Below are 42,394 nucleotides of genomic sequence, written 5' to 3' on the forward strand. Positions count from 1 at the left end.
CAGTTTGAGGGTTACTTCTCACCAAGTAAAGTCTCCCCCTCGCTTAACTTACAATATTCCTGCAATTATGCATCCTTTTGCTCTTGGTTTAACCCAAAATCAGTAAATTCCTGCAATTATGCATCCTTTCGAAGCATTTTCCGGACTAAAGGACGAAAAACCGAAAAATTCCTGCACATTTGCAGGAATTCCCGTTTTTCTCGCCGTTTCGCTGAAAAAGCCTGCATTTTCGCAGGTTTCCAAAGGTTCAGCATCCGGGTGAGCAGATCCAGCACCCCCAAGGCAAGCCATGCCTCATGCCTTCCGTCCCCGAGACCCTGAGAAATATTCCTGCAATTATGCATCTTTTTGCTCTTGGTTTAACCCAAAATCAGTAAATTCCTGCAATTATGCATCCTTTCGAAGCATTTTCCGGACTAAAGGACGAAAAACAGAAAAATTCCTGCACATTTGCAGGAATTCCCGTTTTTCTTGCCGTTTCGCTGAAAAAGCCTGCATTTTCGCAGGTTTTCAAATGTTCAGCATCCGGCAGGCAGATCCGGCCTCCCAAGCCCGCCCCAATCTGTACCCCATGCCTCCCGCTCCGGAGCTAAAAATATCTTATCCCTCTACTTCTAACCACCCAGCCCTTTTCAGTCCTCAGCAGACTGCCTAAACGAAGTAGGCGAAACGCCCATCACGCGCTTGAAAGCTCTGCGAAACGAATGTGAGCTGTTGTATCCGACATGCGTGGCGATTTCATCCACATTGAATTCGTTTCGTTTTAGCAGATCAGCCGCATGATCCATCCTTACTTTTTCCAAATGATCGGATAAATTGGTGCCCGTTACTTCTTTAAACAGCTGGGAAATATACTTCTCTGGACGTTCTACTTTTTCAGCGATTCGATATAAATTTAGATCTGGGTCCGAATACATCTCAGCGATAAACTCGTTAATTTGTTTCACGGTTTTGATATGGATATCGCTTTTTTTACTCGAAATGACCTCACACATCGCGAAGATAATATCTGATATTTCTCGGGAAATGATTTCAATCCCATCCTGTGTCTGAATACCAATGATTCGGTCTTTGATTTTCTCAAATAAGGGGGACTCCATCAACGCTTTCTGATCCAGCAGCTTCAGCAAGGTGCCCTTCAATTCGCCGATAAATTGATGCTTCATTTCCATCGATAGCTCTCGATTTCGCGTGTTTTGCTCAATAATGGCTTGGACGATGCGCTCAGCCTCATGGATGTCGCCTGCTCTAATCGTACTGATCAAGCGCAGCTCCACATCAATAGGATAATAATAGGTGTTGCTCTCAATCTGAGTGTCGCTGAACCAGACGATCCCTTTTCGATTCATATAAACGGCGTATTCCCACGCTTGCCTAGCTTGCTCATAGGAACGGCTGACCTCCACAATGGAGGAGAAAGGATCGCTGATTGCTGCTGTAATCGTAATGCGATATTCATTAAAGGCTGATTCAGCCAGCGTATTCATGAGTCCTTCAATATCTTCCTTGCGAATTCCCTCTAGTTCATCCTGATCGACAGGCGTGAAAATGGCTACTATGCGATCAGAGCCTACATCTGTCATTTGAACGTTCAACGGACTGCCAGATTCCAGCAGAAATTGCTTCAAAATAAGCCTGGCGGCATTAAGCTCGTTCAGAATTTCAACGCTATCCATGCCTGAATAGCCGTTAATTTGCAAAATACCGGTATAGCCGGCATTCATATTCAAACCCGTATCCGCTTGCGCCGCAGCAGAAATGCTCTCTTCTCTGGATTGAAATTCCCCGGCGATAAGCCGTTTCAGAAAAGCATCCCGAATGAGCGGAAGCTGGCGATTCAGCTCAGACTCGAGCCGTTTGTTGTTCGTAATAATATGAGAAATATTGCCCTGCAAGAAGTCATATTCATTACGCCCCAGCGTCGCATCCTTGCCGAACTGCTCTTTCATTACACCCAGCAGCTTCGTGATCGGAGCGGTATGGCGATAGGATAGCAGAAGCCCTACCAAGAGCCCAATAAGCAGCGCAACGCCCGTTACAGACCAAGTGATGTATTTAATTTTGTTCGCATTCTCCATTAAATTGTGTCTGGGAATGCCTGCACGATATACCCAACCGGATGATTCGGAACGAATCGTAATGACGAGGTCATCCGCATAAAATTGACTCATTTTCTTTTTATCCAAACGGCTGTCCGAGGATAGCTGGTCAATCTCCTGCTGTTTAATGCCCTGCAAACTAAGCGTACGTCCCTGCGCATCGCTAATATACGTCCAACCGCCATCTGGATCCCGCAGTCCAGAGAGCACGCCATTGATCGTTTGCTCATCGATAACCGTAACCACCATAGCGGGCGATGTATCATTGAAGCTGTCTAATGGGAGCGATTGCATAAAGGTAATCACGGACGTTTGCACGCCATTATTGATAAAAGGACTTAGCGGCAGCATCTCACTTCTATGGGTTTTGTCTAAAATACGGCTTTTCCATTCCTCCAATGATAAATTGGCATAACGCGAGGTCTGGTAATAATGCTCGGGCCGAAAATAGGCATTTCCCGGTGTGATAATCACGTTAAAATTTCTTAAATAAATGTAAAAATGCTTTAAGAAATCATTAGTCTGGCTGTAAGCCTTAATGTCTCTCGTGATTTTCCAGATGCCATACACGTTTGCTTTCTCATCCACTAAGTTTTCGCTCAACAATAAGCTTAAATCTTGATTTAGAGCCAGCTGCCTTGTAAAGCTCTCCACCTCGGCGATTCGCCGCTCCAAAATCTCTTGACTCTTTTGAAGCTGCGTCACTTTATTTTCGATGGAAATGGATTGGGTAACTGAAATTGCTGTACGATAGGACATATAACCGGCAATGCTCGGAATGATTAAAATAACGATATAGGAGATCAAAAATCTCCGAAAAATACGTGAATATTTAGGCACGGCAATTCTCCCTTCCAGAGTGGAAGTTTCGGAAATGCTTTGGATGAATAAGCGGTATTCGCTCAAAATGAATGCTGCGCTCGTATGAACCGAATATGCTCTCCTGGTGTTGTTGGCATCGTGATCATGTGCCCAGATCTTGTTTCTTCTCCGCTTTGGCGTAAGCACCTCACGCCCTGTTCCCATGGGTTATATATACGAAGCTCAGAGACAGCTTCACTATAAATCTCTATCCACTGGATATCGCCTTGCTGCGCCTCTGCACTTACAAGAAATCCGCCTACGGCACGCAAGGTAGAGAACTCCGCACGGGTCTGCAGCGACCAGTTGGGAAAAAAGCGCAGTATACCCTTATAGCTTTGCAGCAAACATTCATTGATAACAGCAGGCAAAGCGAAATTCTCAAACCAGACACCCATTTCTCCCATGTAGCCATACGCTGTCGTATCGGAGTATCTGCCTCCGGATTGCAGCAATTTGTCCGTACAGGTACCATTGGGCAGCATGCAGTAGGCCACGTGACGCTTAAAGCGGTCCAGATCGAGCTGACCTAAGCGAGCCCCGGCAAGATGATAAAAAACAAGATCATTGCCGCCTTCATTGCGGTGATTCCGATAGGAATTAACGGCGATCTCATACGTTTCCGGATCCGAATGCAAGCCATGGTCTTCTCCGGGAAATATCGTCGATACCCCATTAGGGACATTATAGACCACTTCCGGGTCCTCGCTTGGAACAGATACGAATACTTTGCCCCGTTGCGACTGTGCAACCGGATAGTCTGGGAATTTAAGCAAAACCTCTTCAACTTCAGTCAGTAGTTCCGCCTCATCTTCGATTCGCTCAAGCTCGCTACAAGCTTGCTTATAGGCATGAAACAGAAATTTCGTTAAAGTCAAATCCACGATGCAGTCGCTGTTCTTTTTGAAGCCAGGCGTTAGCTCGTAAAGCTCCGGCACCACGGTCGGGAAAATGTGATAACGGTCATCTCCCCAGGATTCGCCGTGCGCATCCGGCCGTTTCATATAATCCACCATAAACAGAACCGCTTCTTTCATTGGCCTGAAAGCCCGATCAGCCAAGAACGTTTTGTCCATCGTATATAAATAATGCCACCACAGGCTCTGCACCGTCCATGGGGTTTCGCATATCTCCCATCCCCAGTGAGGCACTGGATACGGCATTACATTCATCTCAACCGGGTAAGCAGAATGCGGATAGTAAGCACCTCGAAGCCCATAGTAGTCTTTGGCCCATTTCTGGCTAATAGGCAGGACATGGTCCACCATATTCACGTAAGCCAGATGCTTATCCACATGGTTGCTTGAGAACGCGACCCAAAATGGCTGCTGTGTATTATAATTCATATGGTAATCGCCATGCCATTCCGCACTGATCCTACCATAGCTCCAATTGGCAAAAATACCTGGACATGTCGCTTCCGCTTTCACAGAGCAGTGGAAGAAATATAAATTTCGATACCACATTTGCTCCAGAAACGCATCTTCCAAGGCAACACCCGAACGAGACCAGTAAGCCTGCCAACTTCTTTCGGATTCCGAAAAAGCGGATTCGCAAGACTGCTTCGTAGGTGAATCGATCGGCTTTACTATTTCGGTAACGGTTGACGCAAGTCCTTCTTCCAATTGGACACAAACGAAGAAATCAGTTCCACTCCCGAGCCGCAGCTCCAGCTCCTGATCACTTTCCTGAACCGGAATGGCGGCGGAGAGCTTCGCGGATAAGCGAAAGGCGCGGTCTAGGGAACTATCCGCTGACGCTCCATCTTCTTTATTGGAGTACGGCAAAGTTTGATGAAAGGCAACCTCTTTGCTTGAAATATCAACCAAAGAGCGAAAGCGGGGAAGTTCTTGCGGCGTGGAAGGGTCAGGTATAAGCTTTAGTCGATTGACAAAGGAAGCTATCGGATCGGTCATACTGCCCTCTTTCATAGCAACCCATAGGCGATCAGCATGCTGATCAACAAATACTTGGAGCGAAGCAGGTACCCCATGAACTAGAAAATGAATGTCGCATCGTCCATTGTCGATATGTAAAGTATGTCCAAGCACTTCCGTCGTGCGTTGGTCAAAGCCCAGCAGCAAGGAACCGCAGGGCATTGGACGCGGATACGGAAAGCTATAGTTCTCAGCAGCCATAGCCACGTACTCTTTGTACCAGTTCTCTTCACTTAATGAAGCATAATGCTCAGGGATTTCCTTCAGTCTTTCAAACAAGCTCTCGAATGTGCCCAGTTGATCTTGGTTTTGCTCCGCAATTCTTATATCCCAAACGTTGTTATGGCCAAAATGAATAAGCACCGAATCGGGGCGGGTCGTAACAACTGCTCCCAATCCTCCATTGCCCAGCAATGCCCCTTCAAAGAAGTGAACAGCCGGACGATCGTAAACAATTGCATGCTGACTTGCTTGATGTAACGCATTCATTTCTTTAACCTCCCCCAAATTACCTAAGAAGCATTCAACCCTATCTCTATAATGATAGCGCTTACTTGATACACGCTGATTATATCGACTTTGGTTCATGCCGCCTAGGTACAATTGGGGTGCAGAGCATACAAATTTCCTTATTTCTGCTCCGTCATTTGCAGCTTGCTATCGAGTTTGTAGGCTATTTGACCGCCATTCATGCTCACGGTACCCCCATGTGCGACTACTTTGAATATCCCATGGCTGTGTACACCGCATTCGCCATTGCTATGCATCGTTTCAGTCGCATGAGCTTTGAAAATCAACGAATCGCCTGAGGCTGTCTCGCTTACCATACGTTCCGTCAACCGTTCGACACCAAGCATAAAAGAAAGAGAGCCAAGCTGCTCGCTCCATAGATGCGAAACGATAAGGTCATCTGCATGTGAAGCAAACGTTTCCCCCCATAAACAACGGCTCCAAGTCTCCCGTTCCCCAGCGGCAACCCCTGTGACCAATCCTGCGCTGATCTTGTATACCTAAGCTTCCAGTCATTCACGCCTGAAGTCCCCTTTCCATCATCATATACTATGTATCGTGTATGATTTTATCTTAACACCGCCTTTTCCTTCTGTAAAGATGGATGCTCTCTTTTGCAATCGCATACATCTATTGGTTTATTTCTCGGGAAATAATGGGCTTGCGCTTGTCTTTCCGCTATATAATCTCGTATAGTAAAGAGCAAATGAAGAGAAAGACTAACCATCATGGAGGTGATTTTCATGGACCATACTGAGCTTGAATCTGTTCCAGCCTATGCCATTGACACTTATACGAATCATTTTCTTGCCGCTTATCCTGTTCATTGCGAACTTCGTATGGTGCCTTTAGATATGCAGCTTCTTCATTCTCATAACGGGTATGAGTTTTATTTTGTCTTCCAAGGATCAGGCTCCTATATAGTAGGAGACATCTTGTATCCCTTGCATGCCGGCACTTTAACGGTTGTGCATCCGAACGTCATTCATCGCCCTTTTCATGTTCAGGACAAAGAATTCCATCGCTATGTGCTTTCCATTGATGAATCTTATCTCGACAAGCTTCACGCAATATGGCATCCGTCCGATTTATCGATGCAAAGACTCTTGAAAGCGGTACACCCCGATTCCAGTCATTATTTCTTAACGGTTCAACAGCTCAATCAGCTGCAAACCCTCATGTTCGAATTAGAACGTTCCCTGCGGCTTAAAGAACCTCATTTTGAATTAAGTGTTCTAAAAGGAATCTCCGAATTCTTCCTGCTGCTTCTTAGCTTGCAAGGTGATCCTACGTCCATTCGTCCTGTCAAATCAGAAGATGAGCAAATTGTCGGAGATGTGCTTTCCTATCTAATCACACATCACCAAGAGGAATTGTATATTGATGATCTGCTTGCCCGTTTCCCAGTATCTCGCTCCCGATTGTTCAACTTATTCAAAGAGACAACAGGGATCACAATCAAGCAGTTTTTAACGGAGTATCGGCTAAATAAAGCGAAGCGGTTACTAGCTGAAACCGACTTGGCGATAACGGAAATCGCAGCAGCTATAGGCTTCGGCGATATTTCTCATTTTTTTAATGTTTTCAAAAAAGGGACAACGCTCACGCCAAACCAGTATCGCAAAGAAGCAGTGAAACGCCAACTAGGCAACCCAGCGGATGCCTAGTTGCCTGATTCTAACCTTAATTAAGCTTCTCCGACTTGAAGCATTACGAGCCAATCAGCGTTGCGTTTGAGGACTTCCTGCCTTTTGCTTTCTTAGCGACTCGGACAGCAGCATGAGCGCCAGCCCTTGCCCGTATAGCGTTGGATAGATGGCAATCTCTTGATAGGCCGCGATACTCTCCATGACGGGTGTTCCCCCGGAGACCCCTCCCACAATTCCATCCTCCGATATATAGGAAGACACGGCTTGCACGACCCTCTGGGCAGCGGCATCATACCGCGCATGGTTCTCAATCAAACCGATATCCATCGCTTTCCATATCCCGTAGCCGATCCCTGCGCTTCCCGATACTTCGTGATAGAACGCCGGTTGATCCATCACCGTGCTCCATAAGCCATCAGCTTGCTGAAAGGAAAGAAGACCGGCAATCAATCGGGAATAACGTTCCTGCAGCTCACTTGGGATTGGAATGAGCGGAGAAATCTGTTCCACGATCAAAGGAACCGCTGCTGCTATCCAGCCATTCGCTCTTGTCCAGCGCGCAGCCGACATATGATCGCCAGAATTGCAGTTCCAGCCATGAAACAACACACCTGTCTGCTCATCCTGAAGCACTCGAAGGTGAATGAGCACTTGCTGCAGCGCTTCTTCCGCATATTTCGTGCTGCCTTCCAGCGCTGCAGTGCGCGCCAGAAACAATACCGCCATAAAGATCGTATCCGCCCATACTTGCTCAGCGAACTCGGCATTTTCGGTTACCGTGTGCTCGAACGCAAGTTCGCGCGTCCGCGGCGCCTCGGATACCATCCACTCCGCAACCCGGAGTGACTCATTGCGAAACCATGGCTCATTCGTCAAGCGATAAAGCTTAGGGAAAATGGCAAAAGGTGCAACTGAATTAATGACCGTGTTCCCCACAGCTTTCTTCTTATTCTTCTCAACCCAGCTCAGAAGATAATCCAGAACTTCCGGTTGCTGAACAGCCTCATAATACGACAGCAAAGCGATTACACCTACACCAGGCACCCAATCCCAGTGATCGATATCCATTCCCCATTCTCCGCTGTGATCCTTCAGCATTTCTTTCCATACGTTTTCTGCGACTTTCTCCATCGTCATGAAATCAGCTCCTCTTCGGGTTACATAAGCCATACAAATGATACCTCAACTGTATCACCGATGTATCTGAAGAAGCTTGGGGTTCCCTCTTAAAAACATGGGGAAAAGTCCAGATTGATCACGCAATGACACTGTGAATCATGCCAATGAAGCCTGTCAAAAAACCTAATAAGGTCCCCGAATATGATCCTTCACTTGATCATGATAAAATTGCTGAAGACGTTCCAGCTCAGCTGCCGTAAACGAGGCAACTTGCGCCGTCCCAAGGTTATCCTCGACTTGACGCTCATTTTTAAATCCGGGAATCACGCAGGTGATGTTCGGATTGTCCAGAATCCAACGCATGGAAGCTTTCGCCATGTTGCCACGGCCTTCCGCGATCCAAGCCAGCTCTCTGGCCAGCTCGACACCTTTGGCAAAAGGCAGGCCAGCGAAGGTCTCGCCTACATTAAACTGTTCACCGTTCGCGTTGAAATTACGATGATCGTCAGCCGCAAATGTGCTCGTTTCATTAAATTTCCCCGTCAATAAGCCGCTAGCCAGTGGCAATCTCACAAGAATACCTACACCGGCAGCCTTCGCTTGCGGAAACAAAGCTTCCGTAGGCTTCTGGCGAAACAAGTTATAAATCACTTGAAGCGCCTTCACACCCGGCACATTTAGACAGAACAAGCCTTCCTCAACGGTCTCGACACTCACACCGTAATGACGGATTTTGCCTTCCGTTTTTAACTTCTCCAAAACTTCAAATACATGACCATCCTTCAGAATCGCAAGAGGTGGGCAATGAATCTGATAGAGATCAATGCGCTCGCGTTGCAACCGTTTCAGACTATTTTCACAATAGGCACGGACGGACTCCTCTGAATAAGTATGTAAATCATGAATATCACCTGCACGGCAAAACTTCGTGGCCACATGAATGTTGTCTTCTTTACCTTTGGTCGCTTTCGCGAGCAGCTCTTCGGCATGACCGGAGCCATAGACATCTGCTGTGTCGAAGAAATTGACTCCCGCGTCCATCGCTCGGCTCAAACCGTTCAATGCCTCCTGGTCATCCGCATCTCCCCAGCCCCCGCCAATTGCCCAAGTGCCAAAACTGACCTCACTGACTTGCAGCTCCGTATTTCCCAGTTGACGATATTTCATCTGTCTTCCTCCTCCACTTATTCACGATTGCAAAGAAAGAACCGAGTGCACCAGACTGCTCTGATGACAACTCGGTTTTCCGTTCCATGTAACATGGTACTACTATTCCTATTATAATCGTATTCTTGTCGGGCTGTCTAATCGTTTCAAACCATATTATGGTTGACGGCTTGAATATACCGTGCTCTTACGATCAGGAAATAAATGATCTGCAGCGCAAGAAACGCAGTAGTAGCAAGAAACACAGGACCTCTTACATAAGGGATTGAAATATAGTTCAATATAGGTCCAAGTACAACCAAGGACTGAATCGCGGCAACGATAATTGGAATGAAAAAGAGTAAAGCAATCTGCCGTGTCGCGGACTTATTCATCTCTTTGCTGCTGAGACCCATCTTGGACAAGGAACGATACATGATCCCGTCGACAACTAGCTCCGTATGAAGCTTGAAATAGAGGAAGCTTGCCGATGAAATGGAGAAGATTAGAGCAATGAATAAGCCAATGAAGCTGAATAAGGCCATTGCGTTTTTCTTACTGAAGTAAGTCTCGCCTCGGGCAGTTAAATAGTTGCTTGTTTTCCCTTGATCCATCAGCGATTTGTTCCAAGCAGTTAGCGTTTCTCCGACTTTCGTTTCCGGGTCATTCTGGCCGGGAATCCCTTTCTCGTTTATCGTTTTGTAGTGAATAGATGGCAAGACAGCATTTTTATTATTGCTCTTTTCCTCCTTGATTGCCTCATAATCCTGATCAGGCAAGATCAGCACTCTGCCGGCCCAAGTGAGATTCGCAATGGCATCCGTTCTTTGCTTCAGTGCAATTGTCTGGACTGAATTTACACGTTGAATGCCGATGGTTGTCCCTTGAATATCCGCATTCTTTTTCTCAGCTTCCGGGCTTTGCACCAACATTGCCTCTCCATCAGATAACTTCGTAACAGGTGCTGCATCCATCTCTAGTGCAAATTGATTATATTGCTGAAGCGAGACCAACTGCAGGTAGCTTTTTTCGCTTGCACTAATTTTGTTGTAGATTGTTTCGATGGTCGCCTGCTTAAATGTGAGTCCAGCTTCCTTCAATTGTTCATCGATTTCCTTCAATTCATCGTTCAGATGATTGGAATCATTCATCGTATAAGAGATAGCAAACGGGTTGTTTTTATAAGCAGCCTCAGTCGTTTGCTTCGAGGCCAGTACGAATCCGACACTCATACAAGCTAGGGATGTCATCACCGTTACGAGAAATAAAATTCTGGTATTGTCTTTGATTTTGTAGCTCATTTCAGACATCCACAGCAGATTTATCCCTTTCCATGTGAGCTGATGGCTTCGTTGGAGCCTTTTGATCATCCAAACCGAGAGTTGTGAATAGAAGAAATACGTACCAGCAATTCCGGTAAAAGCAGCAACCATTAAGCTGACTGGATTCAATGTCCCCACATGCAGCGACGCGAAACCAATTGCGAGCAGAACAGTCCCAAACAAAGCGAGCCGTGCTGAGGTTTTCGGTTCTTGCTTAGGCTTGCTGCTGCCTTTGAGCAGCTCCAGCACTTTCCTTTTATTAATAAACAGGAGCGTGAATAAGGAAATTGTGAAAAACAATACGCCAAAACATAGGATGGTTAGGAGCATCGCTTTCCCCGGCCAGTAGAATGGCAGCTCGTCAATATCCATTACTTTGGAGCAGATCAACAAAAACAGCTTGGAAAGGAGCAGCCCGAATACAATTCCTATCACGATTGAAAGGGTACCAATCATCATATTTTCAAGAAAAATAAGCCCATTGATCTGCTTGGCTTCTGCACCCAGAATTGTCAGGATGCCAAATTCACGGTTGCGTGATTTTATGAAAACGCCTATCGAATACAGGACGAAGAAAAAGGCGAAAACATAGACGATATAGGTAGCAATGCTCATACCTGATCTAGCCATAGCTCCCATTAGCGTCTCTTTCAATTGAGGATGGTAAATAAAAGCAGAATAGCTGAAGAAGATCATGACCATAAATGCGCTGCTAAATAAGTAAGCCATATATGCACTCGCGTTGCGTTTCACATTGTTAAACGCGAATTGAGGAAAGTTCATTCGTATTGCCTCCCCAGAACGACAGCATATCAATAATTTTCTGAAAAAAGGTTTGCCGGTTGTCTCCGCGATGAATTTCAGCAGCTAATCTGCCATCCTTAATGAATACGATACGATTGCAATAGCTTGCCGCCAAAGGGTCGTGAGTTACCAGCATCAGCGTCGTGCCTTCCTTCTCGTTGATGGCTGCCAAAGATTCCATGACCACACGGGATGCGTTCGAGTCCAGGGAACCGGTTGGCTCATCGGCTAACAGTAGAACCGGCAAGGTAATAATGGCACGGGCTATCGCGGTGCGTTGACGCTGCCCTCCCGAGATTTCGTATACGCGTTTATTTAGAATCTCCGTTATTCCCAGTCGCGCAGCTGTTTGCCTCAGAAGCGACTCCATCTCTTTCAGCGGTCTTCTGTCCAGCGTTAACGGAAGCACGATATTTTCCGCGACCGTCAACGTATCCAGCAGATTAAAGTCTTGAAACACGAATCCGAGCTGTCGCCTGCGAAACAAAGCTAACTCATTTTTTTTCATTCGAAAAGGATCAGCACCTCCGATTTTCACCTCACCTGAAGTTGGGCGATCAATCGTTGAAACCATATTCAGCAGCGTTGTTTTACCGCTGCCAGAGGGTCCCATGATGCCAACGAACTCCCCTTTTTGAATTGTAAAATGGATGTCCGTCAGCGCTTGTGTCGCCACTTTGCCTTCGTACACTTTATTTACTGCCTTCACTTCTAAAATTGTCATATCGAAATAGCTCCTTACTGACTTAATTGGATTCACTTTCCATAGGAACTTTACGGAACATGAGCGTAAGGATTGTCCCCTCGCCAAGCTGTGAAGTGATTTCTACTCGATGGCCAAGCTTTTGTGAAATTTCACGCACCAGATATAGTCCCATGCCGGTCGATTCATGATATTGACGCCCTCGATCCCCGGTAAAATACGGATGGAAAACACGCCCAATATCCTCCTTCGCAATACCGATGCCTTCATCTACGATATGAAGAATAACCTTATCTTCTGAGCTTTCCGCTTTTAACGTCACCTTTTTTCCGGCAGCCCCCGAGTAATTGACCGCATTAATAAGCAATTGGTCCATAATAAAATGAAACCATTTGACATCTGTGTAAATTCGCAGTGTCTCCTCGATTTGGAAATCGGGTACAATGCTTTTGCGGATAAACAGTTTGCGATTCCTTGCTATGGCTTCACTGACTGCACTTTTTAACCATACAGGTTCAACCGTAAAGTCTTGTTCAAATCGTTCTAGCCTAGCTGTATAGAGGACCATTTCTAACCCATTGCGCAGCCGTTCTACCTCTTCTTGAAGATGATCGGCTACTACATCGTCCAACTCAGGCAGAGTCAACTGGATGACAGAAAGCGGCGTTTTCATCTGGTGTACCCAGCGGTTTACGAATGCGGTATGCTGCTCTTTATGAACTTGATGTTGGTGCAACTGCTCGCGATAAAGGGAATCGAATTGCCTCATTCGTTCATAAACGGCCTGAGAAAGCGGGGACTGACCCAAAGAGGTGTGATTATAGTCGATGACATTTTCGGCAGCCGACAATTCCTTATACATCAAACGGTGTGTCGCGTAGCGATAACCTAAGTACAGCACGAGTACAGTTAAGCTGATGAGGATTCCATATAAAATAATGGACATCGGACGATGTTCACCTGTTAAAGCATATAGGAGTGGCACTAGAAGCACTTGGACGGAAAAAAACAGGATCAAAGGGACTTGTTCCTTCCAGAACAGCCTCATGACTGAACTTCCACTGGCTGAAATCGGTATCCGGCTCCTCGAACCGTTTCGATCCAATTGTCACAGCCCAAATCCTTCAGCTTTCTTCGAACTCTCGTCATATACACATTCAAGGTGTTGTCGTCGATAAAATGCTCGTCGTTCCACATGATATCAAGCAGCTTCTCACGGCCAACAACGCGGCCCTCCTTCAGCATCAAGACTTCTAGAAGTGTGGCTTCCTTCTGCGTAAGCTCGACCGTCGCCTCTTGGTAAGCAATGATATACCGCTCCGGATATAAAATAAGCTTAGCGCATTCGATCTTACGCTCCTCTTCTTGAACAGCCGCGTAAGAGCCATAGGCTCTGCGCAGATGACTGCGAATTTTCGCGATAACGATTTCACTGTTGAAAGGCTTCGTGATATAATCATCAGCTCCATTATCGAGTGCCATGATTTGATCCATTTGGCTATCTCTCGCCGAGATGAATAGGATCGGGCAAAGCGATCTGGCACGTATTTGCCGACACCAATAGAAGCCATCATATTTGGGCAAATTCACATCAAGGAGTACAAGATCGGCCTCAGCCTGCAAGAAATCATCCAGGACATGCTGAAATTCCTCGACTACAAACACTTCATAATCATATTTTGTAATGGCAGCACGCAGCATACCCGCAATTTTCGCATCGTCTTCCACAATCAGTATCTTATAGATCTGGACCATCCCCTATAACAATAATGTCTTAACTTTAGCTAATAGGGAGAAAAAAGGGAAATCTTTTTACAATCGGGTACCTATTTACTCGCATATCGTTCCTAATTCGTCATTACCAGTCATACTGTCACTATACAAATCATCGCTGAAGGCAGCCATGGATTTACCTTAAGGTTAGCTTACATCTCCTTTAAGGTTTTGTTCGTACGCCTCTTGCTCGCTTGAAAAGTAACCCAAGCGCTCCATGCATACAGCAGCGCACTCGCGTAAAAAAGCACATTGATTGTAAGCCAATCAATGATGTACCCGCCGAGAATTACGGCAAAGCCGGAGGCCACGGATGTCCAAAAGTGAAAAGCCCCGATCATCGCCCCACGCTCGCCTTCCCTTGTATGATCGGCAATAAGCAGGCGCTCGCTCATCTTTTGCATGGCGTTGCAAACTCCCATGAGCAGTTGTATCGCAAGCACCCATGTGTAGCTCTCCACCCAAGGAAACATAAGCATTGCGGCTGCCATCCCCAGAGAGCTCCAGGTCAGCAACTTGATCCCTTGTCGATCAAGCCGAGGAGCCAGCCATTGCGAGACAGCCGCAGAACTAATGGTAAACACCGCAAAAGCCAGCCCGTACTTCGAGAAGCTGTTGCCCAAATTTTTGAGAAACAGCAAGTAATAAGGATAAATCAAACCAGCCGCTAGTGTCACGATGCTTTGAGAGCGGATAAGCCATTTTGTATCCATTTCCAGCTATTCCCCTTTATAATCCATATAAAAATAGTTCATGAATAGATGATTCGGATCGTATTGCTCTATTTTTCGAAAAAAAGTCTCTTGCGAAGGATAGACAGCCTTAAACTGATCAATCCTCGGATATGCGGCATACGGCAAATAATAGCTGCCACGGTGCTGAATAACTTGATCAATTACTTTTTGAATACCCGTACGTACTTGTGACTGCCCGTGATCTGACAAAGGAACTTGAAACAAACAGACTAGCGCAAACATATCGTCCTTGGCATAAGAAAGCTCAGCTTCTTCATCCTGATTCACATAACGCACTGTAATATTGAGCAGATTCAAATTTTCAGACTTTAACAGCGCCCTGAAATCATTCACAAAACCGGCAAACTCCTGAACAGGCACAAAATACTCCTGCAGCAAATCATTGCTCCCCGCCTGATCGTACGCCATGAAAGCCGACTCCGAACGCATCGCATTATTTCTAGTTACAAGTTTACCTGCTTGTTTCGCGAAAAAAGGTTCCTGCAGCTGCCAAAGCAGCGTTTTGCCCCAGTCAAACGTTCGATTAAAGTTAAATAATAGCTTGGATATCTCAACGCCTGACTCTCGTGTTTTCAAAGTATCATGATCCTGCAAAGGGATGGAACGGTCAACCACATAATTCATGGCGTACATATCGATCAAAAAATGTTCCGGCGCTACCGAAATTCGCGCAATATGCATGTGAATATCGGGATTTGCCTTTACCTGCTCCATAAAATAGGTGGAGTATGCACTTACATCCATTTGATCAAATGCGATTTTATACATTTCATTGTCCGTTAATGAGAGCGTTACGTCCAGAATAATGCCAAAAAGACCATACCCGCCAATTGCGAGCGGAAACAACTCGGCATTGTCAGAACGACTAACCTGTTTGATTTGACCATCCGCAGTAAGCAAACGGAACGACTCCACACTTTTGATAAGTGAACCGTTACGAATATCACGGCCATGCGCATTGACGCTTAGTGAGCCTCCGATTGTAAATATGTTTTGAGATTGCATCGTTTTTACGGCTAATCCATACGGATTAATGTAATCTTGTACATCTTTCCAAGTTGCTCCGGCTTGGACGTTAATGAGCTTATGCTCCTTATCGAAGGACAGCACGCGGTTATAAGCAGTCATGTCCACTACAATACTGTCTTTGTAAAAGGTATGCCCACCCTGGCTATGCCGCTGCCCGGCAATAGAAATGCTCAAATTCTTCTTTTTTGCTTCCTGCAAAATTCCTATCAACTGCTCCTCTTCATGCCCTTTCTTTACACTTGCAACTTTGACAGGATGAAGTCTGCTGTAGTCTGTGATCAAGTAAGGATTTTGGTCCGGAGTGTCATTCCAGAAGTAACTGATCAAACAACATACAGCAAGAAGGAGGAGAGCAAGCCATTTTTTCATGAGAACCTCCTGAGCTTTTGCAAACTACTGATTCCAACTTAACTTTTCCAATTATTCTACCACAATATGGGTTTTCTTGGTTATACCAATGAAGATCCACATCCGCTGTTGCCCAAAATCGAACGGCAAACGGCGAGAACGGCCACCTGTCTGCAAGCAAAAACCTGCGATTGTGCATCTTTTTACGCAAAAAATTCCGCTAATTAGTAAATGCCTGCTAAAGTGCATCTTTTGGAGTCGGATTTATCCGTTTGGGTTGAAAAACAAGAAAATACCTGCACAATCGCAGGTATTTCCCATTTTTCAAGCGACTTTGTTGAGAAAAACTGCATTATCGCAGGTTTTCTCTGTTTCCGCGTGGCATCGCCTCTTATGCGGCGTTCTAGAGCATGCCGATTGTTGGCTGTCTCACCGCCAACCTCCCACGGCTCTCGATTCATGGCTCACTCACGAATCCTCATACTTCTGCCAGCCAATCGTGTTCGAGCTAGCCATAGGACAGCTCTTGTTCTTCAACTTAGCCGTCACTTGCACAATGCAACCACACATCGAACAAGTATGGCCGCCATGAAGCTTGGGGCATTCCCTGCATATTCGCAATCTGTGATCATAAACGGAATCCGGAACACAGTTCGCCTCTTGAAACATCGGCGTTGCTAGAATCCTGTTAATCTGAGCATCTGTGACGTTGTACCCATCCCGGCATCCCTTGCATGAACGATCAGTCTGCATCCGCTTTATTCCGTCGTCAGCTCTAAAACAGTAACAGACATCGGAACCAAATCAACTCGCAAAATGCGACCCTCCAGCGTAAAAGCTGTAAAAGCTGCCGGAGCCACTTGATCGGGATGCTCAAACGTATTGTGTCCATCAACCTTGTCAGCGGACAGGATCGTTCCAACAACTTTCACTTTGTCTTCAACCAAGCCTCGAAGTTCAATCTCTACGGCTGCGTTCGACTGATGGTCCAAATTGCACAAGCTGATATGGATGCGTCCTTCATCATCTTTTGATGCTGAGCTCGATATTTGCGGAATCGCCTGTTTGTCATTTTTTACAACCTGAGATGTTAGATGGATATCGAGCAGTTGTGCATCCTGATGTACTTTGTACATGTCGAACACATGATACGTGGGTGTAAGAAGCATCTTCTCGCCTTCGGTTAAAATGACAGCTTGAAGGACATTCACCAACTGAGCCAAATTTGCCATCTGAACACGGTCACAATGTTGGTTGAACAGATTCAAGGTAATGGCTGCAGCAAGTGCATCGCGAATTGTATTCTGTTGATAAAGAAAGCCAGGATTCGTTCCCGGTTCCACATCATACCAAGTTCCCCATTCATCGACGAGCAGGCCGATTCGCTTCTCTGGATCATATTGATCCATGATGGCAGAGTGTTTTACAAGCAGTTCTTCCATATAAAGCGCTTGCTTCAAGGTGCGTAACCACTGTTCTTCGGGAAACCCCGTTGCTGCGCCCTTCTCCTGCCAGGAATCACCTGTGATCGTGTAATAATGCAGCGTTGTGGAATCCATAAAACGATGAGCTTGCTTCATCAACGTTTCCATCCAATGGTAGTCATCCCCGTTAGGTCCACAAGCAATCTTATGTATGCGATTATCTCCGTAATTTCGGACATAGGTCTGGAATTGGCGGTACAAATCAGCATAATACTCAGGGCGCATATTGCCTCCGCATCCCCAGTTCTCATTGCCGACACCGAAGTATTTCACCTTCCATGGCTCAGTTCTCCCATTCGCTTCACGCAGCTCAGCCATGGGGGACACACCTTCGAAGGTCATATACTCCACCCACTCTGACATTTCCTGAACGGTACCGCTTCCGACATTGCCATTAATGTAAGGCTCACATTCCAGCAGCTCACAGAGCATCATGAATTCATGTGTACCAAAATGGTTATTTTCCACCACGCCGCCCCAATGGGTATTAATCATCCGTTTGCGCAATTCACGCGGACCGATGCCGTCCTTCCAATGATACTCATCTGCGAAGCAGCCTCCAGGCCATCTAAGCACGGGGATCTTCATTTTCTTCAAAGCCGCAACGACATCATTGCGAATGCCATTCGTATTGGGAATGGGAGAATCTTCTCCTACCCATAGTCCTTCATAAATGCAACGACCGAGATGTTCGGAGAAATGACCATAAATATTGCGATTTATTGTACCTTTAACCCTATCCGTGTTGACAGTAATCCGGTTCGTCATGGGAAGTTCGCTCCTAGTATTAATAAATTAATTAATCGATAAGGAAAATTATTAATCAACTACTATCATAAAAGGATATATCTTCTTTTGCAACCGTTTTATTTGCGTACTAAGCAGGGGGACTGTACGGCCTATTTGACAGAATCGGCGCAGGTTGGATGCTCTTCTTCTGGGCAGCCCCAAAAGTAGATTTATTTACTTGGCAGCTTCTTTTTCTTTTTTCACAGCTTGGGAGTGTGGTTGGTGGTGCCCCCAGATAAGAGTCACCAAAGACTTCTATTCGCGAACAATTGCCGCTTTTCATACAAATAGGAGCTTCTAGAGACTCTTATCTCTACATATGAGGGAGTTTTGGCGTGTTTAACCATCGATAAGAGTCTCCAAAGACTTCTATTCGTGAAAAAATGCTACTTTTTATACAAATAGGAGCTTCTAGAGACTCTTATTTGCGAAACAAAGAAGGGCTGCCCACAAGGTCTTGTGACCTTAGGACAGCCCCTTGCTTCGTTGGGATGCTATCTTCTTCCCCGCATATTCTGAAAGCCTCATTAATCTGCTTACGAAACAGCAATTACGGGTTTCCTTGCAATGCGGACTGCCATCAAAGCGGCAATTAAACAAATGAATCCAGCTCCGAGGAACGGAAGCGTATAGCTGCCCAGCCATTCCCGGACAAGTCCTCCGCTGTAAGCCGCTGCGGAAGCACCGATTTGGTGAGCGACGACAACCCAGCCGAAGATCATGCCGGCTTTCTCTCTTCCGAACTCAACAGACGCAAGCTTAACCGTAGGCGGAACTGTTGCGATCCAATCCAAACCGTAGAAGACCGAGAATATCAACAATGAAGTTGGACCTGCATCCAAGGCAAAAGGCAGGAACAACAAAGAAAGTCCGCGCAACCCATAGTACCAGAACAGCAGCCAGCGATTGTCGAATCGGTCCGATAACCAACCGGAAAGCGTCGTGCCAATTAAATCAAACAGTCCCATTAATGCGAGCAGTCCAGCCGCCATAATTTCGGGAATACCATGATCGCCGCAAGCCGGAATCAGGTGGGTACCGATTAAACCATTGGTCGAGAAACCGCAGAAGAAGAAGGTACCTGCCAGCAGCAAGAATGTTTTGTTTTTCAAGGCAGAGAATAAGGTTTTGATAGGCGTTAAAAAGATGCTTCCTTTAAAAGCGTCCGGCTTTGCGACCTCGTCTGCGCCGTATGCGGCAATTCCCAAATCATAAGGATGATTTCGCATCCAAATCGCTACAATACCTATGAGTACTACAATGACAGCTACCGTTGTATAGATGGCATAGCGCCAGCCGATATCTACAATAATTTTGGCAAGGAGCGGCAGGAACAGCAGCTGCCCTGTCGCCGCGCTCGCAGTCAGCATACCAACGACTAATCCTTTTCGCTTCACGAACCATTGATTGGAAACCGTGACACCTAGCACATTCGCCATCATCCCAGTCCCAAGTCCCGCCACTAACCCCCAAAGAATTTGAAACTGCCATAAGTGAGTCATCCAGGGTGTGACAGACAAACTTATCGCTAGAACAGACAACGAAATGAGCATGATTCTTCGAATGCCGAATTTTACTAATAACGCCGCTGAAAAAGGACCAACTAAGCCATATAAGAAAATGCCCACTGAGATAACGCCGGATATCCCGCCTCGCGTCCAACCGAACTCTTTCTCGAAGGGAAGCATCAAAATGCTTGGCATTGCCCTAATTCCCGCTGCGACAAGCAAGGTGACGAAAGTAATCAGCACAACGATCCATCCATAAAATAAAGGGGATGACTTAACACTTGGATTCATTTGATTCATGAAAACACACCCCCAATATTAGTTGTACATACAAAATAAAACGAAAAAATTATTTTTCCAATTCCTCACTCGTCACAACAAGCTGATTTGAAAGATTAACTGCACGCTCATCTCCCAGCACTTCACTGTAGCGTTCTTTTAACCTTTTGGAAGCTTTGCGAATTTCATCTAAAAGTGCTGTGCCTTTGGGAGTGGGATACACGAGCACTGTTTTGCCAGATACTTGGCGTTCAACCAATTGTTTGCCTTCCAATTTATCGATAAATCTTGTCAATGTGGACGCAGCGATATACAGCTTTTCCGCTAGTTCCTTCTGGGAAATGCCGGGCGTGTTATTCACTAGTCGAATTAAATAGCCGTACATCGGGGTCAATCCGGTTGAGGCAAATTCTTCTTCAGCCATTTTGGTGATGGCACGACTTAATCGGTTTGTCGTAAAAAACAAGCAAGTTTGCAAGAAGTCTTCGTCCATGATCGTCACTCCTATCTTAATCTTCTAATTCGTATATGCAGGGTTAATATTCCCTTTTCCATATTTCCTATTTTGTATGTACAACTAATATAAAACGCGATCGTAAATCTGTCAATACAGATCCATAAGAAGCTAAAAAACGACAATGATTGACATATGTCCAAATAAAGCTTATGATTGTCTCATAATAAAGAATCTTAAATTTAAGACATAATTGGAGTGTGTACTTATGAGTGATTTTATATCCATCGTGAAAGAACGTCGGTCAGCCAATAAATTTATTCCGAATATCGAAATTCCGAATGAAGATTTAAATGACATGTTCAATACCGTCAAGTTTGCCCCGTCAGCTTTTAACCTCCAGCATTCCCATTACATCGTGGTAAAAGATCCTACGGTCAAGGATGCTGTCTACAACGCTGCATACAAACAGTACAAGGTCCAATCGGCTTCGGCTGTCATTGTCGTATTAGGCAGTCTCGATGCCTATCAAGATGTGGCCAAAATCAATGAGGGTTTCCTTCAACTTGGTGTATTCAGCAAACAGGAATACGATATGACCGTGGAATCGGTCACTCAGTTTTATCAAGAGCGCGGCGAAGGCTTCATGCGCGATGAAGCTATTCGGAATGCCAGCCTCTCTGCTCAGCTCTTCATGCTCGCTGCCAAGGAAAAAGGCTGGGATACCTGCCCGATGATTGGCTTCGACCCAGAAATGCTAACGCAAGCGCTGAACATTCCAGCTAATTATGTACCAGTGCTGTTAGTCGCTCTTGGGAAGGAAGATACCGAGAAACGCAGACCTCGCGGCTACCGCAAACCGGTAGGAGAATTTGTGAGCTTTGATAAATTTTAAGCATCGCTAGATTAAAAGAAAAACGATGGAACCAGATGAAACATCTGGATGCCATCGTTTTTTCATTTTTAAGCCAAAATGACTCTAGCCTCTTGAACCGTCTGCGCAACGATGTCTTCCGCCGATTGCTCTGAGGTCAGCAGCCCTGTCCCCTGCCCTGCCCATAATGACATATACTCGGCATTCTGCGTGGCAGCGGCAGCATTTCGAATCTCGCGTGTCAGCGTATTTTGCGTCGGGAATGGCAGTGGATCTATGCCGCTTGCTTCCCATTGACGGATAAATGTATTCTTAATCCCGCGTGCCGGACGACCTGAGAACCCTTTCGTCAACACGGTGCTTTCTTCAGTGCTTCCGAGCAAAGCTCGTTTGTACACGGCGTGGGCACCAGATTCTACTGCCGTTAAGAAGCGCGTACCCATCTGAACGCCTTGGGCACCAAGTGCTAACGCGGCAACAAGTCCTCTACCATCCATGATGCCTCCGGCTGCAATCACCGGAATGCTGAGCTTGTCCACCATTTGGGGGACTAACGCCATGGTGCCAATGTTCGCTCCCATCGGATGAGCCGCTATGTCAAATGTGCCGCGATGCCCTCCGGCTTCTGTTCCTTGGGCAACTACCGCATCACATCCCGCTTCTTGTGCCAGCAACGCTTCTTGAACCGTCGTCACCATCGCAACCACGAGAAGGCCGGCCGACTTTGCCTGCTTCATATAAGCTTCCGGCAGTACGCCAAAAGCCGTGCTGATAACGGGGACCTTCTCCTCCAGCAGGACAGCAATCTGCTCTTCGAACAGGTCCGGCGACGTTATTTCCCTAATATCAGCAGCCGATAACCCAACGGCTGCCCTCATCGGATTCAAAACACGCAGCGCTTCATCCATTCTTGTTTGATCATCGCTGGTCCGAATCGCAAAAAGATTAACCCCAAAAGGCGCTGCGGTTTGCATCCGTATCTCCTGAATAGCTTTACGAATCGTGCTTGGTTCCATATACGCGGCTCCCAAAGTTCCCAGTCCACCCGCATTGGATACGCCGCTTGTCAACTGAACTGTCGAAGGTCCACCTGCCATTCCTGCCAGAAAAATCGGATATCGAATGCCGAATTGTTGACACAACGCTGTTTCAAGTTGAATGTTCATCCGTTCCTCCAGTTGATTTAATCGCACTTCATTAAACATATCGCAAACGCTGTACGGCTTGCAAGTATTCGCACTACACAGCATTTATCGGCTTTCGTGCTCGATACAGAAGCACAATCAGGTGAATGGCAACACCAACGGCAACACCTTTGGCCAAATCACGCGTGACCACGGACACGGCTGCGGTCATCACCATAATAATCCCATCGCTCTTGGGCTTGCGGCGCATGGCCCAGACATATTTCCAATCAAAAATTTCGTAGCAAACCATGAGCATGACACCGATCAATGCAGCCATAGGAATCAAAGCGACTACTTTCCCGAACGCTACGATAAGCAGCAGTAAGCCAACCCCTGCGGCCAAATTGGATAATCGGCCTCGTCCGCCGAGCTTCGTATTAATGACGGATTCGGCAACAAGCGCACAGCCAGCCATCCCGCCAAACCAGCCCGACACGAAATTCGCTATGCCTTGACCTTTCATTTCCTTTTCCTTGCTTGTTACTGTTCCCGTCCGTTCATCTATTAAGTTTTGCGTCAGCAGTGTTTCGAAGTACCCAACAACTGCAAGTGACAATGAGTATGGCAAAATGATAAGCAACGTCTGCCAATTCCACGCCACTTGGGGAATGTGCAGACTAGGCCACGCCGCAGTCAAAGGTGCAATATCCCCAACCGTTGTCATGGCTCCACCGAGAAACAGCGTCAAGACGGTCATCGCCGTTACGGCAATAAGCGGAGAAGGAATCGCTTTAGTCACTTTTGGCCATAAATAAATAATGGCTAAAGTACCAACGACGATAAGTCCCATCCACCACGACTCCCCATGGAAATATTTTAACTGGGATAGGAAAATCAGGATCGCTAATGCGTTAATAAAACCTATAACGACCGCGTGCGGCACATAATTCATCCATCTCCCCATTTTCAATACGCCCATTAGCCATTGTAAAATACCCGTTAGCAAAGTCGCTGCGAATAAATACTCAACGCCATGGTTAAGGACAAGTGAGGTCATGAGTACAGCCATGGAGCCGGCAGCAGCAGACAGCATGGCGGGCCTAGCCCCGAAGAAGGAGAGCACAATGAGCATGCAGACTGATGCGTAAACGCCAACCATTGGATTCACGCCAGCAATAAAAGAAAACGCGATAGAATCTGGAATAAGTGCCAGTGTAGCGGTCAAACCGGCGAGTACGTCTGCCCTAACATTAAACAGCCAAACTCCCTTCAATCTTTGCAGCATAGACTTACAACTCCTTTACTATGTTCAAATCCCTTGCGCGGGATCCCATTTACACCTCCACGATTGTACTACGGATTGTAATTCAGTACAAAAAAACATTCGACTTATGCAGCGTTGTCTTTACGGACCAAATAAACCGAAGGCTCATCAGCCTCCGGTTTCAACGCAAAAATATTTATTAGAGCATCCAACATGCACTTGCCTAGTTTAATTGCAGCCAGATCCCGCTTTTATCATCCGATATTTTGAAGCGAGGGTAACGGATGCATTCCGGGTCTCCCTTTTCCAAAGCAATCAACCAATCTGCGTAGCTTTGAAGGTCCTTTGCCGTAATGCGGTTTACCATCTCTTCGTCTGCTTGACCGTTGCTTTGGTCGGCCAAGCTTACTGGGAAAAAGAGCCCGTCAGTGACGAGAATCAGACTTTCCAGCCGTATTCGATTCAGCTTCCCGCTTTCGAAAAACAGCTCCGCTGCCGGATCTCCATTCATGACAGAATAGCCCTGTAAGGTATTCATCTTCTCTTTATTGGCAGCAATGCGCGGCTTTACTTGTGCCCACAGTTCTTCTTTGGTCTGGATGCCCGCAGCAATTCCCTGCTCCCACAACAGCTTGGACTGGTAATCAATGTGTGCCACATGATCGCGTGTAACGCTTCGAACAGAACCGTCTGCATACTTGGCATAAATCATGCAATCACCGGATTGAACATATTCAATATGCGTTTCCGTTACCCGAATGAGTGCAATACTCGCGGTCCAAAGCTGCTCTTTGACGGTAATATCAATGCCGGAAGCCACCATTTCATTATGGAGCTTCTCGTTAGCTTGATGAAGAAGCTCTGCCAATTCCTCGTCGCCTCGCAGGGACTCGGACTCCAGAAATTGCTTAATGAGCTGTGAAGCCAACCTGCCTCCTGTTTCCTGATTCGGTCCACGGAAAGGAACAAGAGAGGTAGCACCATCAATGACTGCGTACAAAGCATGTGTTTCATTCACAACGACGGCATCTTCATTCCAAGCGGCGGTGCCTTGTATGGATATCCAATCAAATTTCATAAGGTAACCTCCGTTTTTTATAGCTTCATCGTTTAAGGCATAAAGGGAAGCAACTTTTCCAATGCATCGCCCTCCACCGCAGACGGATCGCCTTCTATCCGCTCGAGGATATCCGAGATCCTCTGAGACCTGGGACGATCTTGCGTACTAAGCTGCATTTGGACAAAAGACAGCGGCAATTTAAGAATTTCATTATATTTATCAGATACTGCCGGATCCAGACGAAGCTCTTCCAGCACGCTTTGCAGCACGGGCAGATAGCCGGTTAGGCCAAGCAGCTTTTTTTGATTTTCTTTGGTGATCATAAATTGAATCAATTGAGTCGCATATTTGCTTTTATTATCACCGGACAAGGCTGCAAATGCCGTTAATTTGGGAACAAGCTTGTTTGCAGATGAGCCTGGGAGCGGCAGTAAGCCATAAGCGAATTTTCCTGCAATATAACGGTCAAACCATTCCACATTTTCCATCCCAGCCGCGTAAAATAACGTTTTTCCCGTAATAAAATCGCTGGAAGCCAGATTATGCTGAAGCGGCTTCATCACCTTCGAATCGTAAACTAGCCCACGCCACATATACAGAAGCTCCGAAAGGCGAGCCGAGCGTGTCTCTCCCTCCATCCCTTCCCACAGATTCATGAAAAGGGATGGCAAATCTTTGTCGATAGCCAGCTCCTGCTGCCATTCTTTGGAACCGGAAGTCGTCCACGCTTGGATCGTTGAACCCAGCCTATTTAAATCGCTAAAAGAAAGCTGTTTCGCTGAGCCAATTCTGTTAACCAAATCCAGGTTATAAAAAAGCACAGGAATGGATGCCCCCAGAGGTACTGCCCATTCTTCCCCTTTATAACCGAACGCCGTAGTAAATGAAGCAACGATTTCACCAACAGGAGAGCCAGAAGCTGCCGGCATATACTTCCTTGTAGGCAGCAGCGCCCCCGATTCAGCTAATTCAGCCACTCCATATGAACTGCTCAGCTCAACGAGATCTGGAGCCGTATTGGCAGAGAGGGAAGTAAGAAGCTCGTCGTACAAGTCTTGATAGGAACGAAACACCCGAACTTTCACATCCACCTGCGGATGTTCGCTCTGAAACTGCGAAAGGTAAGGCTCCCATGTTTTGTTGTACACCCAGCATTCCAGCTTCTCAACCTCCGAGCTTCGCTGCTCAGGAAAGCTGCGCACTTGGGAGAAATAGGTGGAATAGACAGCAAGACTCGCCATAACCAACATGATTAACACTATCCAAACTACGCCGGTCCTGTTCATCACTTACTCCCCTATCCGGACTACCTCTTTGTTACCTATAGTATATAAGGGAGTTTAGCAAAAGCCAAAAATTAGATACGTTTACAGCGATAATCCTTTACCGCCTGATAGCTTGCTCGCGATAATTAACGAAATCAACGTTGTGAAGGTAAGTATAGAAGCAAGCGCAGCACCTGTACCGAAATTCGAAGTAATAACCTCGCTATAAATCGTGACGGAGATCGTTGCCGTTGCCCCGTAATACAGCACTAAGGTAGAGCTTAATTCGTTGATTGTCGTAATCCAGCTCAAAATTGCTCCCGATAGAACACCTGGCGCCATCAGCCTTCCCGTTGTTTTGAAAAATGTTTTCATGGGAGGTACACCTAGGCTGATCGACGCCTCTTCCACACTATGATCTAATTGATGCAGGATGGCTGTGCTGGACCTAATTGTGTAAGGAATTTTACGAACCACATAGGCAATAACCAAGATGAACCACGTCCCTGTCAGGACAATTGGCGGCTTATTGAATGCGATGATCAGGCTGATTCCCAAAACAGTCCCTGGCATAACATAAGGAATCATAATAATGCCGTCTAAGAAAGCAGTCACTTTGGATTTGCGGCGCACGAGGATATAAGCAATTAACATCCCTGCTACTACCATGATGATGATCGATAAAATGGAGTACGAATACGTATTGATAATCGCACGCGGAACACGAAACAACACTTCTTTATAGCTCCCTAGACTAAAGCCACTTTGAAAAACGGGGCCTTTGGTCTTAATAAACGAAGTAATGATAACGGTGATCTGCGGGAGAATTGAAATACATGCCGGAATAAAAGCAAGAATCGTAAACACCCATTTGAGGAGCGGCTTCAGCTCTTTGACTTTCGGAGTCCGCATGCCGGTCATTGAGAAGTTTTTGCGTGAAACAAAGTAGCGTTGACAGAAAAGAATGATCGTCGAGCACAAAATCAAAATAATACTAAGCGTACTGGCCATGGCTGGATTTCCACCCATTTCACTAATGAATTGCTCATAGGCCAGAATTGGCAGTACCTTAAAGCCTTGACCCAGCAGCATCGGTGTTCCGAAATCGGCGAAGGAAGCCATGAACACCATCAGCGCTCCAGCTGACAAAGTGGGGAAAATAAGCGGCAAAGTAATGGTGCGAAGCCGCTGCCAGCTGTTCATCCCCAAGCTTTCGGAAGCTTCCTCCAGCGAGGTATCAATCGTTTTGAGCGCTCCCGAGACATAGAGGAAGATGTGCGGGTAGAACTGCAGCGCGAACACAATCACAATACCGTGCCATCCATATATCGATGGGATATTGATCCCCAAGCTATGAATGAAACGCGTCAAGAAGCCATTATTGCCCATTAGCAATATCCACGAGTAGGCACCAATAAATGGCGGCGACAACAAAGAGGTAATGACCATAATTTGCAGCAAACCTTTGAATTTAATGGCATATCTGCTAGTGACGTAAGCGAGTGGAACACCGATTAGAATGGCAAACACTGTCGCAATGGTAGAAACCATGAAGCTATTGATAAGGGCACCACGATAAAATTTCAGCTTCATAAACAAGATGTAATTCTGGATGGTAACTTGCCCATCTTCACTCAGGAAGCTATTCATCAGCAAAGAGAAAAGTGGATAAATAATGAAAGCAAACATAAACACATAGACCAACAGCGTCACGACTGTCCAGAAATCCCATTTGATTAACAGCAGCCTTTGGGGGATGGTTGGCGGCGACTTAGGACCAAGAACCGACTGCACGATAGACCACCTCCTCGCCTGAGCCGTCGTACATCACCGATTGCTCAAGCTGAAGATCTAGGAAAACCAAGTCGTTCACTTGTAAAATTTGACGGCTAATCGCCAGATGCTGGTGTGCCTCAATCGTTTGCCCATTCCGCAGCTTAATCGAGTAGCTGACCTTCTCCCCTAAGAAAGTAACGGTCTCGACAGTCCCCTCATACGTATAATCGGGAGAAGCGAACGTGCTGATTTTGACTAGTTCCGGACGAATCGAGAACAATGATTTTCCTGAATATGGCTGATCTGTTGACAGTTTCGTCTTCTGATTCAGCAGCGTCACCTCGATCTGACTCGCCTCTCCATGGACAACTTCACAGCCGGCTTCCAAGAAATTGGATGTTCCGATGAAGTTGGCTACGAATCGGTTTTGTGGATACAGATAGATCTCCTGCGGCGCAGCAATCTGCTGGACGCGGCCTTCACTTAGAACCGCGATGCGGTCGGAAACGGCCAATGCTTCCTCCTGATCATGTGTAACATAGATCGTAGTAATATTCAGCTCCTTTTGCAGCTTACGAATATCCGTACGCATTTTCACCCGAAGCTTGGCATCCAAGTTGGAGAGCGGCTCATCCATTAGCAGCAGGGAAGGGCGAATAACGATCGCCCTTGCCAACGCAATACGCTGCTGCTGCCCTCCGCTCATATTCGAAGGAATGCGGTCACGCAGATGCGTAAGCTCCACCATCTCCAACGCTTCCATGACGCGCTTTTCAATCTCTGCTTTCCCTACATTGCGGGCTTTCAAGCCATAAGCAACGTTATCGAAGACGCTCATATGCGGGAAAATCGCATAATTTTGAAATACCATTCCGATATTGCGCTCATGGGTAGGAATATCATTAATGAGCCGATCACCGAAATAAATATCTCCTTCTTCTTGCCTGTAAAATCCGGCAATCGTGCGCAGCAGCGTCGTTTTCCCACAGCCGCTTGGCCCCAGCAAGGTGAAAAACTCGCCATCTTGAATGGTAAAATGCGCATCATTGACGGCTTTGCTCTCGCCGAAATATTTGGTTACATGGTCAAAAACTACCCGATTCATAGAGATCCTCCTATCTGCTGATTACTCTTGCCCTGTTATAATTTTGGAGAATCTTTTGATGACATCATTTTTGTTAGCCGCAGACCAGATGAAGTCATAGTTTACTAGCTTGATATCCTTCGTTTGCGGAAGTCCTTCGACAGGAGCAACATCTTTCCGTACGGAACGACGCTTGAATTCTTTCTGAATCAGCTCTTGGACATCCTTGCTCACAAGGAAATCAATGAATTGCTTCGCTTGGCTTAAGTTTTTGCTGCCTTTAATGATGGCCGCTGCATCCGGTACCGCAGAAGTTCCTTCCGACGGATAAAGAACGCCGATTTTCGAACCACCCTCAATGTAGCGAATAGCCGCATCCTCCAACGTGATGCCAAGTGCGAATTCCTTATCAGGCACTCCACGCTGCACTAAACTTGAGCTGGAGAGCAGTTTGCCATCCAAATTGGCATTCAGCTTTTTCACATAATCCCAGCCTTTGCCATCGTCTCTGCCGAATGCTGTCAGCATGGTAACCAGCTGTGTATAGGATGAACCTGATTTCGCAGGATCGGCGTAAGCAATTTTGCCTTTCCACTTGGGATCGAGCAAATCTTTCCATGATGTTGGAAGCTCATTTTCCTTAACGAGCTCTTTGTTGTAGGTAATGACCATTGGCAGAGCATTGAACGGCGTCCAGACATTAAAGACATCGACATAAGCAGGAAGTAAATTATCAATCTCTTTGGTGATATAGGGTTCAAAAAATTGTTTGTAAGCCTCCAAGGAATCCGCGCCGCCAGCCCAGAACACATCGCCTAACGGATTCTGCGTTTCCGCTTGCACCCGTTTAAGCAGATCGCCGGTTCCCCCAGTAATTAACTGAACCTCGATGCCAGTGCGGTCTTGAAACTCTTTAATAATGGGATTATTAATTTCAGCTGCATTGGGTGAATACAGTGTCAATTTGCCCTTGCCGGCGGCTGGTGCGGTTTCCTTCGTTGCTGCTGCCGGAGAACCTGCTGCTCCGCTTGTTCCTCCTGAAGAGCTTGTCCCACATCCCGTTACGACTGAAGCTAAAAGCACTGTTGCAGATACCCCTGTGATCCACGATTTTCTCATTGTGTCGACCTCCGTCTAATGTAAGGTTTATTAACAATTCCTTATAAGATAACTATACGGACTACACAAAAACTTCACAATGCGAGGATTTTTCCTAATTGTTTAAAAAAATGATCACTTTGAAACCGAATACATTTTAAAAACAAGAGAAAAACCCACCATTGCGTTCGGCGGGCACTCATTCATATGTTCATTTTATTCACATGCACATCACATATCTATTTATCGTAACCTCGACTATTTCGAAACTCTGTTGGTGTTTTCCCCGTATATTTACGAAAAATCTGACTGAAATACCTGGCATCCTGATAGCCAACTGACACTGAAACCTCGTTGATACGAGCATCCGGAAGGCCTAACAGTTGTTTGGCCTGCTCCATCCTAATATGCGTCACATAGTCAATGAAGCTCGTTCCAACCCGCTTGCGAAACAGCCGGCTAAAGTGCGCTTCACTCATATGAAGCAGCGCAGCCAGCTTGCTTAGGGAAATATCCTCAGCATAGCGACTTTGAATATATGCTTCAATCTGCCTGAAGTTGTCCGCATTAGGCAGCGCCGCTTGCCCCGTCCACTGCATAATATCTCCAAACTCACGGATAGCTTGCTCAGTTCCCGGCCTTTTATTCCCCAGCGCAACCGAAGCTTCACGGAAAGCCGTGCGAATATGTTTATGCTTATGATGCACCAAACTCACGCCGAAGGCGAGCTCAAGCTTGCCTTCACAAGCTGTGCGAATGTGCCGCAGATGTTCGATGAGATTGAATGACCCATTAAGCATCATAAAGGCAATCCGGCTTTCATCGAACGGAATCGAAGTGCTCAGACTTCGACTCTCCATTTGTGCGCAAACTTGATCCCAAAGCAGCACTTTCGACTCGTCACTCAGCCATCTGGCATCCATCTCGGTTAGCACAACTCGAAAACCATCCGCTTCCAACGGAATACGTTCTAGCATCTCTTCGAGCATCCTGCAGGAGATATCATCGGCGATCCCTAGCATCTGATCATGAAGCAGCTTCTCCAAGATTAAGACTTGCCCCTGCTCCAGCTGTTCGTGCAGATTCTGCAGAGCGGCAGCATGATCCCTGCTGTTCCCGATCTGTTCACATACACGCGCGACAACCTTCATCAACTCGTCCGGGTTGGTTGGCTTCAGCACGAAATCGGAAGCCTGTAATTTGATCGCTTGATGCGCATAGGAGAAATCATCAAATCCCGTGAGGAAAATAACCTTCAGCTGGGGCAGCTGGCTGCGTGCTTGTGCGGCGAGTGTCAATCCGTCCATCCCAGGCATGCGAATATCCGTTATCAAAATGTCCGGCCTTCTTTCCATTACCAACTGCAAAGCCTCTTCCCCATCAGTAGCTTCTGCCACGATGCTGCAGCCTATTTCATCCCAATCTACCGTGTGTTTCAAACCTTCGCGAATCAGCCATTCGTCATCCGCAATAACGATGTTATACATAGGTATCTACCTCCGATGGATGATGAATGACCGGGATGCGTAAAATCACCTTCGTGCCGACACCAACTTCACTTTGAATATCCAGTACGTACGAAGATCCGAAGTGCAGCGCAAGACGACGCCTCAAATTACTGAGTCCTATCCCCGTTTTCCCCTCACGATCTGAAATGTAACTATCATCGCCGGCTAGGGTTGCCAGCTTCTCTGCTGCAATTCCTACGCCATCATCTTCCACGACAATTTGCACCATATCGTCAACCCGCTTACCCTCAATTTTCAGAAAACCGGAACCTTTCTTCATCTCAAGCCCATGACTAATCGCATTTTCCACAATAGGCTGGATGAGAAGCTTAGGCACATACAGATCGAGAATTTCCTCATGAATGTGTAATTGCACATCAATTTTATCTCGATACCTAACTTCTTGAATCCTCAAATAGTTATGAATTTGCTTCAAATCTTCTCGAATTTGAATCACGGGATTGCTACGGTTGATGCTGAAGCGTAAAAGCTCGCCTAATGCTACAGCCGTTTTACTGATAGGTTCTATCCGGTGAAGGCGCGCCATCCAATTGATCGAGTCCAGCGCATTGTATAGAAAATGCGGGGTAAACTGAGCTTGAATCGCTTTGAGCTCCGCTTCCTGCACCTTCAATTGCTTCGCATAAATTTGATCAATCAGATGTTTGATCCGCTGCAGCATTTGATTAAAGCTTAAGCCCAGATGCCCTACTTCATCCTGATATTTGGACGTGAATACCACATCCAAGTTCCCCTTCTCCACATCTTTCATCAACAGGCGAAGCTTGCGGAGCGGACGTGTAATATATTCTGCGAGCAAATAAGCCAGACAATAGGAAATCAGCATACCGGCAAGAACAATAAACACCGTTAAATTGCGAATACTTGAACTCTCTTGTGTCAAAGCCTTTACGGGAATCACACTTACAAGCTTAAAGCCCGACGTATCCGAGGTATCGTAAATCACCATATTATCCGACTTGCTGTCCTTGTCTTTGCTGCGAAAAAAGCCTTTTTTGCCTTGCAGCACTTTCGTCATATATGTCTTATCCAGACGAGTGCCCACCTGCTGCTTGTAGGGCAAGCTGGAAATCACATAGCCGCTGCTATCCAGCAGATAGACCTCCCCACCTGGATATTGATTAGCTTTATCATACTTATAGGCCAAGGCCGGCTCCATAATATTGACCACAAAATACCCAAGCGGCAAACCGGAGTCAACCTGTTTTAACTGGCGCCCCGAGCTCAACACGGCACCATAGTCTTCGATTTTTTTGAGCGAATAATTGGTATCCCAGACGACGTTGCCTCCGGCCATTCTAGCTTTCCGAATCAACCCCCAATTGGGATTGTAGTCGCGGTACACATTCGGCAATAAATCCCCCGTAAAATAACGATCACCATTTTCACCAAGCACATATAACTCAATGTCCCATACTTTAAAACCAAGAAAGCTGTTCAATAGTTGGGTTACCGTCTGTTCGTCTTGATATTTCTCTTGAATGCTTCTGTCGGCAGGTTTCGCTAAAATCTTCTGAATGTCTCTATTGCTGTAAATATACATGGACAATTGCTCAATATCCTTCACGAAATAGGTCAAACTGTAATTCACCTGAGACAAGTTTTCCAAAATAATTTCGCATGCTTTAATTTGAATTTCACTAGAAGCTTTCCGGTACGAGAATGTTCCCAAAAAAGCAAGCGGAATGACGGCAATAATAAGAAGCAGCAACGTCAGCTTTGTTTTCAGCTCCCATGCATGTATGCGGTTACTCCACTGAGCCACTAAGCTTCCTCCTCCGTCCATGTCTGATTTCTATTTTTCTTATCATAACGACTAGTTCTTATTTAAGCAATATGCCTTGGCGACATCGGGATCACCAGGACTATCATCCGCAAATCAGCAATTGCAGTCCAAATCAAAGCGAAATGGAACGAAAAAAGGCTGTACCTGTAGTAAAAACTACAAGACAGCCGCAATCGCTTTCTTCTAAACCTCGCCCCAATAAACTAGCGTCTCATAATCAAAATGAACAACGCCCTCCTGCTGGGTCCTATCGAATATCGCTTCGATCTCGGCGATCATCGGCTCGTAATTCGCATGCCCAGGCAAAGGGCTGTAGGAGGACGAAAGCAATCGTCCCTTCAATGCCTCCAAATCAAGCGCCTGGCCCATGGTAAATTGTGCTTGCTTCATACCGCCTTGTTTGAAAAATTGCGCCAAACTGTCAGCTGATATATTCTTGTGCTTCACTTGCTCATAATCCGTACCGAATGTAAGAAGCAGTTGTTCATACGCCTCCAGAAACGGAGTACCCTCGGTTAAACGCGAGTTCCATATGAGGACTACCTTGCCCCCCGGTTTTAAAATTCTCCGAAACTCCGCTTGTGTCGCGGCTCGATCAAACCAATGAAAAGATTGCGCACATACGATAAAATCGACGGATTGATCGGATAAACCTGTCGCCTCCGCTGCGCCACCAACCGCCTGAAATTTCGCTTCGGTATTCAGCTTCTGTTCGGCAGCTAAGCGCATCGCCTGATTCGGCTCGACAGCTATGACATTGCTTCCCCGTGCCAGAAGCAGACTGGAGAAAATGCCAGTTCCAGCTCCAACATCAGCCACAGTGCTGCCTTGGCTCAGTCCAACAACGCTGTACAAATAATCAAGCATTGCCGCTGGATACGTCGGACGGTATTTCACATAGACATCAACACGATTTGAGAACCTTTCTTTATTGTCCATATTCAATCACACTCCGCTTTCATCTATTTATCAAGCTGTTCTAGAAATTCTAACCGATTCCCAAATGGATCATGCATAAAAAAACGCCGGACCCCTTCATCATAACGCGCCTCATCATCGATAACTGAAATGTCCGATTGAATCAAGTATTCCCTTAATTTATCGAGATGTTGAACTCGAAAAGCGGGATGTGCTTTGGTCGCGGCAGCAAAATCCTTCTGAACGCCAATATGCACCTGATGTGCGCCGCATTGCACCCATATGCCGCCACGCGCTTGCAGCAGCTCAGGCTTCGGGATCTCCTGCCAGCCTAGCAAGTCAACGAAAAAACTTCTTGCTTGCTCTTCGCAGCCTTCAGGAGCAGCCAATTGAACGTGATCTAAACCAATGAACGAATAAGTCATCGCATCACCTCTTTGTTTCATTGTATGAAATCAAGTTTCATTATATTCATTTTAAACGATAATTGAAGTAAAATCTACCTCTCGCAGCAAAAAACCTTCAACACCACGAAACGCGTGGTACTGAAGGCTCATCTTTCATCCTATAATCCTCTAAATCGTCTACAACAAATAAAAGCCATCCGTTTCTTTGCCTTTCAAACTATAGCGTTGGTAATGCTGGTAATGGGCCTTGTACAAATCGCCATTTTTGCTTGGAGAATAGGTCAAGTACAGCTGTTTCCGGCTGACATCCGACACATTCGCTCCGCTTTGATGGGGAGTAAACGAGTGGAATATAATGATATCCCCCGGATTCGTTTCCACAATTGCACCGGTCTTCAGATCGATTTCCGCAATTTCATCCGCATTCATATTACGCAGTTCTCCAGCCGTGGAACGCAGTCTTTGGTGATAGCCAGGGAACAATTCCAGGCCTCCGTTAACCGTTGTTGCCCCATCAATGGCTACCATGACGGAAATCAAACCTTCGATTGGGAACCCTTGCCACCACGCTGCATCCTGATGCATGGCATAGCCATTTGAGCCTGGCAGCTTAAAGATCAGCTTATCTTTGAACAGCGTCGGCTCATCCAGATAAATATCTCTCAGCGGCGATAAAATACGCTCATCTTTCACTAAATCAGCAAAAACAGCCGAAATATCATGCACAGGATCCAAACGCTCAATGGCAACACGTCCATCCGCATAACCCTTATGTCCCGCACGGATATTGTATTTATCGGTATAGTCACTAAGCGTAAGCATCTGATCGCATTCGGTTTGGATCACCTTCGCTTCCTGCTCTGAGAACACGCCTCTTAGCACGAGATATCCCTGTTCGTTATAGGTCTGCAATTGCTCTTCTGTCAAAATGTTCAATGCTGTCTTTTTCATCATCTTTTCCGCCTCTCATTTGTTTTTTTGCTAATTCACTGAAGTGTTCGTCTTGTTTATAAGCTAATAATAAAGCCACTTATTCCCTTTATCCATGCAGTAAGTTATACTATTTCATATACTTTTTTGCGCCGAAATGGAGGTCAATTCGTGAGTTGGAAAATCAAGTTCATGCGCTACTATTATGGTAAACAAAGAGAACAGTTTTCTCTTGCAGAAGATACCTACACAGGCTGGTGCATGCTGGCTGCCGAATCCGGCAAATTCAGCTTTTCTGTGGAAGGCACCGATCAAGGGGAGCAAACAGCAGAGTTTGGCGAGTTGGTTTATTGTCCACCTGGGCGCACGCTGAAGCGGCGAGCTTTGGAACCCGTCACCTTTCACTTTGCCGAATTCTCGCATGAGGGCATTTGGACACTTCCAAGCAAAATACGCATTGCAGATGTTGGCAGACTCAGCTCAACCTATCGTTATTTGCAGAATTGGCAGGAGGAAGATAACGCAGGAGCTGCTCAGACTGAAGAGGTTCAACATCTTCTGGAAGACTTAACTTACATAGCCAATCGTGAATTTAATGCTGCCAAATGCGACACATCAGGCAAAATTGACCCCTTGATGAATCAGGCTGCAGCCTTTATTGAAAGGCAGGCTTTTGAGCCTGATCTGTCATTGCAGCAACTAGCAGAAACGCTCCGAATCGGGGCTTCCCAGCTTACAAGGCGGTTTCAAGCCGCTTTTGGCATGTCGCCCGTCAAATACGTCACGAAGGTCAGGCTGGCCCGAGCTAGATTGCTGCTAGTTGAATCCACAGATACACTGGATGCCATCGCAGAACAATGCGGGTTCCAGAATGCTTTCTACTTCAGCCGCGTTTTCTCGCAGCATATGCAAATAAGCCCTTCGATTTACCGAAGGACTTTCCGCGTATGAGGCGATAGTACCAAAAAGAACTATGATCCTCTATTTGACTCAAAATCGCCTATTTGCAGCTGAAAGGGAAGTGGGATCCGCTATTTCACCTCTCTAGGAAGAAATTCCAGCAAATCAGACACATTAGCGTACCGTAGTTCCGCTTGATTAGCTAAATGGCTCGTTTGAGCACGAATAAGGGAACATAGTTCCCTCCCGGCGATGCGTTACAATGTTAGTTCGAACCAAAGCACCAATAGGCGGATCAATTACGCACCTTCTCGCCAACAATCCGCATCGGAGCAAAAAACACATTCTCCACTTCATCGGCAGGCAGCGGTCGGCTAAAATAATAACCTTGTATTTTCTTGCAATCATTCTCCATTAGAATTTCAAGCTGTTCCTTCGTTTCGATGCCTTCCGCAATCACATCCATATTCAAAAACTGCGCCATCGAGATGATCGTGGAAACAATGGCTTTATCATTCTCATTTTCCGTAATATCTCGAATAAAAGAGCGATCAATCTTCAGCTTGTGAATCGGAAGCAGCTTCAAATAACTAAGAGAGCTGTACCCTGTCCCGAAATCATCCAAACTGATTCGAACCCCGTACTCCGTTAATTGATTCAGTATGGGACTTGAGATGGTTGGGTCCATCATCATGCTTTCCGTTATTTCCAGCTCCAAATATTGTGGTTCCAGTCTAGTTTCCTCCAGAATGGCTTTGATTTGTTCAATTAAATTAGATTGATGGAATTGCTGGGATGAAAGATTAACCGAAACCGGAATAAGAGGTCCTCCCGCGCTATGCCACTCTTTCATTTGCCGGCAAGCTTCACGGAGTACCCACGTCCCCATTTCATAAATCAACCCCGTCTCCTCTGCAATCGGGATGAAAAGGCCTGGAGATAAGGTGCCTTTAGTTGGATGCCCCCAGCGTACCAGCGCTTCGACGCCAATCATTTGGCTGTCGCCTGCACGGATTTGCGGTTGATAGTACAGAAACAGTTCATTTTGGGGAATGGCTTTCCTTAAGTCATTTTCTAATTCAATTTTTTCTTGTAGGTGATTGTTTAATTCCTGGCTGTAAAATTGAAAGCCATTTTTGCCATTTTTCTTCACCTCATACATCGCGGTGTCCGCATGCTTAAGCAGTTGAACGGCATTTTCGCCATCAAGCGGATATAGGGCGATTCCGATGCTCGCAGTGACGTAGAAATCATTTTCTTTGAGTCGATATGGAAGCGCGATGACCTGAATGATGCGTTCCGCCAATTCCGAAATCTCTTCTGTACTTTCATTTTCATATAAAAGCGTAAACTCGTCACCGCCAATTCTGGCAAGTGTGACTTGGAAATCACTTATACATGTGCGAATCCGTTCACTCATCTCCTGTAAAAAAAGATCGCCATACGTATGGCCCAGTGAATCATTAATCATTTTAAAACGATCGATATCCATAACCATAACAGCAAACTGTTTCGGTTGGCTAGCTATCTTTTGAGCAAGAACCTCGTTGAACATCCGCCTGTTCGGCATCCCAGTCAACTCATCGTGATAAGCCTGATATTCGATACGATCCATCGCTAATTTCTCTGACGTAATGTCCCGCGCAATGATATTATTTCCTACAACTTTTCCTTCCAGTATGACGGGCACATTAATCACGCTTAGGTTCACTTTATCTCCATTTTGATGAATAATGACGGTTTCATACCTCTGCAATTCCCCGCCTAGCGAGCTTATGAAGAAATTTTTGGTACGCTCTTGCTCTTCCATCACAATGATGGGATAAAGCTTATCAACGGTTTGATGCTGAAACCAATCCCTTGGTAATCCGGTTAATCTAGATACCGCTGGATTGGAGCCTTTTATTCGATAGTCGAGGTCCACCGTGAGGATGCCATCCTGATTGTTCTCGAACAATGACCTGTACCACTTTTCATTCTCCAGGAGCTCAAAGTCCTTGCGCGTTAAACGATTTGAAATGAAAATTCCAAATAAAGACAACCCTAAAGTAAGCAGCGTTCCGCCTGTGATGAAATAGGCCAGAAATCTTTGATCTAGGATCATCCCTGTCGTTAAGGTTGACTTCACTCCCATGTGAAATTCAGCTGCAACCATTCCTGTGTAATGCATGCCAACTATGGCAGCTCCCATGATGAGTCCACTACCCAGCTTCTCCCAAACCTTTCGGGAGCCAGTCCCTTTTCGGAAGTAAAAAGATAGCCACAATGCCGCTATAGAGGCGACGATAGCAATTAGAATGGATAAACTAAAATACAACGGACGATAGGATATATCAATCTGCATCGCTGCCATGCCAATATAATGCATAGCAGAAATACCGGCAGCCAGCAGAACGCCAGCTAGCAGCAATTGAGTCCACTTCAGCTCGCTTCGACCCACCACAAATAAGGCAATGAACGAAGCAGCAATAGCCACAATGACAGACTGGATGACCGTAACAAATTATAAGCAACCGGGACGCTCAATGAAAAAGCAAGCATGCCCACAAAATGCATCGACCATATGCCCATCCCCATGGCAATCGCCCCAAAGAGCTGCCATAACCATCGGTATCCCCCTTTGGAGCTGCTTATTTTCCCGACTAAATCAAGAACCGTATAGGATGCTACTACGGCAACTATATAAGAAAAAATGACTAGCGCCACATCATAAGAACCATGTATATGCTCCATGTTTATTCCTCTTTTCAATGCTTCTGTTACCTTAATTATTCATGGCGCACTAATCAATTCCCTCTTTTTAGCAATCCTTTATTTCTGATAAAAATAGCTTGATCTGCTTGTTTCCTTCCGCTTCTCATGGTTTGAAGACGAGTTGGCATTGTGATACAGTTCTCATAACATCGTACATAAACGCTGACATTACATACAAAGATTTGAGATGAGGTAGCCTATGTTTAAAGATAATAACAAATCAAAAACGTTGGGTGCTTTTCTAAAATCACGCAGAAATCGCCTTCAGCCTGAACAAGCAGGCTTTAACCGCTCCTATGGCCAACGAAGAACGCCGGGGCTTCGACGAGAAGAAGTGGCTACGCTTGCTGGTGTTAGTGCAACCTATTACACTTGGTTGGAACAAGGAAGAGAAATCACTGCCTCCAAAGATATCATCGAAAATATTGCTAAAGCGCTGCAATTGACCCCCGATGAGAGAAAGCATCTGCTCCACCTTTGGAATCCAAATGAGACGACTGCGAATGCCTCCAGCCCTATTCTTCTAAACCCACAGTGGCACAACATTATTCAGCAGCTGAGCTACCCCTCATTCATAAGCAATGATCGGTGCGAAGTGCTTGCCTGGAATAACGCGGCTAATGAACTTATTATCGATTTCTCTTCCCTTGCGGATTCTGAGCGAGTCATGATCCGAATCTTGTTTGTTGACCCCGAATTACGTCTGAGAATGGTCAACTGGGAAGAGTTTGCCATGTATTCGGTCGCTGTTTTTAGAACTTATTATGATAAGCACCTGGATGATCCTTGGTTTGCAGAGACGGTAATGGCGCTTTCCGAGGAAAGTCTGGAGTTTGCGGCCATGTGGGAGTTGTACAACATTGAGCACAAAAAGGTGAATCGGGTTCTTTTCCAACTTCCTGACACTATAGCCACCGCATACGATATAAACTCCACATCCATTCTCTCTGACAATTCTGACCTGCACGTATGCATTTATACCCCTGTTCTCGAAGAAGACAACGGCTTAAGTTAGCCTACAGTTCCAAACTGCCGTTAGTCAGCCTAGTAATCGTATTACTAGCATAATCGTACTGTGGTTGCTTCTAGATATGTCGATTAGACTAAGTACGTGTTCATTATTTCAAAGAAAAGAGGAACCCTACGATGCAAAAGAGGACATTGGGAAGCCAAGGACTAGAAGTGTCAGCCTTGGGACTGGGCACTATGATGATGCCGAACGACGAAGAATCAGTACGTACACTACGGGGAGCTTTGGATCTCGGCGTGACTTTGTTTGATACAGCAGATCTTTATGGAGAAGAATATGCACAGCAGCGATTCGGAGGCAACGAGAAGCTGGTTGGACGTGCACTCAAAGGTCAGCGGGATAAGGCGATAATTGCAACCAAATTCGGAATAACGCATACGCAAGGACCAAAGGGAGACCCGGCATATATCAAAAAGTCTGTGGATGCCAGTCTGTTCAATCTCGGAGTCGATTATATTGACCTCTATTATCAACACCGAATTGACCCGAACATGCCCATCGAAGAGACAGTCGGAACGTTGGCTGAGCTGGTGAAGGAAGGCAAAATCCGTTATATCGGACTATCCGAAGCTCCGGCTGATCAGATTCGCCGCGCACATGCTGTACATCCGATTACAGCCGTAGAAACCGAATATTCTTTGTGGAGCAGAGAAGTCGAAGATGAAGTAATGCCGGTTCTGAAGGAACTGGGCATCGGCTTCGTGCCCTACAGTCCTCTTGGGCGAGGCTTCCTAACGGGTCAAATCAAGCAGTTCGAGGATCTTCCGAAGGACGATTATCGCAGGCATTATCCACGGTTCCAAGGCGAGAATTTCACCAAGAACCTGGCAGTTGTTTCCCTCATCGAGAAGATGGCTGCGCAAAAAGGATGCACCGCCGCCCAGTTGGGATTGGCATGGCTGCTGGCCCAGGATGACCATATTGTTCCTATTCCTGGAACGAAAAAGCTCTCCAGAGTGCAGGAAAACCTCGGCGCCTTGCAGATCACTTTGTCAGCAGACGATCTAGCGGAAATCGAACACATTTCCCCCAAAGGCTTCGCTTCAGGCGCCCGTTATCCAGGCAGCGTATAATGATATCATGCAAAAGAAGCCTCCGACAACGTTCAGCTGGAACACAGGGAGGAACGCAAAAGGATTCCGCGTGAAGAATTTGAAAGCCTGCAAAGTGCAGGCTTTTCGATCAAATTGTGTGAAACCATCAGAAAGCCTGCGATTATGCGATTATGCAGGCTTTTTAAGCTTTTCCATACTAAAAACGAAAAAAGGTCACGAAAGGATGCATAATTGCAGGAATTAGGCGAAACAAACGGCGTGAAGCAAAACTCACAGCTTGGGCGGGACTCCAACCACTTCAGCTACTCCAGTCACTACAACCATTCCTGCTACTCCAACCACTTTAACCACTTCAGCCACTTCAACTACACCATCCACTTCAGCCATTCCAGCCACTCCAACCACTTCAGTCACTCCAGTCACTTCAACCAGCCACATTTAAATAATCGTTTGGTTATCTTTACAAAAAAAAAGGAGCTAGCACAAAACCAAGGTTAGCGAATGTGCCAGCTATAGGTACCACCGATTTTACAAAGCCTGCAAAAGTGCAGGATTTTTCTATCAAATCGTGTGAAACCATTAGAAAGCCTGCGATTATGCAGGCTTTTAAAGCTTTTCCATCCTAAAATCAATAGCTTTGCATTGAAGCTTACATGTGCGAACTAGGCCCCATCCCTATCTCGAAGCAAATAGATCCAGAACCTAAAAGAGGTTGAATTGGATACTTTGCCTTGACTTCGATTATTAAACTGAATATTCAGAAATTAACATTCGCACAGTAAACTAAAAAAGGTAAGGGGTGCTTCGATGGGAGCGAGGTACGTTACCGGATACATTTAGTAGTTTGTTTTCCAGTATTATTCAATTATCCAATGAACAGCTTTGAACACCTCGGGGTGCTTTCGAGGACGGCCTCTCTTCTTCTTTCTCTTACGCCCTGTACTAGTTTTTGTCTTTACCACAACCAA

Annotated in this window: 36 protein-coding genes; 5 read left to right on the forward strand and 31 right to left on the reverse strand. The window is 46.0% G+C overall.

Features of this window, described 5'->3' with window-relative positions:
• Positions 1–632 precede the first annotated feature (632 nt).
• The 4 genes from HQN90_RS03410 to HQN90_RS39845 all read right to left on the reverse strand — a co-directional run bounded on the left by HQN90_RS03410 (position 633) and on the right by HQN90_RS39845 (position 5,927).
• Positions 633–2,939 carry a helix-turn-helix domain-containing protein gene (locus HQN90_RS03410; protein WP_173216366.1) on the reverse strand — a complete coding sequence of 769 codons (2,307 nt, stop codon included), beginning with the start codon at positions 2,937–2,939 and terminating at the stop codon, positions 633–635.
• A gap of 62 nt (positions 2,940–3,001) precedes the next feature.
• The gene (locus HQN90_RS03415) at positions 3,002–5,386 is read right to left on the reverse strand and encodes a glycosyl hydrolase family 95 catalytic domain-containing protein (protein WP_173216368.1); all 2,385 of its coding nucleotides are present in this window, start codon (positions 5,384–5,386) and stop codon (positions 3,002–3,004) included.
• A gap of 140 nt (positions 5,387–5,526) precedes the next feature.
• Entirely contained in the window at positions 5,527–5,799 is a 273-nt protein-coding gene (locus HQN90_RS03420) for a glycoside hydrolase family 95 protein (RefSeq protein WP_420851027.1), read from the reverse strand.
• Positions 5,733–5,927 (reverse strand): glycoside hydrolase N-terminal domain-containing protein, encoded by a 195-nt coding sequence (locus HQN90_RS39845; RefSeq protein ID WP_420851024.1) that lies wholly within the window; start codon positions 5,925–5,927, stop codon positions 5,733–5,735. Before HQN90_RS39845 ends, HQN90_RS03420 begins: the two co-directional genes overlap by 67 nt.
• Positions 5,928–6,150: 223 nt before the next feature.
• Here HQN90_RS39845 and HQN90_RS03425 point away from each other — a divergent pair, with 223 nt between their 5' ends.
• Complete coding sequence (locus tag HQN90_RS03425; RefSeq protein WP_173216372.1) at positions 6,151–7,074, forward strand: AraC family transcriptional regulator; 924 nt, start codon at positions 6,151–6,153, stop codon at positions 7,072–7,074.
• A gap of 54 nt (positions 7,075–7,128) precedes the next feature.
• On the opposite strand, the gene HQN90_RS03430 is transcribed toward HQN90_RS03425, so the two are convergent.
• From HQN90_RS03430 to HQN90_RS03480, 12 genes are all read right to left on the reverse strand, one after another.
• A complete protein-coding gene (locus HQN90_RS03430) occupies positions 7,129–8,193 on the reverse strand; it encodes a glycoside hydrolase family 88/105 protein (protein ID WP_173216374.1) in 1,065 nt (354 codons plus the stop codon).
• A 165-nt stretch (positions 8,194–8,358) separates the two neighbouring features.
• A complete protein-coding gene (locus tag HQN90_RS03435; protein ID WP_173216376.1) occupies positions 8,359–9,342 on the reverse strand; it encodes an aldo/keto reductase in 984 nt (327 codons plus the stop codon).
• 146 nt (positions 9,343–9,488) lie between these two features.
• Entirely contained in the window at positions 9,489–11,426 is a 1,938-nt protein-coding gene (locus HQN90_RS03440; RefSeq protein ID WP_173216378.1) for an FtsX-like permease family protein, read from the reverse strand.
• Positions 11,401–12,171 (reverse strand): ABC transporter ATP-binding protein, encoded by a 771-nt coding sequence (locus HQN90_RS03445; RefSeq protein WP_173216380.1) that lies wholly within the window; start codon positions 12,169–12,171, stop codon positions 11,401–11,403. Before HQN90_RS03445 ends, HQN90_RS03440 begins: the two co-directional genes overlap by 26 nt.
• Positions 12,172–12,193: 22 nt before the next feature.
• Positions 12,194–13,096 carry a sensor histidine kinase gene (locus HQN90_RS03450; RefSeq protein ID WP_338042268.1) on the reverse strand — a complete coding sequence of 301 codons (903 nt, stop codon included), beginning with the start codon at positions 13,094–13,096 and terminating at the stop codon, positions 12,194–12,196.
• A 98-nt stretch (positions 13,097–13,194) separates the two neighbouring features.
• Complete coding sequence (locus HQN90_RS03455) at positions 13,195–13,896, reverse strand: winged helix-turn-helix domain-containing protein (protein WP_173216505.1); 702 nt, start codon at positions 13,894–13,896, stop codon at positions 13,195–13,197.
• A 179-nt stretch (positions 13,897–14,075) separates the two neighbouring features.
• Positions 14,076–14,636 carry an MFS transporter gene (locus HQN90_RS03460; protein ID WP_173216384.1) on the reverse strand — a complete coding sequence of 187 codons (561 nt, stop codon included), beginning with the start codon at positions 14,634–14,636 and terminating at the stop codon, positions 14,076–14,078.
• Positions 14,637–14,642: 6 nt separating this feature from the next.
• A complete protein-coding gene (locus HQN90_RS03465) occupies positions 14,643–16,076 on the reverse strand; it encodes an FAD-binding oxidoreductase (protein ID WP_173216386.1) in 1,434 nt (477 codons plus the stop codon).
• A 447-nt stretch (positions 16,077–16,523) separates the two neighbouring features.
• Positions 16,524–16,808 (reverse strand): DUF6171 family protein, encoded by a 285-nt coding sequence (locus tag HQN90_RS38490; protein WP_246362019.1) that lies wholly within the window; start codon positions 16,806–16,808, stop codon positions 16,524–16,526.
• A 5-nt stretch (positions 16,809–16,813) separates the two neighbouring features.
• Positions 16,814–18,307: an alpha-N-arabinofuranosidase gene (locus tag HQN90_RS03470; protein WP_173216388.1), complete on the reverse strand. Its 1,494-nt coding sequence runs from the start codon at positions 18,305–18,307 to the stop codon at positions 16,814–16,816.
• A 557-nt stretch (positions 18,308–18,864) separates the two neighbouring features.
• On the reverse strand, positions 18,865–20,136 hold the full coding sequence (locus HQN90_RS03475) for an MFS transporter (protein WP_246362022.1): 1,272 nt from the start codon (positions 20,134–20,136) through the stop codon (positions 18,865–18,867).
• A gap of 49 nt (positions 20,137–20,185) precedes the next feature.
• The gene (locus tag HQN90_RS03480; RefSeq protein WP_173216390.1) at positions 20,186–20,608 is read right to left on the reverse strand and encodes a MarR family winged helix-turn-helix transcriptional regulator; all 423 of its coding nucleotides are present in this window, start codon (positions 20,606–20,608) and stop codon (positions 20,186–20,188) included.
• Between the two features lie 229 nt (positions 20,609–20,837).
• Here HQN90_RS03480 and HQN90_RS03485 point away from each other — a divergent pair, with 229 nt between their 5' ends.
• A complete protein-coding gene (locus tag HQN90_RS03485; RefSeq protein ID WP_173216392.1) occupies positions 20,838–21,464 on the forward strand; it encodes a nitroreductase family protein in 627 nt (208 codons plus the stop codon).
• Between the two features lie 68 nt (positions 21,465–21,532).
• On the opposite strand, the gene HQN90_RS03490 is transcribed toward HQN90_RS03485, so the two are convergent.
• From HQN90_RS03490 to HQN90_RS03545, 12 genes are all read right to left on the reverse strand, one after another.
• Complete coding sequence (locus HQN90_RS03490) at positions 21,533–22,609, reverse strand: NAD(P)H-dependent flavin oxidoreductase (protein ID WP_173216394.1); 1,077 nt, start codon at positions 22,607–22,609, stop codon at positions 21,533–21,535.
• A gap of 73 nt (positions 22,610–22,682) precedes the next feature.
• Positions 22,683–23,855: a SulP family inorganic anion transporter gene (locus HQN90_RS03495; RefSeq protein ID WP_173216396.1), complete on the reverse strand. Its 1,173-nt coding sequence runs from the start codon at positions 23,853–23,855 to the stop codon at positions 22,683–22,685.
• A 202-nt stretch (positions 23,856–24,057) separates the two neighbouring features.
• Positions 24,058–24,912, reverse strand: coding sequence for a protein phosphatase 2C domain-containing protein (locus HQN90_RS03500; RefSeq protein WP_173216398.1), 855 nt, complete (start codon positions 24,910–24,912; stop codon positions 24,058–24,060).
• 32 nt (positions 24,913–24,944) lie between these two features.
• Positions 24,945–26,180, reverse strand: a complete 1,236-nt coding sequence (locus HQN90_RS03505; protein WP_173216400.1) for an extracellular solute-binding protein — start codon at positions 26,178–26,180, stop codon at positions 24,945–24,947.
• A gap of 81 nt (positions 26,181–26,261) precedes the next feature.
• Positions 26,262–27,953 carry an ABC transporter permease gene (locus HQN90_RS03510; RefSeq protein ID WP_338042269.1) on the reverse strand — a complete coding sequence of 564 codons (1,692 nt, stop codon included), beginning with the start codon at positions 27,951–27,953 and terminating at the stop codon, positions 26,262–26,264.
• Positions 27,931–29,040 carry an ABC transporter ATP-binding protein gene (locus tag HQN90_RS03515; protein ID WP_173216402.1) on the reverse strand — a complete coding sequence of 370 codons (1,110 nt, stop codon included), beginning with the start codon at positions 29,038–29,040 and terminating at the stop codon, positions 27,931–27,933. The genes HQN90_RS03510 and HQN90_RS03515 overlap by 23 nt, the downstream gene beginning before the upstream one ends.
• 21 nt (positions 29,041–29,061) lie before the next feature.
• On the reverse strand, positions 29,062–30,138 hold the full coding sequence (locus tag HQN90_RS03520; protein WP_173216404.1) for an ABC transporter substrate-binding protein: 1,077 nt from the start codon (positions 30,136–30,138) through the stop codon (positions 29,062–29,064).
• Positions 30,139–30,356: 218 nt separating this feature from the next.
• Positions 30,357–31,604 carry a response regulator gene (locus HQN90_RS03525; protein WP_173216406.1) on the reverse strand — a complete coding sequence of 416 codons (1,248 nt, stop codon included), beginning with the start codon at positions 31,602–31,604 and terminating at the stop codon, positions 30,357–30,359.
• Complete coding sequence (locus HQN90_RS03530) at positions 31,597–33,411, reverse strand: cache domain-containing sensor histidine kinase (RefSeq protein ID WP_338042270.1); 1,815 nt, start codon at positions 33,409–33,411, stop codon at positions 31,597–31,599. The genes HQN90_RS03525 and HQN90_RS03530 overlap by 8 nt, the downstream gene beginning before the upstream one ends.
• A gap of 204 nt (positions 33,412–33,615) precedes the next feature.
• A complete protein-coding gene (locus HQN90_RS03535) occupies positions 33,616–34,371 on the reverse strand; it encodes a class I SAM-dependent methyltransferase (protein ID WP_173216410.1) in 756 nt (251 codons plus the stop codon).
• Between the two features lie 23 nt (positions 34,372–34,394).
• Positions 34,395–34,775, reverse strand: a complete 381-nt coding sequence (locus HQN90_RS03540; RefSeq protein ID WP_173216412.1) for a VOC family protein — start codon at positions 34,773–34,775, stop codon at positions 34,395–34,397.
• A gap of 159 nt (positions 34,776–34,934) precedes the next feature.
• Positions 34,935–35,711, reverse strand: coding sequence for a phytanoyl-CoA dioxygenase family protein (locus HQN90_RS03545; RefSeq protein WP_173216414.1), 777 nt, complete (start codon positions 35,709–35,711; stop codon positions 34,935–34,937).
• A gap of 147 nt (positions 35,712–35,858) precedes the next feature.
• On the opposite strand from HQN90_RS03545, the gene HQN90_RS39525 reads away from it, so the two are divergent.
• The gene (locus HQN90_RS39525; protein WP_173216416.1) at positions 35,859–36,638 is read left to right on the forward strand and encodes a helix-turn-helix domain-containing protein; all 780 of its coding nucleotides are present in this window, start codon (positions 35,859–35,861) and stop codon (positions 36,636–36,638) included.
• 244 nt (positions 36,639–36,882) lie between these two features.
• Here the strand turns inward: HQN90_RS39525 and HQN90_RS03555 are convergent, their stop codons facing one another.
• Together HQN90_RS03555 and HQN90_RS38500 are read right to left on the reverse strand one after the other, a co-directional pair.
• Positions 36,883–38,997 (reverse strand): putative bifunctional diguanylate cyclase/phosphodiesterase, encoded by a 2,115-nt coding sequence (locus HQN90_RS03555; RefSeq protein WP_246362023.1) that lies wholly within the window; start codon positions 38,995–38,997, stop codon positions 36,883–36,885.
• Positions 38,998–39,008: 11 nt separating this feature from the next.
• The gene (locus tag HQN90_RS38500) at positions 39,009–39,320 is read right to left on the reverse strand and encodes an MHYT domain-containing protein (protein ID WP_246362027.1); all 312 of its coding nucleotides are present in this window, start codon (positions 39,318–39,320) and stop codon (positions 39,009–39,011) included.
• A gap of 220 nt (positions 39,321–39,540) precedes the next feature.
• Between HQN90_RS38500 and HQN90_RS03560 the strand changes: the two genes are divergently transcribed.
• A complete protein-coding gene (locus HQN90_RS03560) occupies positions 39,541–40,356 on the forward strand; it encodes a helix-turn-helix transcriptional regulator (RefSeq protein ID WP_173216418.1) in 816 nt (271 codons plus the stop codon).
• 131 nt (positions 40,357–40,487) lie between these two features.
• Complete coding sequence (locus HQN90_RS03565) at positions 40,488–41,444, forward strand: aldo/keto reductase (protein ID WP_173216420.1); 957 nt, start codon at positions 40,488–40,490, stop codon at positions 41,442–41,444.
• Between the two features lie 252 nt (positions 41,445–41,696).
• Here HQN90_RS03565 and HQN90_RS03570 read toward each other — a convergent pair whose 3' ends face one another.
• On the reverse strand, positions 41,697–41,849 hold the full coding sequence (locus HQN90_RS03570) for a hypothetical protein (protein WP_173216422.1): 153 nt from the start codon (positions 41,847–41,849) through the stop codon (positions 41,697–41,699).
• Positions 41,850–42,394 lie beyond the last annotated feature (545 nt).

This window comes from Paenibacillus alba, assembly GCF_013204855.1.
Lineage (GTDB): Bacteria > Bacillota > Bacilli > Paenibacillales > NBRC-103111 > Paenibacillus_E > Paenibacillus_E alba.

What these genes read in the sequence shown, in the direction of transcription:
- HQN90_RS03415 (WP_173216368.1), bottom strand. Translation starts at nt 5,386, where the DNA reads ATGAATGCGTTACATCAAGCAAGTCAGCATGCAATTGTTTACGATCGT.
- HQN90_RS03425 (WP_173216372.1), top strand. Translation starts at nt 6,151, where the DNA reads ATGGACCATACTGAGCTTGAATCTGTTCCAGCCTATGCCATTGACACT.
- HQN90_RS03430 (WP_173216374.1), bottom strand. Translation starts at nt 8,193, where the DNA reads ATGACGATGGAGAAAGTCGCAGAAAACGTATGGAAAGAAATGCTGAAG.
- HQN90_RS03435 (WP_173216376.1), bottom strand. Translation starts at nt 9,342, where the DNA reads ATGAAATATCGTCAACTGGGAAATACGGAGCTGCAAGTCAGTGAGGTC.
- HQN90_RS03440 (WP_173216378.1), bottom strand. Translation starts at nt 11,426, where the DNA reads ATGAACTTTCCTCAATTCGCGTTTAACAATGTGAAACGCAACGCGAGT.
- HQN90_RS03445 (WP_173216380.1), bottom strand. Translation starts at nt 12,171, where the DNA reads ATGACAATTTTAGAAGTGAAGGCAGTAAATAAAGTGTACGAAGGCAAA.
- HQN90_RS03450 (WP_338042268.1), bottom strand. Translation starts at nt 13,096, where the DNA reads ATGTCCATTATTTTATATGGAATCCTCATCAGCTTAACTGTACTCGTG.
- HQN90_RS03460 (WP_173216384.1), bottom strand. Translation starts at nt 14,636, where the DNA reads ATGGATACAAAATGGCTTATCCGCTCTCAAAGCATCGTGACACTAGCG.
- HQN90_RS03465 (WP_173216386.1), bottom strand. Translation starts at nt 16,076, where the DNA reads ATGAAAAAATGGCTTGCTCTCCTCCTTCTTGCTGTATGTTGTTTGATC.
- HQN90_RS38490 (WP_246362019.1), bottom strand. Translation starts at nt 16,808, where the DNA reads ATGCAGACTGATCGTTCATGCAAGGGATGCCGGGATGGGTACAACGTC.
- HQN90_RS03470 (WP_173216388.1), bottom strand. Translation starts at nt 18,307, where the DNA reads ATGACGAACCGGATTACTGTCAACACGGATAGGGTTAAAGGTACAATA.
- HQN90_RS03475 (WP_246362022.1), bottom strand. Translation starts at nt 20,136, where the DNA reads ATGAATCAAATGAATCCAAGTGTTAAGTCATCCCCTTTATTTTATGGA.
- HQN90_RS03480 (WP_173216390.1), bottom strand. Translation starts at nt 20,608, where the DNA reads ATGGACGAAGACTTCTTGCAAACTTGCTTGTTTTTTACGACAAACCGA.
- HQN90_RS03485 (WP_173216392.1), top strand. Translation starts at nt 20,838, where the DNA reads ATGAGTGATTTTATATCCATCGTGAAAGAACGTCGGTCAGCCAATAAA.
- HQN90_RS03490 (WP_173216394.1), bottom strand. Translation starts at nt 22,609, where the DNA reads ATGAACATTCAACTTGAAACAGCGTTGTGTCAACAATTCGGCATTCGA.
- HQN90_RS03495 (WP_173216396.1), bottom strand. Translation starts at nt 23,855, where the DNA reads ATGCTGCAAAGATTGAAGGGAGTTTGGCTGTTTAATGTTAGGGCAGAC.
- HQN90_RS03500 (WP_173216398.1), bottom strand. Translation starts at nt 24,912, where the DNA reads ATGAAATTTGATTGGATATCCATACAAGGCACCGCCGCTTGGAATGAA.
- HQN90_RS03505 (WP_173216400.1), bottom strand. Translation starts at nt 26,180, where the DNA reads ATGAACAGGACCGGCGTAGTTTGGATAGTGTTAATCATGTTGGTTATG.
- HQN90_RS03515 (WP_173216402.1), bottom strand. Translation starts at nt 29,040, where the DNA reads ATGAATCGGGTAGTTTTTGACCATGTAACCAAATATTTCGGCGAGAGC.
- HQN90_RS03520 (WP_173216404.1), bottom strand. Translation starts at nt 30,138, where the DNA reads ATGAGAAAATCGTGGATCACAGGGGTATCTGCAACAGTGCTTTTAGCT.
- HQN90_RS03525 (WP_173216406.1), bottom strand. Translation starts at nt 31,604, where the DNA reads ATGTATAACATCGTTATTGCGGATGACGAATGGCTGATTCGCGAAGGT.
- HQN90_RS03535 (WP_173216410.1), bottom strand. Translation starts at nt 34,371, where the DNA reads ATGGACAATAAAGAAAGGTTCTCAAATCGTGTTGATGTCTATGTGAAA.
- HQN90_RS03540 (WP_173216412.1), bottom strand. Translation starts at nt 34,775, where the DNA reads ATGACTTATTCGTTCATTGGTTTAGATCACGTTCAATTGGCTGCTCCT.
- HQN90_RS03545 (WP_173216414.1), bottom strand. Translation starts at nt 35,711, where the DNA reads ATGATGAAAAAGACAGCATTGAACATTTTGACAGAAGAGCAATTGCAG.
- HQN90_RS38500 (WP_246362027.1), bottom strand. Translation starts at nt 39,320, where the DNA reads ATGGAGCATATACATGGTTCTTATGATGTGGCGCTAGTCATTTTTTCT.
- HQN90_RS03560 (WP_173216418.1), top strand. Translation starts at nt 39,541, where the DNA reads ATGTTTAAAGATAATAACAAATCAAAAACGTTGGGTGCTTTTCTAAAA.
- HQN90_RS03565 (WP_173216420.1), top strand. Translation starts at nt 40,488, where the DNA reads ATGCAAAAGAGGACATTGGGAAGCCAAGGACTAGAAGTGTCAGCCTTG.